The sequence below is a fragment of the Kluyvera sp. 142486 genome (assembly GCF_046569695.1).
Classification (GTDB): domain Bacteria; phylum Pseudomonadota; class Gammaproteobacteria; order Enterobacterales; family Enterobacteriaceae; genus Kluyvera.
On the sequence record NZ_JBKHUI010000026.1, the window covers coordinates 1 to 45,338 of the forward strand.

The 45,338-nt window shown below is 54.9% G+C and carries 40 protein-coding genes, 1 pseudogene and 1 other annotated feature; of the genes and pseudogenes, 14 read left to right on the forward strand and 27 right to left on the reverse strand.

Annotation, left to right across the window (positions count from 1 at the left end):
• Positions 1–268: 268 nt before the first annotated feature.
• Positions 269–1,579: an MFS transporter gene (locus ACLGE8_RS21305; RefSeq protein ID WP_411001062.1), complete on the reverse strand. Its 1,311-nt coding sequence runs from the start codon at positions 1,577–1,579 to the stop codon at positions 269–271.
• A gap of 153 nt (positions 1,580–1,732) precedes the next feature.
• Complete coding sequence (locus ACLGE8_RS21310; protein WP_411001064.1) at positions 1,733–2,929, reverse strand: L-talarate/galactarate dehydratase; 1,197 nt, start codon at positions 2,927–2,929, stop codon at positions 1,733–1,735.
• Between the two features lie 304 nt (positions 2,930–3,233).
• Here ACLGE8_RS21310 and ACLGE8_RS21315 point away from each other — a divergent pair, with 304 nt between their 5' ends.
• Positions 3,234–4,238 (forward strand): LacI family DNA-binding transcriptional regulator, encoded by a 1,005-nt coding sequence (locus ACLGE8_RS21315; protein ID WP_411001066.1) that lies wholly within the window; start codon positions 3,234–3,236, stop codon positions 4,236–4,238.
• A gap of 88 nt (positions 4,239–4,326) precedes the next feature.
• On the opposite strand, the gene nhaR is transcribed toward ACLGE8_RS21315, so the two are convergent.
• The 4 genes from nhaR to dnaK form a co-directional block, all read right to left on the reverse strand.
• Positions 4,327–5,226 carry a transcriptional activator NhaR gene (gene nhaR / locus ACLGE8_RS21320; RefSeq protein ID WP_411001068.1) on the reverse strand — a complete coding sequence of 300 codons (900 nt, stop codon included), beginning with the start codon at positions 5,224–5,226 and terminating at the stop codon, positions 4,327–4,329.
• Between the two features lie 38 nt (positions 5,227–5,264).
• Positions 5,265–6,434, reverse strand: coding sequence for a Na+/H+ antiporter NhaA (gene nhaA, locus ACLGE8_RS21325; protein ID WP_411001070.1), 1,170 nt, complete (start codon positions 6,432–6,434; stop codon positions 5,265–5,267).
• Between the two features lie 174 nt (positions 6,435–6,608).
• Positions 6,609–7,748 carry a molecular chaperone DnaJ gene (dnaJ, locus tag ACLGE8_RS21330; protein WP_185668290.1) on the reverse strand — a complete coding sequence of 380 codons (1,140 nt, stop codon included), beginning with the start codon at positions 7,746–7,748 and terminating at the stop codon, positions 6,609–6,611.
• Between the two features lie 88 nt (positions 7,749–7,836).
• Positions 7,837–9,759 carry a molecular chaperone DnaK gene (dnaK, locus tag ACLGE8_RS21335; RefSeq protein WP_035896220.1) on the reverse strand — a complete coding sequence of 641 codons (1,923 nt, stop codon included), beginning with the start codon at positions 9,757–9,759 and terminating at the stop codon, positions 7,837–7,839.
• Positions 9,760–10,129: 370 nt separating this feature from the next.
• Between dnaK and ACLGE8_RS21340 the strand changes: the two genes are divergently transcribed.
• From ACLGE8_RS21340 to ACLGE8_RS21355, 4 genes are all read left to right on the forward strand, one after another.
• On the forward strand, positions 10,130–10,534 hold the full coding sequence (locus tag ACLGE8_RS21340; protein ID WP_411001072.1) for a DUF2541 family protein: 405 nt from the start codon (positions 10,130–10,132) through the stop codon (positions 10,532–10,534).
• 27 nt (positions 10,535–10,561) lie between these two features.
• Positions 10,562–11,287, forward strand: coding sequence for an acidic protein MsyB (gene msyB, locus ACLGE8_RS21345; RefSeq protein WP_411001074.1), 726 nt, complete (start codon positions 10,562–10,564; stop codon positions 11,285–11,287).
• A gap of 132 nt (positions 11,288–11,419) precedes the next feature.
• The gene (gene satP, locus ACLGE8_RS21350) at positions 11,420–11,986 is read left to right on the forward strand and encodes an acetate uptake transporter (protein ID WP_411001076.1); all 567 of its coding nucleotides are present in this window, start codon (positions 11,420–11,422) and stop codon (positions 11,984–11,986) included.
• A gap of 129 nt (positions 11,987–12,115) precedes the next feature.
• Complete coding sequence (locus tag ACLGE8_RS21355) at positions 12,116–13,552, forward strand: hypothetical protein (protein WP_411001078.1); 1,437 nt, start codon at positions 12,116–12,118, stop codon at positions 13,550–13,552.
• Between the two features lie 44 nt (positions 13,553–13,596).
• Here ACLGE8_RS21355 and ACLGE8_RS21360 read toward each other — a convergent pair whose 3' ends face one another.
• Positions 13,597–14,892, reverse strand: coding sequence for an MFS transporter (locus ACLGE8_RS21360; protein WP_411001080.1), 1,296 nt, complete (start codon positions 14,890–14,892; stop codon positions 13,597–13,599).
• Positions 14,893–15,017: 125 nt separating this feature from the next.
• Complete coding sequence (mog, locus tag ACLGE8_RS21365; RefSeq protein ID WP_035896213.1) at positions 15,018–15,605, reverse strand: molybdopterin adenylyltransferase; 588 nt, start codon at positions 15,603–15,605, stop codon at positions 15,018–15,020.
• Positions 15,606–15,798: 193 nt separating this feature from the next.
• Between mog and ACLGE8_RS21370 the strand changes: the two genes are divergently transcribed.
• Positions 15,799–16,725 (forward strand): Rpn family recombination-promoting nuclease/putative transposase, encoded by a 927-nt coding sequence (locus tag ACLGE8_RS21370; protein WP_411001082.1) that lies wholly within the window; start codon positions 15,799–15,801, stop codon positions 16,723–16,725.
• A 58-nt stretch (positions 16,726–16,783) separates the two neighbouring features.
• Here ACLGE8_RS21370 and tal read toward each other — a convergent pair whose 3' ends face one another.
• The gene (tal, locus tag ACLGE8_RS21375) at positions 16,784–17,737 is read right to left on the reverse strand and encodes a transaldolase (protein WP_220440344.1); all 954 of its coding nucleotides are present in this window, start codon (positions 17,735–17,737) and stop codon (positions 16,784–16,786) included.
• 252 nt (positions 17,738–17,989) lie between these two features.
• Between tal and ACLGE8_RS21380 the strand changes: the two genes are divergently transcribed.
• Entirely contained in the window at positions 17,990–19,420 is a 1,431-nt protein-coding gene (locus ACLGE8_RS21380; protein WP_411001084.1) for an alanine/glycine:cation symporter family protein, read from the forward strand.
• 66 nt (positions 19,421–19,486) lie between these two features.
• Positions 19,487–20,260 carry a peroxide stress protein YaaA gene (yaaA, locus tag ACLGE8_RS21385; protein WP_411001086.1) on the forward strand — a complete coding sequence of 258 codons (774 nt, stop codon included), beginning with the start codon at positions 19,487–19,489 and terminating at the stop codon, positions 20,258–20,260.
• Between the two features lie 87 nt (positions 20,261–20,347).
• On the opposite strand, the gene ACLGE8_RS21390 is transcribed toward yaaA, so the two are convergent.
• From ACLGE8_RS21390 to yjjY, 7 genes and pseudogenes are all read right to left on the reverse strand, one after another.
• Positions 20,348–20,650 (reverse strand): DUF2502 domain-containing protein, encoded by a 303-nt coding sequence (locus ACLGE8_RS21390; RefSeq protein ID WP_411001088.1) that lies wholly within the window; start codon positions 20,648–20,650, stop codon positions 20,348–20,350.
• A gap of 247 nt (positions 20,651–20,897) precedes the next feature.
• Positions 20,898–22,184, reverse strand: coding sequence for a threonine synthase (thrC, locus tag ACLGE8_RS21395; RefSeq protein WP_411001090.1), 1,287 nt, complete (start codon positions 22,182–22,184; stop codon positions 20,898–20,900).
• Between the two features lie 3 nt (positions 22,185–22,187).
• A complete protein-coding gene (thrB, locus tag ACLGE8_RS21400; protein ID WP_411001092.1) occupies positions 22,188–23,117 on the reverse strand; it encodes a homoserine kinase in 930 nt (309 codons plus the stop codon).
• 1 nt (position 23,118) lies between these two features.
• Positions 23,119–25,581, reverse strand: coding sequence for a bifunctional aspartate kinase/homoserine dehydrogenase I (thrA, locus tag ACLGE8_RS21405; protein ID WP_411001094.1), 2,463 nt, complete (start codon positions 25,579–25,581; stop codon positions 23,119–23,121).
• Between the two features lie 25 nt (positions 25,582–25,606).
• Positions 25,607–25,724 (reverse strand) — a sequence feature (Thr leader region).
• The gene (thrL, locus tag ACLGE8_RS21410) at positions 25,663–25,794 is read right to left on the reverse strand and encodes a thr operon leader peptide (protein ID WP_185668277.1); all 132 of its coding nucleotides are present in this window, start codon (positions 25,792–25,794) and stop codon (positions 25,663–25,665) included. (Overlaps the previous feature by 62 nt.)
• Positions 25,795–25,936: 142 nt before the next feature.
• Complete coding sequence (locus tag ACLGE8_RS21415) at positions 25,937–26,623, reverse strand: tRNA/rRNA methyltransferase (RefSeq protein WP_411001096.1); 687 nt, start codon at positions 26,621–26,623, stop codon at positions 25,937–25,939.
• A gap of 399 nt (positions 26,624–27,022) precedes the next feature.
• Positions 27,023–27,164: pseudogene (gene yjjY / locus ACLGE8_RS21420) on the reverse strand (protein YjjY).
• 96 nt (positions 27,165–27,260) lie between these two features.
• Between yjjY and arcA the strand changes: the two are divergent.
• The gene (gene arcA / locus ACLGE8_RS21425) at positions 27,261–27,977 is read left to right on the forward strand and encodes a two-component system response regulator ArcA (protein WP_015966004.1); all 717 of its coding nucleotides are present in this window, start codon (positions 27,261–27,263) and stop codon (positions 27,975–27,977) included.
• Positions 27,978–28,021: 44 nt separating this feature from the next.
• On the opposite strand, the gene creD is transcribed toward arcA, so the two are convergent.
• From creD to creA, 4 genes are read right to left on the reverse strand one after another with little or no spacing between them, the layout of a single operon-like run.
• Entirely contained in the window at positions 28,022–29,374 is a 1,353-nt protein-coding gene (creD, locus tag ACLGE8_RS21430; protein ID WP_411001098.1) for a cell envelope integrity protein CreD, read from the reverse strand.
• A 57-nt stretch (positions 29,375–29,431) separates the two neighbouring features.
• On the reverse strand, positions 29,432–30,859 hold the full coding sequence (gene creC, locus ACLGE8_RS21435; protein ID WP_411001100.1) for a two-component system sensor histidine kinase CreC: 1,428 nt from the start codon (positions 30,857–30,859) through the stop codon (positions 29,432–29,434).
• On the reverse strand, positions 30,859–31,548 hold the full coding sequence (gene creB, locus ACLGE8_RS21440; protein WP_411001102.1) for a two-component system response regulator CreB: 690 nt from the start codon (positions 31,546–31,548) through the stop codon (positions 30,859–30,861). The genes creC and creB overlap by 1 nt, the downstream gene beginning before the upstream one ends.
• Positions 31,549–31,560: 12 nt before the next feature.
• Positions 31,561–32,034 (reverse strand): protein CreA, encoded by a 474-nt coding sequence (gene creA, locus ACLGE8_RS21445; RefSeq protein WP_411001104.1) that lies wholly within the window; start codon positions 32,032–32,034, stop codon positions 31,561–31,563.
• Between the two features lie 211 nt (positions 32,035–32,245).
• On the opposite strand from creA, the gene robA reads away from it, so the two are divergent.
• Positions 32,246–33,115, forward strand: coding sequence for an MDR efflux pump AcrAB transcriptional activator RobA (robA, locus tag ACLGE8_RS21450; RefSeq protein WP_411001106.1), 870 nt, complete (start codon positions 32,246–32,248; stop codon positions 33,113–33,115).
• On the opposite strand, the gene gpmB is transcribed toward robA, so the two are convergent.
• Positions 33,112–33,759, reverse strand: a complete 648-nt coding sequence (gpmB, locus tag ACLGE8_RS21455; protein ID WP_411001108.1) for a 2,3-diphosphoglycerate-dependent phosphoglycerate mutase GpmB — start codon at positions 33,757–33,759, stop codon at positions 33,112–33,114. The genes robA and gpmB overlap by 4 nt on opposite strands.
• Positions 33,760–33,812: 53 nt before the next feature.
• Between gpmB and yjjX the strand changes: the two genes are divergently transcribed.
• A complete protein-coding gene (gene yjjX, locus ACLGE8_RS21460; RefSeq protein WP_411001110.1) occupies positions 33,813–34,331 on the forward strand; it encodes an inosine/xanthosine triphosphatase in 519 nt (172 codons plus the stop codon).
• 112 nt (positions 34,332–34,443) lie between these two features.
• Here yjjX and trpR read toward each other — a convergent pair whose 3' ends face one another.
• A complete protein-coding gene (gene trpR / locus ACLGE8_RS21465; RefSeq protein ID WP_185668268.1) occupies positions 34,444–34,767 on the reverse strand; it encodes a trp operon repressor in 324 nt (107 codons plus the stop codon).
• A gap of 63 nt (positions 34,768–34,830) precedes the next feature.
• Positions 34,831–36,768 (reverse strand): murein transglycosylase, encoded by a 1,938-nt coding sequence (gene sltY / locus ACLGE8_RS21470; protein ID WP_411001112.1) that lies wholly within the window; start codon positions 36,766–36,768, stop codon positions 34,831–34,833.
• Positions 36,769–37,111: 343 nt separating this feature from the next.
• Between sltY and ettA the strand changes: the two genes are divergently transcribed.
• Positions 37,112–38,779 (forward strand): energy-dependent translational throttle protein EttA, encoded by a 1,668-nt coding sequence (gene ettA / locus ACLGE8_RS21475; RefSeq protein ID WP_411001114.1) that lies wholly within the window; start codon positions 37,112–37,114, stop codon positions 38,777–38,779.
• A gap of 47 nt (positions 38,780–38,826) precedes the next feature.
• Here the strand turns inward: ettA and nadR are convergent, their stop codons facing one another.
• The 3 genes from nadR to serB all read right to left on the reverse strand — a co-directional run bounded on the left by nadR (position 38,827) and on the right by serB (position 42,541).
• Positions 38,827–40,059, reverse strand: a complete 1,233-nt coding sequence (nadR, locus tag ACLGE8_RS21480) for a multifunctional transcriptional regulator/nicotinamide-nucleotide adenylyltransferase/ribosylnicotinamide kinase NadR (protein WP_411001116.1) — start codon at positions 40,057–40,059, stop codon at positions 38,827–38,829.
• Between the two features lie 117 nt (positions 40,060–40,176).
• Entirely contained in the window at positions 40,177–41,559 is a 1,383-nt protein-coding gene (gene radA / locus ACLGE8_RS21485; RefSeq protein ID WP_035894570.1) for a DNA repair protein RadA, read from the reverse strand.
• A 10-nt stretch (positions 41,560–41,569) separates the two neighbouring features.
• Positions 41,570–42,541, reverse strand: coding sequence for a phosphoserine phosphatase (serB, locus tag ACLGE8_RS21490; RefSeq protein WP_411001118.1), 972 nt, complete (start codon positions 42,539–42,541; stop codon positions 41,570–41,572).
• A gap of 296 nt (positions 42,542–42,837) precedes the next feature.
• On the opposite strand from serB, the gene ACLGE8_RS21495 reads away from it, so the two are divergent.
• Both ACLGE8_RS21495 and lplA read left to right on the forward strand, forming a co-directional pair.
• Complete coding sequence (locus ACLGE8_RS21495; protein ID WP_333496063.1) at positions 42,838–43,470, forward strand: YtjB family periplasmic protein; 633 nt, start codon at positions 42,838–42,840, stop codon at positions 43,468–43,470.
• An 18-nt stretch (positions 43,471–43,488) separates the two neighbouring features.
• The gene (gene lplA, locus ACLGE8_RS21500; protein ID WP_411001120.1) at positions 43,489–44,505 is read left to right on the forward strand and encodes a lipoate--protein ligase LplA; all 1,017 of its coding nucleotides are present in this window, start codon (positions 43,489–43,491) and stop codon (positions 44,503–44,505) included.
• Positions 44,506–44,590: 85 nt separating this feature from the next.
• Here lplA and ACLGE8_RS21505 read toward each other — a convergent pair whose 3' ends face one another.
• On the reverse strand, positions 44,591–45,082 hold the full coding sequence (locus tag ACLGE8_RS21505) for an REP-associated tyrosine transposase (RefSeq protein ID WP_411001122.1): 492 nt from the start codon (positions 45,080–45,082) through the stop codon (positions 44,591–44,593).
• Between the last annotated feature and the right edge of the window lie 256 nt (positions 45,083–45,338).

Sequence of the window (45,338 nt, forward strand, 5' to 3'; positions counted from 1 at the left end):
TGTTTTAACAAATCAAAAGGGGTTTTAATAACTGGCTTAAAGCTGAAAGCTTTCCGGAACCCCCAGCCTAGCTGGGGGTTTTCTGTGCACAAAAAGACCCGCTTAATGCGGGTTTTTTTATGCCTGTCATTTGGCTCTTTGCGGCAGGTTTAATAAACGCGACCCACGGATGCCGCCCGCGTGACAATGTCTATCGACGATGAAAAAACCGCCGTTTCGCAGGAATGTGATGCGAAACAGCGGAGTAGAATTACGCCAGAGTCTTAAATCAAGCGGTGCGTGGAGTCAGCGTCAGACGGTCCAGTGGGCCAACGATAAACAGATAGGAGAACAGCCCCAGCACGCCCATCGAACCGACGTACAGGATGGCGTAATCAAAAGAGTGGGTATTGGCGAGGATCACGCCGATAACCAGCGGAGTGATAATGCTTGCCAGGTTACCGCACATGTTGAAAACACCCCCCGCAATTCCCAGCATCTCTTTCGGCGAAGTATCGCTCAGTACGCACCAGCCGAGATTGCCAAAGCCTTTGGCAAAGAACGCCAGGCTCATCGCAGCGATCACCACCACTTCCGAAGAGGTGTAGTTGGCGACGACAATCACGCAGGAGAGCAGCATCCCGCAGATCACCGGGATCTTGCGCGCGGTCGTCAGGCTATAGCCGCGCTTTAGTAGCCAGTCTGAGAATACGCCACCCAGCAGGCCACCGATAAATCCGGCAATGGCCGGGATACTAGCGACGAACCCGACTTTCAGGATCGACATCCCTTTTGCCTGGTAGAGGTAGGTTGGAAACCAGGTGAGGAAAAACCAGGTAATAGACGTGACGCAGAATTGACCAATATAAACCCCAATCATCATGCGATTAACGCAAACGCTTTTAATCTGCGCGAGGGTTAATTTTTGCTGCGATTTTTTAGTGCCTAATTCCGGCTCGCCGCCGCCCTCGCGAATATAGTCAAGTTCCTGCTGGTTAATTTTCGAATGGTGAGAAGGATCTCTCACCTTCACCAGCCAGAATATCCCCAACACCACCCCGATGGCACCAATATAATAAAAGACATAATGCCAGCTTAAATTGTGCAAAATAATCGTCATTAGCGGCGTAATAATCCCCAGGGAAATATACTGCGCGGCCTGATATACCGAGGTCACAAATCCGCGTTCTTTATTGGGGAACCATTGCACGCTAAGACGACTGTTGGCCGGAAAGGCCGGGGCTTCAATTGCGCCCATCATCAGGCGCAGAATAACCAGAACCACCAACGGACTGGCATACATATAGATAGTGCCCTGGAACATGGTCACCACCGACCAGCCTATCAGCGCGCAGCCGTATACCAGCCGTGAACCATATTTATCCAGCAGCCAACCTCCGGGTATTTGCATAATCACGTAGGAAATACCAAATACCGAAAAGGCCAGCCCCATCGCCTCCGGATCGAAACCTAACTCTTTGCTCATAATTGGTGCGACAACGGACAACGTTGCCCTATCGGCATAATTAAATACGGTGGCCAGAAATAAAAATAATAATATTCCATAACGCACGTTGCTGCGTTTTATTTGCTGTTGCATTTTGATCAACTCCTTTTACAGGGTTGCGTATTGTGGGTACAGCAGGTAAGTGATTTATCCCCGGTGGCGCGGCGCTTGCCATGGCTACGGTTCGGCGAGGTTTGCCAGCTTTGTAGCCCGGATAAAGGTTTACGCCGCCATCCGGGGAGTCGATTATGGGCGTTTACCAAACTCGCAGCTTTGCTGGGTCCAGCGACGGGCCTGTTCGCTCAGCGTGAAGCCAAGACCGTGACGCTCAGAAATCCACATCCGTCCATCGCGCAGCTCCAGTTGCTCGTTAAACAGCGGGTTCAGCCACTCGAAGTGCTCCAGCCACGGCTCCAACGGATAGGCGGCGGCAAGGTGCAGGTGGACTTCCATCGCAAAGTGCGGGGCCAGCTTGCGACCGTGCTTCGCCGCCAAATCCATAATTTTCAGGAATGGAGAGATCCCGCCAACGCGTGGGGCATCCGGCTGTACGAAGTCGCTGGCGTTGCCGAGAATCAGCTGTTCATGCTCGCGGAAGCTGGTCAGCATCTCACCGGTCGCAATCGGCGTATCCAGCGCAGCGGCCAACTGCGCGTGGCCTTCAACATCGTAAGCATCCAGTGGCTCTTCAATCCAGATAAGGTTGAACTGCTCCATTTTACGCCCCATACGAATGGCGGTTTCGCGATCCCACTGCTGATTAGCGTCCACCATCAGCGGGAAATCATCCCCCAGCACTTCGCGCACGGCCGTCAGGCGACGGATATCCTCGGCGGTATTGGGCTGGCCGACTTTCAGTTTGATGCCGCCGATCCCATTCTCACGAGAGATAGCAACGTTTTTCAGTACTTGATCCAATGGCGTATGCAGGAAACCGCCGGAGGTGTTGTAGCACTGTACGGAATCGCGATGCGAGCCGAGCAGTTTTGCCAGCGGCAGCCCGGCGCGTTTGGCTTTCATATCCCACAAGGCAATATCGAGAGGAGAGATAGCCTGTACCGCCATACCGCTACGACCTACAGAAGCGCCGGCCCACAGCAGTTTGGTGTAGATCTTGTCGATATCGTTCGGGTCTTCGCCTAACAGGTTATCGGCAATCTCTTTGGCATGAGCGTAAATCCCCTGGCCGCCCGCGCGTTTGGAATAGCTAAAACCGACCCCTTCAAAGCCGTCGCGGGAGCGAATTTCAGCGATGATAATCGCCACTTCGGTCAATGGTTTTTGTCGACCGGTGAGGACTTTTGCATCGCTGACGGGGGTCGCCAGCGGTAGAAAGGCCAGCGATAGCTTGACGTGTTCAATGCGATCGCCGGTTTCAGAGGCGGTTTTGACGCCGGAAGTTTTGGCATAGGTTACGGACTCGGAGTTAGCGCTTGAAGTCATGATGAGTTCCTTTTTGAAAATAAAATGTTTGCGCTAACATTTCTAGCTCTGATTTTATTCTCACGCTATGCCAGTGCTTTTATTTTGTACAAACGATCACAATAAGCGGTTATTAATGGCAAAATTATGCAATGCACATCACAATCCAATAAGGACTGGGGAAACTCACAACACATAATGATAGCGATAACATTTAATGCGTCAGGTTATTGATTCTATTAGGGGTGCACCGGCGGGCGCTGGCAATTGCGTGGGCCATCATCAATAATGCCCACAGGAAACGACTCAACACAGGGGCTAAGTCGTGAAAAGCATAAAACCGACGCGCGCGCCGACGCTGGATGATGTGGCCCGCAGCGCCGGGTTGTCGTCGATGACGGTTAGTCGGGCGCTGAATACGCCACAGCTGGTACGGCCGAAAACGGTAGAAAAAGTGATGCAGGCGGTGCAGGCCACGGGCTACATTCCCAACGCACTGGCCGGCGGGCTAGCGTCCAGGCGTAGCAAACTGGTGGCCGTGGTGGTACCGCAAATCAATAACAATATGTTCGTCGATACCATCCAGGCGCTGAGCGATACCCTGGCGGCGCGCGGCTACCATATGCTGCTGTGCGTAGCAGGCTATAGCCGGGAGACGGAAGCCGAGCTGGTATCCACTTTACTTTCGCGGCGTCCAGATGGCGTGGTATTAACCGGCATCCAGCATGCGCCGGCACTAAAGAAAACCATTCTTAATGCCGCCACGCCGGTGGTGGAAATTTGGGATCTGACCCCGACGCCGCTGGATATGTTGGTAGGCTTTTCTCATGAGAAAGTCGGCGAAACCATTGGTGAGTATCTGCTGGAAAAAGGCTATCGCCGCCCGGGGTTGCTATGGGCCGGAGATTCTCGCGCAACGCTGCGTAAGCAAGGGCTGCGCGCCAGGCTGGCTAAGTGCGGAATTGACGATGTGCCTCAGGCTGAAGTGCCACTCCCGGCGTCTCTGGCGCTCGGGCGCAGCGGCCTGGCCGCGTTACTCGCATCCGGCGAGTTTGACGTTATTGTCTGCAGTTCCGATACCCTGGCGCAGGGCGCGATTATGGAAGCCGAAAGCCGTGGTTTACGCGTGCCGGAGGATCTCGCGGTGATTGGTTTCGGCGATCTGGATTTCGCCGCCAGTAATCGTCCGGCGATCACCACGGTCAGCGTTGACCGTCACGCCATTGGCGAGCAGGCGGCCATCCTACTTGCCGATCGTATCGAAGGTAACGAGGAAGGAGACGTGATTGTTGATATCGGCTTTCATCTGGTAGCGCGGGAGTCAGCATAGGTTTGCTTAAGGCCTTATGCGGGCTCCCAGCCTGCGTTCCCGTAGCCCGGGCAAGGCGCATCAAGCGCCGTCCCCGGGAAACCACCGATTACTTCAACGATTCGGCAAACAGCGCCGAATAATCGCGGTGACAAATACGTTGCACCGCCGGGTGCTGAATCATCCGTTCAGCGAATATCGCGTGATACTCTTCCATCACGTTATCCATCCGGCCAATCTCGACGATATTGTCATCGGCATAGAAGTCATGCGCATACAGCGTTGGTGCGACAAAGATGGCATTATGCGCCGCGCCAAACGCCTTCATCAGCGCCGCATCGTCGAACTCGCCCAGAATCTCAACCTTCAGTCCCTGCACGTTAAACCAGTTCAACAACTTACGGCCCAGCATCGAGCGGCGGCCCGGGATCAGCAACCGACGCTCCTCCAGGCAGGCTGGAAACGGTTTTTCCGGCGCGGGATTCATGCACCAGAAGCTGACGCCGCATTCGCCAATTTTCACCGAGAACAGCCCCTCCTGCTGCGTAGAGTCGATCGGGCAATCGGAGATAATCATATCCAGCTTATGCTGGCTCAACTGCTCCAGCAGCATCTCATGCGTCGATTCAAAGCAGCGCAGATGGATCTGTTCATCCTCCACCACCGCGGCATCCAGCACCCCGCTGACCAATCGTTTGGATAGCGCATCCGCCACGCCGACGTCGAACAGCAGGTTCGACTCTTTGCGATAGTTAACGATATCCAGCATCTCCTGGCTTAGGGTGAACATTTTGTCCGCATAGCGGAAGACCAGCTCACCCAATTCGCTCGGCTCAATACCGCGCCCTTTACGTTTAAACAGTTTGCCCTGCAACCGTTCTTCCAGCGCCTTGATTTGCCCGGTAATGGTTTGTGGCGTCAGGTACAGCGCTTCCGCCGCCCCTACCACCGAGCCTTCCTTGTAGACATGCCAGAAGTAGTAAAGGTGATTGTAATTAATGTGCGACATGCCCTGTGCTCCCCTCTCCTTTGATTCTCATCGTGCGCTTACGCCGTCTGAGGCTTTAAATGCGTGCGTAATAAACCGTATCCCACCACTGCCGACATCACCGAGCCAATCAGGATGCCAAGCTTCGCCCAGTTAATCAGCGACGGGTCGATGCTGCCGAATGCCAGGCTGGCGATAAAGATAGACATGGTGAAGCCAATCCCGCACAGCAGGCCAACGGCCATAATCTGCGAAAAGTCAGCCCCTTCCGGCAGCTTCGCCAGCTTGAACTTCAGTGCCAGCCAGCAGAACAGGCTGATACCCAGCGGCTTACCGATAAACAGACCCGCGATGATGCCCAGCGGCAGCAGCGAGGTCAGCCCTGCAAGCGTAACGCCTTGTAAAGAGACGCCCGCGTTGGCAAAGGCAAACAGTGGCAGGATCATAAAGGCCACCCACGGGTGCAGCACATGTTCAAGCTGCTTCGCCGGCGACTTTCCGTTTTGCTCGCGCAGCGGGATAAAGAAACCAACGATCACCCCGGCGAGAGTAGCGTGTACGCCGGACTTCAGCACCGCCGTCCACAAAATCACGCCCACCAGAATATAAATACCGGTACGGCGTACGCCGCTCATATTCAGAATCGCAAGCACCACAATGGCGGCCGCCGCAACAGCCAGCGACAGCAGCGACAAATCATTAGTGTAAAACAGCGCGATAATGACGATGGCACCCAAATCGTCGATGATGGCTAATGCCATCAGGAAGATCTTGAGTGAGGCCGGTACACGGCTGCCCAGCAGTGCCAGCACGCCAAGCGCAAAGGCGATATCCGTTGCCGCAGGAATGGCCCAGCCGCTGCTCGCAATCGGATCCTGAGCGTTAAACGCCAGGTAGACCAGCGCAGGCACAACCATACCGCCCAGCGCGGCAATCACCGGGAAAATGGCCTGGCGACGCGTGGCAAGCGAGCCCTGCATCATCTCGCGTTTGACCTCAAGACCAATCAGCAGGAAAAACACCGCCATCAGGGCGTCGTTAATCCACAGCAGCATGTTCTTGTTAATTTCTAATGCGCCTACGCGCAGCTGCACCGGCGTTTCCAGGAAGGCATGATACAGGCCGCTGGTCGCCCCCATGTTGGCCATCAGCATGGCCAGGACCGCTGCAATAATCAGGATGATGCCACCAGAGGCATCGTTGCTAAAAAAGCGCTGAAGATGCTTCACTTTTACTCTCTCTATAAGCACGTATTCATCGATAAAACCATGTTATCGCGTCTGACAGATCGGTAAAATCAGATTATAACTGGATGATAATTCAGTTTAGCCGAACAATAAAAAACCCGAAGCGGAAGGCTTCGGGTTTTTTGTCTGGTCCGCACTCGCCCGAGGGGCGAAGGGTTAACGGGTCAAATCGTCAAAGAACTTCTTCACACCGTCGAAAAAGCTTTTCGAACGCGGGCTGTTGTTCTCGCCGGTTGGACCGCCGAAGCTTTCCTGCAGGTCTTTCAGCAGCTGTTTCTGCTTCTCGTTGAGACCGACTGGGGTTTCTACCACCACGCGGCAAAGCAGGTCGCCCTGCACGCCGCCGCGGACGGATTTCACACCCTTGCCGCGCATGCGGAACAGTTTACCGGTTTGCGTTTCGCCCGGAATTTTCAGCTTCACACGACCATCAAGCGTCGGCACTTCAATCTCGCCGCCCAGGGCCGCCATGGAGAAGTTAATCGGCACTTCGCAGTACAGGTTGTTGCCTTCACGCTCAAAAATAGCGTGCTGCTTCACCTGAACCTGAACGTACAGGTCGCCTGCCGGTGCCCCATGCTCGCCCGCTTCGCCTTCGCCGGTCAGACGAATACGATCGCCGGTATCCACGCCTGCCGGAATTTTAACGGACAGGGTTTTGGTCTTCTCAACGCGACCATGACCATGACATTTGTTGCACGGATCTTTAATCAGCGTACCGCGGCCCTGACAATGTGGACAGGTCTGCTGTACGGCGAAGAAGCCCTGGCGCATCTGTACCTGGCCGGAGCCGTGACAGGTCGGACAGGTCTGCGGCTGCGAGCCCGCTTTAGCGCCGCTGCCGTGGCAGATGTCGCACTCTTCCAGCGTCGGGATGCGGATCTCTTTGGTCACACCACGAACCGCTTCTTCCAGCGTCAGATCCATGTTGTAGCGCAGATCCGCGCCACGGGACGCACGCTGGCGACCGCGACCACCACCGAAGATATCGCCGAATACGTCACCAAAGATATCGCTGAAGTCCGCGCCGCCGCCGAAACCACCGGCACCGCCGCCGCCCATACCGCCCTGTTCAAAGGCCGCATGGCCGTACTGATCGTAGGCCGCACGCTTCTGCGCGTCGGTCAGGATCTCGTACGCTTCTTTGATCTCTTTAAACTTGGCTTCGGCCTCTTTATCACCCTGGTTGCGGTCCGGGTGGAATTTCATGGCCAGGCGCTTGTACGCCTTTTTGATTTCACGCTCTTCCGCTGTTTTGGAAACGCCCAAAATCTCGTAATAGTCTTGCTTTGCCATTGGTTTTTTTCAGCCCCTTAACATGCGAGCACGGGCGGAGAGGAAACCCTCTTCGCCCGTGCTGATTAATTACCCTGCATCAGGGCGATTATTTTTTGTCTTTCACTTCTTCGAACTCAGCGTCAACAACGTCGTCGTCTTTCGCATTGTTCGCGGAAGCGTCAGCGCCTGCGGCACCCGCCTGCTGCTGTGCGTGCTGCTGCTGAGCGATTTCCATCAGTTTCTGAGAAACCTGTGCCAGCGCCTGCATTTTCGCTTCGATGTCCGCTTTGTCTTCGCCTTTCAGAGACGCTTCCAGCGCGGTCAGCGCAGACTCGATGGCGGTTTTGTCATCAGCTGGCAGCTGTTCGCCTGCTTCTTCAACCTGCTTACGAGTGCTGTGCAGCAGATGGTCGCCCTGGTTACGGGTCTGAACCAGCTCTTCAAACTTACGGTCAGCTTCGGCGTTAGCTTCAGCTTCACGAACCATTTTCTGAATTTCTTCTTCGTTCAGACCGGAAGAAGCCTTAATGGTGATCTTCTGCTCTTTACCGCTGTTTTTGTCTTTCGCGGAAACGTGCAGGATACCATCAGCATCGATATCGAAGGTGACTTCGATCTGCGGCATGCCGCGCGGTGCTGGGCTGATACCGTCCAGGTTGAACTGACCCAGTGATTTGTTATCGGATGCACGTTTACGCTCACCCTGAATCACGTGGATAGTTACCGCAGACTGGTTGTCTTCAGCGGTAGAGAACACCTGGCTGTGCTTAGTTGGAATGGTGGTGTTTTTGTTGATGAGCGCAGTCATCACACCGCCCATGGTTTCGATACCCAGAGACAGCGGGGTAACGTCCAGCAGCAGCACGTCTTTTACTTCACCGGTCAGAACGCCGCCCTGAACCGCTGCGCCAATCGCAACAGCTTCGTCCGGGTTAACGTCTTTACGCGGTTCTTTACCGAAGAACTCAGCAACTTTCTTCTGCACCATTGGCATACGAGTCTGACCACCGACCAGGATGACGTCCTGGATATCGGATACGGACAGGCCAGCATCCTGCAGCGCAACTTTCAGCGGCTCGATAGAACGGTTAACCAGGTCTTCTACCAGGCTTTCCAGTTTCGCACGGGTCACTTTGATGTTCATGTGTTTAGGACCGGTCGCGTCTGCGGTGATGTACGGCAGGTTCACGTCGGTCTGCTGAGCGGAAGAGAGTTCAATCTTCGCTTTCTCAGCGGCTTCTTTCAGGCGCTGCATCGCCAGCGGGTCGTTACGCAGGTCGATGCCCTGATCTTTCTTAAACTCGTCAACGAGGTAGTTGATCAGGCGGGTATCGAAGTCTTCACCACCCAGGTGGGTATCACCGTTGGTCGCCAGAACTTCAAAGGTTTTTTCGCCATCAACTTCGTCGATTTCGATAACGGAAATATCGAAGGTACCACCACCGAGGTCGTATACCGCGATAGTACGGTTGCCGACTTCTTTATCCAGACCATAAGCCAGCGCAGCTGCGGTTGGTTCGTTGATGATACGTTTGACTTCCAGACCTGCGATACGGCCAGCATCTTTAGTTGCCTGACGCTGAGCATCGTTGAAGTATGCAGGTACGGTGATAACAGCTTCAGTTACCGGCTCACCCAGGTAATCTTCAGCGGTTTTCTTCATTTTTTTCAGCACTTCAGCAGAGATCTGCGGTGGTGCCGTTTTGGTGCCTTTCACATCAAGCCACGCGTCGCCATTGTCTGCGGCAACAATTTTGTAAGGCATGATAGAAACGTCACGCTGAACTTCTTCGTCCTGGAAGCGGCGGCCAATCAGGCGTTTAATCGCAAACAGGGTGTTTTGCGGGTTTGTCACTGCCTGACGTTTAGCCGGCTGACCAACCAGAGTTTCACCATCCTGGGTATAAGCAATGATAGAAGGCGTGGTGCGGTCGCCTTCGGCGTTCTCCAGAACGCGAGCGGTAGTGCCATCCATAATCGCTACACAAGAGTTGGTAGTACCCAGGTCGATACCAATAATTTTACCCATCTAAACGTCTCCACTAAAAATTCAGTCAACATGTGGTTGTGAATCTGTAATAAGGGCGAAACCTACGGTTTCAACTGCCCTGAATCGTTTTTTTTCAGACTCACTCACTGCGGTTGACTACAAGATGGGGTCGCAACGTCATCCATCAAGGGGCAGCAGTAAAATTTTTTCATTCAGTGCGGTTTAATTGCGGTAAAAACGAGGTTAATACGGCAAGACTTATTCACATTGAATATATAAAAACATCAATATATTCAGTTAATTATTGTCATAAGTTGAAATGATTAAGCGCTGAAAGCCATATCAGAGAGGGATAAAATCCGCCCCCTGCATTTGATGTTGTTAAAGGGTCTCTCCGGTAAGGAATAAAATGAAAACAGTATTAAACGTCTCTGCAAGCCTGGCTTTCGGCCTGATGCTGGCTTCCTCCGCCTACGCGAACGATCACAAAATCCTGGGCGTTATTGCTTTACCTCGTAATGAAACCAGCGATCTGACGCTGAAGCTGCCGGTTTGTCGCGTCGTCAAACGTATCAAGTTGACCGTCGACCGCGGTGATGCTGAACTCAGCGGCGCCTCCGTCTACTTCAAAGCCGCCCGCAGCAGCAGCCAGAGCCTGAACGTGCCATCGTCGCTAAAAGAGGGCGTGACCACCGATTGGATCAATATCAACAGCGATAACGACAACAAACGCTGCGTCTCAAAAATCACCTTCTCCGGGCATACCGTGAACTCGTCTGATATGGCCTCTTTAAAAATCACCGGCGACGACTAAGCGAATCTTCGAGAAGCGATACCCCTAATGAAAGTTTCCTATCTAAATGATGAAGACCTCGTTTTTCTCCAGCACTGCAGCGAAGAGCAACTGGCCCATTTTGCCCTGCTGTTGACTCACAATGAAAAAGGCAAACGCCGTCTGTCCAGCGCCCTGCTGCATAACGAGCTCTATATGTCGATGGACGGACATCCGGAGCAGCATCGCCGTAACTGGCAGCTGATTGCTGGTGAACTCCAGCATTTTGGCGGCGACAGCATCGCCAACCAGATTCGCGGTCACGGCAAGCTGTATCGCGAAATTCTGCGCGATGTGGCAAAGCGTCTGGGGCTCAAGACCGACAAGGCGATGCCGACGCCAGCCATCGAAAAACTGCTGCTGGAGCAGTTTGTTCGCAGCGCCTGGAAGCGCATGAGTGATGAGCAGAAAGTACGTTTTCATACCGCCGTTGAGCTGAAGGTGATGGAGCTGGAAGCCCTGCTGCCGCACTTAATTGACCACCATCGTCTGGACCACGGTATTGAGCATCTGCTGGGCGATCAGCTGAGCCATATTCTGCACAAGCATGCTGCCGTTAGCGTCATTGGCCACGGTCTGATGCGCGGAGCTGGCCTGGGCGGCCCGGTGGGGGCTGCGGTAAACGGTGTGAAGGCCGTCAGCGGTAGCGCCTATCGTGTCACCATTCCGGCAGTGCTGCGCATTGCCTGTTTGCGTCGAGTTATTGCCAGAGCCGTACTGCAACGCGCCGGTTAATCGCCCTATCGGGGAGAAAATATTTCATTTTCACCCGTTCAGATCATAGACAGCGGGTTTGCCCGTGATTATGATGCCGCGCCCCCGAATTTGGGGAGAGAACTTCACCATTCAATGATGATTTGAGGAATTATGGGCAACACTAAGTTGGCTAACCCGGCACCGCTGGGCCTGATGGGCTTCGGCATGACCACCATTCTGTTGAACCTGCATAATGCGGGTTTCTTTGCTTTCGACGGTATTATTCTCGCAATGGGTATTTTTTACGGCGGTATCGCGCAGATTTTCGCGGGCCTGTTGGAATACAAAAAAGGGAATACTTTCGGTCTGACCGCATTCACCTCTTACGGTTCTTTCTGGCTGACGCTGGTTGCTATTCTGCTGCTGCCGAAGATGGGTCTGTCCGACGCACCTAACGCACAGTTCCTTGGCGCCTACCTGGGTCTGTGGGGCGTGTTCACGCTGTTCATGTTCTTCGGCACGCTAAAAGCAGCACGTATGCTGCAGTTCGTGTTCCTGAGCCTGACCGTGCTGTTCGCCCTGCTGGCGATTGGCAACATCAACGGCAACGAAGCGATTATCCACGTTGCTGGCTGGGTTGGTCTGATCTGTGGCGCGAGCGCCGTTTACCTGGCAATGGGTGAAGTGCTGAACGAGCAGTTCGGCCGCACCGTGCTGCCAATTGGTGAAAAGCACTAATCCTCGCTTCATTCTGAAAAACGCCGGCCTGTCCGGCGTTTTTTGTCTGCAAACTACCGTTCCTGGGGTTATCGCTCCCTCACTATTTGCGCTATTTTCAATAACTTTTAATGATAAAAAGGATTATTGATGATGCGCCTCGCCTCTGTTTCCCCCCTGATTCTGGCCAGTGGAGCCTTGCTGTCTGTAAGCGCCCATGCACTGTCGACACCTGAAATCAGAAGCGTTGATTGGGATAAGGCCAACACCGTGCGCGTCGGTGACAGCATCAATACCGTTTACCGCATTACAATGTCAGAGGGGTCGCAAAATAATCTTTGGCTGAACGTTGATTGCCAGACCCAAACCAAAACGCTGCTGTATATGAACCTGCACACCCTGACCGGAAGTCATATCCGCGCCTACGGCGGTAACTCGTTCGCTCTTTATATTCCCGGCGTACCTTTCGAGCCCGACGCCGATAGCCTGATGAGCACCGATGCTGCACTGGACGTCTGCAAGCAGAACGTCGTACAGCCTCGCTGGGTAGGGCTCGCCGCGGCGGATAAGAACGGCGACCAGTCGTTTATCGATCTCAGTAATAGTCATCGTCAGGGCAATATGCTGAACCTGCGCGTCGGCACGGATTACGCTCAAATCCATCGCGAAAAGAAATACGATGCCCCCTACGACTTTAAAATCAACCAGATGCAGGTTAATTGCGATAACCAACAGGCACGTATTGAGCGCACGTTCTCGCTGAATTCCGCTGTCGTTACTGACAACGCAATCCTGGCAGAGACTGCCTTCACATCGCTCCCCTCCTCGCTTATCGCACCGATGGCAAAACTGTGCGCCCTACAGGATCTCAAGCAGTTTACTGGCAGCGGCACACTGGTGGCCCGGCAGAAAACCGAGGCAGATACGCCGCTGGAAATTCCCGATTTCGAGCACAACGATCCGAGCGCCTTAGCACGCTATCCGCTGCCCGAAGCGGTGAGCAAGACCGCGAAGCAGGTATTGGATAACGGCAGTAATGCGCCGACGTTTTCCCGCCTCACCTTTACACCGGTGTGGCCAGGTGATGCCGACATCACCGGTAAGACTCGCATCGACAGGCTGGCGGACGGCAGTACCTTAATGCTCGATACGCTGGTGCTCAAAGGGGTAACCTTCTATAGCCAGTACCATCGGTTATTCAATATCGTCGACCTGAAGCAGTGGGATTCGATGAAAAACAGCCCGCTTATCGCCCAGAAGCTGGAAACCAACTTTAGCGCGACGCCGAAGGTTGGACAGCAGTACCGCTGGCATGCCGTGCTGCGAGATGAAGCCAATCCTGAGAACAGCAAATCGAAGAGCCAGGATTGTCGCGTAGAGGGCCCGTGGCACGATGCCTCAACGCTGAACGAGGCTTTCCGGGGACGTTATATTGAGCTTATTTGCACCGATGACCGGGGCGATGGCAGAGCCATGAGCAGCGATTACGCCTGGCTGGAAGATTTGCGTATCTTAATTCGTATCGGCTATCAGGAGGCGGGACAGAAAAAACGGTTCACGTTTAAAGACGTGACGATTGTTCGCTAACGCACGCGACGCCGGGGTTGGCGTCGCGTGCTCCCGGCGTCGGCTTACGCCTCGGCCGGGCTACGGCTTGCAGCGGGTATCTTTTTACGCAGCCAGACACCAAGCCCAAGGCCAATCAACGACAGCGCCAGGACATACCAGGCTGGCGCCATCGGCGAAACCCCCATCAGCATGGTGACGGCAATCGGCGTCAGGCCGCCAAAGATGGCGTAGGAGACGTTGTATGAGAAGGAGATCCCGGTAAAGCGCACTTCCGCCGGGAAAGCGCGCACCATGACGTACGGTACCGCGCCCACCACGCCAACGCACAGCCCTACCAGCCCGTAGAGCAGGAACAGTTGTTCAGGGTGCGTTCCCGCAAGATGGTAAAAGAACCAGCTTGAGCAGGCGAGCAGGATACTGCCAACGATAAAGGTTTTGCTGGCCCCTACGCGGTCGACAATCAACCCTGCCAACAGACAACCGATGCAGAGCATCACCGTCGCCACACTATTGGCCTGCAAGGTCAGCGCGGGGGCAAAGCCGTACTGTTTTTGCAGCCAGACTGGCGACATCAGGATAACCACCACTATGCCCGCCGACAGCAGCCAGGTCAGCAGCATCGAGACCACCACCGCCTGCTTGTGATTGAGGACAACGGATTTAATCGGTAACTCCTGCGCCAGCGCTTTACGCTGCTGCATTTCCAGGAAGATGGGTGTTTCCTGCAGCCAGCGGCGCAGATACATCGCCACCAGGCCGAAGATACCGCCCAGCAGGAACGGGATACGCCAGCCGCCATCATGAATCGCCTGCGCGGAGAGCTGGGTATTGATAAGCGTCGCCACCACAGAGCCCAGCAGGATTCCCACCGTCAACCCAGCCGTTAACGTACCGCAGGCAATACCGATACGGCGTGCGGGCACATGTTCAGCGACAAACACCCATGCCCCCGGCACTTCTCCGCCAATTGCCGCGCCCTGCAAAATACGCATCAACAGCAACAGCAGCGGCGCAACCAGACCTGCAGTGGCAAAGGTCGGCAGCAGGCCAATCGCCAGCGTCGGCACGGCCATCAGCAGAATGCTAAGGGTGAACATCTTTTTGCGCCCGACCAGATCGCCGAAATGCGCCATGATGATGCCGCCCAACGGGCGGGCTAGGTAGCCTGCGGCAAAGATGCCAAAGGTCTGCACCTGACGCAGCCACTCGGGGATATCTGCCGGGAAGAAGAGTTCTCCGACGACAGCGGCGAAGAAGACGAAAATAATGAAGTCATAAAACTCCAGCGCGCCGCCTAATGCCGCCAGCGTCAGAGTTTTATAATCTTGTCGATTCAGAGGTCGGGTGTAATGTGACATAACAAACCATTCGCAAAGTCGAGCTGTTGATATAAGTTTACGATTTGTGTAAAGCAAAAGTGACTATACCGTAAACCCTATCGCACTCCAGAGGAATGATAGGTTATGTCAGAAAAGCATCACATTCAGGATAAAGTCTCGCGACGTGCGCTCTTAGGGCGAAATGCTGCTACGACATCGCTGTTAGTTTCAATATATGGCCCCTCCAGCAACTGTACACAATACGGTACACTTGCAAAAATGCCGTTCACCAGCACCTTACCGTCCGCGTCTTTGACCCCTTCCAGCGTCTCCTGAATCGCCTTCGGCTGGCCCGGCAGGTTGAGGATCAGCGCCTGCTTACGGATAACGCCGACCTGACGAGACAGAATCGCCGTTGGGACAAAGTGCAGGCTCACCTGACGCATCTGCTCGCCAAAGCCTGGCATCACACGGTCGGCAATCGCTAGCGTCGCATCCGGAGTCACATCGCGCCGCGCCGGGCCAGTACCGCCGGTGGTCAGCACCAGGTGGCAGCTCATCTCATCCACCAGCTCGCACAGGGTTTGTTCAATAATGGTTTGCTCATCAGGAATCAGGCGAGTTTCCACCTTAAAAGGGGTCGTCAGTGCCGATGCCAGCCACTCTTCCAGTGCCGGGATGCCTTTGTCCTGATAAACGCCGCTGGAGGCGCGGTCAGAGATAGAAACTAAGCCAATGCGTAAAGTGTTCATGATTATTCCGTTAAAACCGTAGCGTTAAGCAGAATAATACACGCGAATGGGCGGCAATACTAAGACCCCAAACGGGTTATCTGCCGGGTTTCCCGAGGCGCGCCGCAAAATGAAAAAACCAATTAACGATTCACTATCGTACCGACGATGATGGTGGCAGACTCCGGCCAAAAGCTTCCACGGAGGGTCGGATATGCGAAAAAACAGGACACCCACACCGCACGATCTGGTGTTTAAAACGTTTCTATCAACCGCGGAGACGGCGCGGGATTTTATTGCTATTCACCTTCCTCCCGCACTGCTGCGGTTATGCTGTCTGCAAACGCTCAAGCTCGAGTCCGGCAGCTTTATCGAAGAGGATTTACACCCCTACTACAGCGATATGCTCTACTCGTTAAAAACCGCCTGTGGTGACGGTTATATCCATGTGCTGATAGAGCATCAAAGTTCGCCGGATAAGCATATGGCCTTTCGTCTGATGCGCTACGCCATTGCCGCCATGCAGCGCCATCTCGAAGCGGGTCATAACACGCTACCGCTGGTTATCCCCATCCTGTTTTACCATGGTCGGGAAAGCCCCTACCCCTACTCCATGAACTGGCTGGATAACTTTACCGACCCCATACTGGCGACCCACCTTTATAGCGAAGACTTTCCGTTGGTCGACATCACGGTCATTCCAGATAATGAAATTATGCGTCACCGCAGTATGGCCGCACTGACGTTGATTCAGAAGCATATCCGCCAACGCGATCTCACGCAGTTGCTTGATAAGCTCGCCGGGTTGTTAACTCAAAACCACATCAGCGGACAACAGGTCATTGCGCTGGTAAACTATATGCTTCAGGCGGGAGAAGCGCAGGATGCCCGCACATTGTTGTACGAAATGGCGCAGCGCGCACCACAGTATGGAGACGAACTCATGACATTAGCAGAGCAGCTAAAGCAGGAAGGACGCATCGAAGGCATACAGCAGGGAATGCAGCAAGGTATCCAAACCGGGGAACGTGAAGCGTCGCGTAAAATTGCGCGGGCGATGCTCGAAAAAGGTATTGCAACAGCCGATATCATCGAAATGACCGGCGTGAGCGCAGAAGAACTTCCCTCCCTTCAGCATTAATAAAAAAACAGCCCGCTCTCTTTAGAGAAGCGGGCTGTTGTCATGCAACCGAGCTGAATTACAGCAGGTCGCCGATCATTTTTTCCAGTTTTTCCTGGTCGATGGCAAACTTACGGATACCTTCCGCCAGCTTATCAACCGCCATTGGATCCTGGTTGTGCTGCCACAGGAACTCGGACTCGGTGATGCGGTCTGGGCGCGCTTTCACTTCACCCGTGTAGGTCAGTTTACGTTCCAGAGCGCCTTCGCTTTCTGCCAGCTCTTTGAGCAGCGCAGGGGCGATGGTCAGGCGGTCACAGCCAGCCAGTTCCAGGATCTCACCGATGTTACGGAAGCTTGCGCCCATAACGACAGTCTCATAACCGTGCTGTTTGTAGTACTGGTAGATTTCGCTAACAGAAACCACGCCTGGATCTTCCGCTGGTGCGTACTCTTTCTTATCGGTATTGGCTTTGTACCAATCCAGAATACGGCCCACAAACGGGGAGATCAGGAACACGCCAGCTTCAGCACAAGCACGCGCCTGAGCGAAGGAGAACAGCAGCGTCAGGTTACAGTTGATGCCTTCTTTTTCCAGCTGCTCCGCTGCGCGGATACCCTGCCAGGTAGAAGCCAGTTTGATCAGAATACGATCGTTGCTGATGCCAGCATCGTTGTACATTTTGATCAGACGTTTCGCTTTAGCGATAGACGCGTTGGTGTCGTAGGACAGACGTGCGTCGACTTCGGTAGAGATACGGCCAGGGACCAGTTTCAGAATTTCCAGGCCGATATTGACGGCCAGTTTGTCAGTAGCATCCACAACCTGCTGAGCACGGTCGCTGCTCTGGCTACGCGCCCACTCAATCGCATCATCAATCAGTTTGCGATATTCAGGGATCTGCGCGGCGCCCAGAATCAGGGAAGGGTTGGTTGTCGCATCCTGAGGCTGATACAGCTTCATTGCTGCGATGTCTCCGGTGTCAGCCACTACGGTTGTGTACTGACGCAGAGATGTCAATTTATCCGTCATGATAGTGTTTCTCTTTAAACAGCTGTTAGGGGGATGTAACCGGTCTGCCTCGATAATATCACGACCCGACCTCAGCGCAACCGCCGACATCACCAGACCGCAGAGTATGATAAACTGAAGCATCAAACTTTACGGGTTGAGATTCTTCGCCCAAAAATTGGTAACGCTTACATTGGCTGAATCGAATCGTGCGAAGGAACGTGTTCTTCCCGTAAACAGCCACCAATTTCGGCATAGACAAGAGGACGTTTAATGCCTGATTTCCTGTCTTTTATCAGCGAGATTCTGTGGGGTTCGGTAATGATTTACCTGCTCCTCGGGTGCGGCATTTGGTTCACCTGGAGAACCGGCTACATCCAGTTTCGCTACATTCGTCAGTTTAGCAAAAGTCTGAAAAGAAGCCTGACACCGCGCGAAGGCGGACTCACCTCTTTCCAGGTACTCTGTATCAGTCTCGCGGCTCGCGTTGGCAGCGGCAACCTGGCCGGCGTCGCGCTGGCGATAACCGTCGGCGGACCCGGCGCGGTGTTCTGGATGTGGGTAGCGGCGATTATCGGCATGGCCAGCAGCTTCGCAGAGTGCTCACTTGCCCAGCTCTACAAAGAGCGCGACGCCAAAGGGCAGTTTCGCGGCGGCCCGGCGTGGTATATGTCTCGCGGGCTGGGAATGCGCTGGATGGGCGTGCTCTTCTCACTGTTCCTGCTCGTGGCCTACGGGTTTATCTTTAATACCGTGCAGGCCAACTCCACGGCGCACGCGTTGCAATATGCCTTTAATGTCCCCGGTGGGGTGACCGGCGTGGTCATGGCCTTCATCGCTCTGCTGGTCATTATGCGCGGGCTGAAAGGGGCCGCGCGGCTTAGCCAGTGGCTGGTTCCGTGCATGGCGCTGCTGTGGGTAGTGGCGTGCTTACTGATCACGCTGTGGCACATTGTCGAACTCCCTTCCATCGTCAATCTGATTATCCGCAGCGCCTTTGGCTGGCAGGAAGCGGCGGCCGGGGCGGCGGGCTACACCGTAAGCCAGGCCATCACCAGCGGTTTTCAGCGCAGCATGTTCTCCAACGAAGCCGGTATGGGCTCGACGCCGAATGCCGCCGCTGCCGCCGCATCCTTCCCTCCGCACCCAGCAGCACAAGGGATTGTGCAGATGATTGGTGTGCTGATTGATACCATCGTTATCTGTAGCGCCAGCGCAATGGTGGTCCTACTGGCTGGCCACGGCACGAAAACCACCAGCTATGACGGTATTCAGCTCATCCAGCATGCCATGAGCGTGTTGGTTGGAGAATGGGGGGCCAGCTTTGTAGCCATCGTGATGATACTGTTCGCCTTCACCTCCATCGTGGCAAACTACATCTACGCCGAGAACAACCTGATCTTTTTACGTTGGGATAAGCCGTGGGCAATCTGGCTGCTGCGCATCGCGACACTATCGATGGTGGTGTTGGGGAGCCTGCTGAGTCTGCCGGTGGTCTGGCAAATGGCGGATGTCATTATGGCGCTGATGGCCATCACCAACCTGACGGCGATTTTGCTGCTCTCGCCGGTGGTGCGCATTATCGCGCTGGACTATCTGCGCCAGCGTAAGCTCGGCGTAACGCCGGTTTTTGACCCTGATTATTATCCGGAAATCGCCCAGCAGCTGGCGCCGGAGAGTTGGGATCAACCGCCGCGCCAATGACAGCAATCGATCGCTTTGCGCCGTTTTTTTGTTAAAATTGCGTGAAATTTTCTGCAAGGACTGGATATGCTGATTCTGATCTCCCCGGCCAAAACGCTCGATTATCAAAGCGAGCTTGCCACCACGCGCTTTACCCAGCCCGCGCTGCTGGAACACTCCCAGCAGCTGATTAGCGAGGCGCGCAAGCTCTCCGCACCGCAGATAAAAGCGCTGATGGGCATTAGCGACAAGCTGGCCGACCTCAACGCCACTCGCTTCCACGACTGGCATCCAGACTTCACGCCCGACAACGCACGTCAGGCGATTCTGGCGTTTAAAGGTGATGTCTATACCGGGTTGCAGGCGGAAACCTTCAGCGAGGCGGACTTCGATTTCGCCCAGCAGCATCTACGGATGCTCTCAGGCCTGTACGGCGTACTGCGTCCGCTGGATCTGATGCAACCTTATCGTCTGGAAATGGGTATTCGCCTTGAGAACCCACGCGGGAAAGATCTCTACCAGTTCTGGGGCGATGAGATAACCAAAACGCTGAACGCGGCGCTACAGGCACAGGGCGACGATGTGGTGATTAACCTGGCTTCGGACGAGTACTTCCGCTCGGTAAAACCGAAGACGCTTGAAGGCCGCATCATCAAGCCAGTGTTCCTCGACGAGAAAAACGGTAAGTTTAAGGTGATAAGCTTCTACGCCAAGAAAGCGCGCGGACTGATGAGCCGATACATCATTGAAAATCGTCTGAGCAAGCCGGAACAGCTGACCGGATTTGATAGCGAAGGGTATTTCTTCGATGCGGAAAGCTCGGGCGCCGAGGAGTTAGTCTTCAAGCGCCACGAGCAGTAATAAACCAGTAGGCCTGATAAGCATAGCGCCATCAGGCAGAGCGGCGACGATTGCCGGATGGCGGCGTTGCCTTATCCGGCCTACCGTTTAGTGATGGTCATTTGGCGGCGGCGGGCGATGATCGTTGCCATGACCATGATTATCACCATGTCCACGATCGTTGTGATCCCAACCGTCATGGCGATCGCCATGATGATCGTCGTGGCCACGGTTATCATAGTGCGGTGGTGGCGTATGAGCATGCCAGCGGTTGTCGCGCCATTCATAGTGATCCTTCCACCAGCTATGGTCACGCCAATGTCCACCATCCCAATAGTTGCCGTTATTGTCCTGGTCGCCAATTTGCAGCTTCACTGCCGGCAGCAGAGTAATCTCTGCAGCCTGTGTCATAACCGGAGCTGCCAATAGCATTGCCAGTGCTAACATCGCAGGTTTTAACATAGGTAACTCCTTTGTTCATCATTCGCCAATATGGCCGATAAACAAAGATTACTGCGGCGAAACTCTGCTTGTTATTGCCCGCAATCCTATATTCTGAGGCCCCGCATTTATTGGGAATTCCTCCTTTTTCCCTGCCAAATTCCTGCATAATTTCTCCCTATTTCCCCCTTCACTGAGAAAGGGGGAAACGGAGAAATTATGCCTTGCTCATCATCAGTTTACGCAGCTCGGCATAGTCAGCCGGCAGGTTGTGCGATAACAGCGGCAGGTCGGCGCGATCCGCCAGCGCTTTTGGCAGCGGCAGCGTTTCGCCCAGAATTTCTTCAACGCTCTCTTTAAACTTCGCCGGGTGCGCAGTGCCAAGGAACAGGCCGTACTCGCCTGGCTGCAGCTGATCACGCAGCGCACGGTAGGCGATCGCCGCGTGCGGCTCAGAGGTGTAGCCCAGCCCCTTCAGTTCGCGCATAGTCGCCTTAGTGGTTTCATCGTCCACCGCCGCATAGCCCAGCTCGTTCAGACGCCAGATTTTGCGACGGAAAAGCTCTTCCACACGCGGCCAGTTGTTAGGCTGGCTGACGTCCATGGCGTTCGACAACGTGGCCTGAGTAGCCTTTGGCGCCCAGTTGCCGTCCTGCAGGAAGCGCGGCACGGTGTCGTTGGCGTTGGTGGCCGCAATAAAGCGTTTCACCGGCAGGCCCAGCGACTTCGCCAGCAGACCCGCGGTCAGGTCGCCAAAGTTGCCGCTTGGTACGGAAACCACCAGCTGATTGCGCGCTTCCTGCGGCAGTTGCGCCACCGCTTCAAAGTAATAGCAAATCTGCGCCAGCAGGCGGCTGATGTTGATGGAGTTAGCGGAGTTCAGACCCAGCGCAACTTTCAGCTCTTCGTCATCGAAGGCCTGCTTAACCAGCGCCTGACAAGCATCGAAATCACCGTCAATAGCGACGGTTTCAATGTTGCCGCCCAGGGTACAGAACAGTTTTTCCTGCAGCGGGCTGATTTTGCCGCGTGGATACAAGATAACGACTTTGACGTTTGGCAGGCCGTAGAAAGCATGTGCCACGGCGGCACCGGTATCGCCCGAGGTAGCGGTAAGAATTGTCACCGGCTTGTCGCCCGCGATAAGGGTCAGCATCTGCGCCATAAAGCGGCCGCCGAAGTCTTTAAACGCCAGCGTTGGGCCGTGGAACAACTCCAGGCAGTCAACATCTTCCTGCACCTTGTTAACTGGCGCGGGGAAGGTGAACGCCTTGCCGATACGCGCGGCTAGCTCGGCCTGCGGGATTTCATCACCGATAAACGCAGAGAGGATCTTCGCGCTACGGGTGACGAAGTCCTGAGTCAACAGGTCATCAATGTCGGTCAGGTTGAATTCCGGCAGGTCGTGCGGGAAGAACAGCCCCTGGTGTTTGCCAAGCCCTTGAGTCACAGCCTGCGCAAAGCTGACCTGCTCATTGTGATCTTTTAAGTTATAGAGTTTCATCGGTTATCCCACTACTCGTGCGCCCGCTGTGTCCAGCCGGCAAATATGAACGAAGCCTTCTTGATTCTGCAGATAATGCTGGCCGAGCCAGTCCGCCACGCGCTGCGCCGTTTCCGTTTTATCACACAGGGCAAACAGCGTTGGCCCGGAACCGGAGATGCCGCAGGAAATAGCGCCGATACCGGCTACCGCCTGACGCGCTTCGTTAAAGCCCGGCAGCAGTTTGGTACGGTAAGGCTCAGCAATCACGTCTTTCATCAGTTTCGCCGCCAGCTGAGGTTGACGGGAGTAACAGGCGTGAATAAAACCTGCCAGGTGGCGACCATGAGCGATACAGTCCTGACGGCGATACTGCGCTGGCAAAATGGCCCGCGCTTCCGCCGTCGACACTTTAATGCCCGGATAGGCCAGAACCCAGAGCCACTCATCAAAGCACGGCACCTGCTGGCTGATGATATCGTTCTCTTCAATCATCAGCTGCATACCGCCCAGATAGCACGGCGCAACGTTATCGTAATGCACGCTGCCGGAAATGCGCCCTTCCAGCTCGCCCATCAGCGCCAGCATGCGGGTTTCATCCAGCGGCTTACCGCAGAATTCGTTCATCGCTACCAGCGCGGCGACCACGGAACAAGCGCTGGAACCCAGCCCTGAACCGATCGGCATATTTTTTTCCAGCGTCATCGCCACCGGCACGTTCTTGCCAATCTCCTGGCAGTAGCGCTCCCAGCATTGATAGACGATGTTTTCATGCGGGTCGCTCGGCAACTTATCCGCAAAGCGCCCCAGATTTTGCAGGCTGAAGCGGTCTGCCGCCTCAACCGATACGTTATCGCCCAGCAGACTGCCGTCAATAGGCGTCACAGCAGCACCCAGTACATCAAACCCGACGCTCATATTGGCACTGGAAGCCGGGGCATAAACCTTAACCATGTTAAACTCCTAACTTCCATGACAGCGTACGCAGAAGATCAGCAAATACCCCTGCTGCCGTCACATCGTTGCCTGCGCCATAGCCGCGCAGAACCAGCGGAAGCGGTTGATAGTAGCGGCTGTAGAACGCCAGCGCGTTCTCGCCATTTTTGATTTTATACAGCGGGTCGTTGCCGTCTACTGCGGCTACTTTCACCCGGCACACGCCGTCTTCTTCGATGTTGCCAACATAGCGCAGCACTTTGCCTTCATCACGCGCTTTCGCCACGCGAGCGGAATATTCATCGTCCAGCTGCGGCAGACGCGCCATAAAGCTCTCGGTATCACCCGTAGCGTCAAAGCTCTCTGGCAGTACAGACTCGACCACAATATCACTCAGCTCGAGGTTACGCCCGGTTTCGCGTGCCAGAATCAGCAGCTTGCGCGCCACGTCCATCCCAGACAGATCATCGCGCGGGTCCGGTTCGGTATAGCCCATTCCGCGCGCCATCGCCGTGGCTTCAGACAGGTTCATGCCTTCATCCAGCTTGCCGAAAATAAACGACAGTGAACCCGAAAGAATCCCGGAGAAGTGCTGCAGTTCGTCACCCGCGTTCAGCAGGTTTTGCAGGTTTTCAATCACCGGCAGGCCGGCGCCGACGTTGGTGTCGTAGAGGAATTTACGACGTGACAGCCCGGCAGCATGGCGCAGTTGATGGTAGTAATCCATCGACGAGGTGTTGGCCTTTTTGTTCGGCGTTACCACGTGGAAACCTTCGCGCAGGAAGTCGGCGTACTGATCGGCTACCGCCTGGCTTGAGGTACAGTCAACAATCACCGGGTTCAGCAGGTGATACTCTTTCACCAGGCGAATCAGACGGCCCAGGTTAAACGGCTCTTTGGCTTCCGCCAGCTCGGCTTCCCAGTTTTCAAGATTCAGGCCATGCACGCTGGTCAGCAGCGCGCGGGAGTTCGCCACGCCGCATACGCGCAGGTCGATATGTTTTTTCTTCAGCCATGCCTGCTGGCGCTTGATCTGCTCCAGCAGCGCGCCACCGACACCACCCACGCCCACCAGGAAGACTTCAATCACCTGGTCGGTGTTAAACAGCATCTGATGGGTCACACGCACGCCAGTCGTCGCGTCGTCGTTATTCACCACCACGGAGATAGAGCGCTCGGAAGAGCCTTGGGCAATCGCCACGATATTGATATTGGCGCGGGCCAGCGCGGCAAAGAACTTCGCCGAGATGCCGCGCAGCGTACGCATACCATCACCAACTACGGAGATGATCGCCAGACGTTCCATGATAGCCAGCGGCTCCAGCAGCTCTTCTTTCAACTCAAGATAGAACTCATCTTCCATCGCCTTCTTCGCCCGTGCGCAGTCGCTCTGCGGCACGCAGAAGCTGATGCTGTATTCGGAGGACGATTGAGTAATCAGCACGACCGAGATACCGGCACGAGACATGGTCGCAAACACGCGCGCCGCCATGCCAACCATACCCTTCATGCCTGGGCCTGAAACGTTAAACATCGCCATATTGTTGAGGTTAGAGATCCCCTTCACTGGCAATGAATCATCATCACTGCTGGCGCCGATAAGCGTGCCGGGAGCTTGAGGATTACCGGTGTTTTTAATCAGGCAAGGGATCTGGAACTGGGCGATTGGGGCAATGGTGCGAGGGTGGAGAACTTTAGCGCCGAAGTAGGAGAGTTCCATCGCTTCCTGATACGACATGCTTTTCAGCAGGCGCGCATCCGGTACCTGGCGCGGGTCACAGGTGTATACCCCATCGACGTCGGTCCATATTTCACAACAGTCGGCGCGTAAACACGCGGCCAGTACGGCAGCGGAGTAGTCAGAGCCATTACGCCCCAGCACTACCAGTTCGCCCTTCTCGTTACCGGCGGTAAAGCCCGCCATCAGCACCATGTGGTCTGATGGGATCTGGCTTGCCACAATGCGGCGGGTGGATTCAGCAATATCGACAGTAGATTCAAGGTAGTGACCAACGGCCAGCAGTTTTTCAACCGGGTTAATCACGGTGACTTTGTGGCCGCGTGCGCTTAACAGGCCAGCCATGATCGCAATCGACAGCTTCTCGCCGCGGCAGATAAGCCCTGCGTTGACGCTGTCCGGGCACTGACCCAGCAGGCTGATGCCGTGCAGGATGTGCTTAATCTGGGAGAATTCCAGCTCAACGGCGGCTTTCAGGTCGGCGAGCGGAAAACCGGGCTGGGCGTTAGCGAGTCCCTGAAGCAGTTCAGCAAAAATTCGTTCGGCATCGGCGATATTGGTCAGCGCATCCTGGCCACCAATGGTTTTTTCAATCATCGCCACGAGGTGGTTAGTGATTTTTGCCGGGGCAGAGAGCACGGTTGCTACCTGCCCCTGCCTGGCGTTACTTTCCAGAATATCGGCAACACGCAGAAACCGTTCCGCATTTGCCACTGATGTACCGCCGAACTTCAAGACTCGCATGGTTTTTACCCCTTGATCACTAGTCGAAAAAAAAGCCCGCACTGTTTAGGTGCGGGCTTTTTTTTGTGTTTCCTGTACGCGTCAGCCCGCACCGTTACCTGTGGTAATAGTGGTGGTGGTAATGGTCATAATGCTGCTGATGCGAATCATGGATGTTGTGTGCTCTGTTATTTCTCTGTCTGTATGCCTATATTGGTTAAAGTATCTGCCCATCTAAGTCAATGAATTTTTAACTTCGTCACGTTCCGCAACCAGTTCACATCAGCCCAAACAACCACCGATAAACCACCACAACAGCCATAAGTTAAGCAAAATGTTGGGGCATAACACCATACGTAAACACGATGACAGAATTTTACTCTGGCATATTTTTTTCAATATCATGCAGCAAACGATGCAACATTGCCGTATCGCGATGCGTGAGTAAGCCAATACGTTGTTGCAGCCAGTCAGCCATTTTTACATCTCCGGCGACATCCAGGCGCGCCAACAAAGCTGTGATACGTGCCCTTAACGCAATCAGCTGATTCTCGTCACCTTCCGTTGCCGTCGGGTTCGCGGTTTGTAACAGTGAGGAGAGCTGATAACAATAAACCATCACCGCCTGCCCCAGGTTTAACGAGGGATAATCCGCCACCATCGGTACGCCGGTCAGCACATCGGCCAGCGCCAGTTCATCGTTGGTTAACCCCGAGTCTTCACGGCCAAAGACCAGCGCGGCGTGCCCCATCCACTGTGACTTCTCCTCCAGTATCGGCAGCAGCTCCTGCGGCGTAGCGTAGTAGTGAAAACGAGCGCGACTGCGAGCGGTGGTGGCGACGGTGAAATCCACGTCGTGCAGCGCCTCCGCGAGCGTTGGATAGCAGGTGATGCCATCAATAATATCGGTCGAACCGTGAGCCACCCAACGAGTCGCTGGCTCAAGGTGCGCAACGCTATCCACGATACGCAAATCGTGGAATCCCATGGTCTTCATTGCTCGAGCGGCAGCACCGATATTTTCGGCTCTTGCTGGAGAAACCAGCACAATAGATAAGCGCATTTAAAGTTCTCTTAATTTCCTGTCAGCGGCAATAATGTGATGTACTTCAACATATTGCGCAGCGCGAATTTACAAAAATGCAACAAAAATCAATGAAATGATGTTTCATAACACATAAAAGAAGCTAAACTATTCAGGGCGAAATTATCAATTAGTTATGTTAACAGAAGTCATATATCTCTATGTTTATACGAACTATTTTCATTACCATAGAACAATAACAATTGGATTCACCACATTTATCAGTTAACCTGTGCAACTACTTGAGTTGTGGAAAAAATGTGATAGGCGTTATCATTCCAGAGTGATGATTTCACCAAACTGTTAACGTGCTACAATTGAACTTGATATATGTCAACGAAGCGTAGGTTTATTGGCGGTCTGGTGCCTCTTTGCCTGTTATGTTGCTGTTAAAATGGTTAGGATGACAACCGTTTTTGACACTGTCGGGTCCAGAGGGAAGAGTACCCACGACCAAGCTAATGATGTTGTTGACGTTGATGGAAAGTGCATCAAGAACGCAATTACGTACTTTAGTCATGTTACGCCGATCATGTTAATTTTCGACATGCATCAGGCAGGTCAGGGACTATTGGTACTTCCTGTTTCGATTTAGTTGGCAATTTAGGTAGCAAACATGCAGACCCCGCACATTCTTATCGTTGAAGACGAGTTGGTAACACGCAACACGTTAAAAAGTATTTTCGAAGCAGAAGGCTACGATGTGTTCGAAGCGACCGATGGCGCGGAAATGCATCAGATCCTGTCTGAAAATGACATCAACCTGGTGATCATGGATATCAACCTGCCGGGTAAAAACGGCCTTCTGCTGGCGCGCGAATTGCGTGAACAGGCGAATGTCGCTCTGATGTTCCTGACCGGCCGCGACAATGAAGTCGACAAGATCCTCGGTCTGGAAATTGGTGCAGATGATTACATCACCAAACCGTTTAACCCACGCGAACTGACTATCCGTGCGCGTAACCTGCTGTCCCGTACCATGAACCTGGGTACCGTCAGCGAAGAACGTCGTAGCGTAGAAAGCTACAAGTTCAACGGTTGGGAACTGGACATCAACAGCCGCTCTCTGGTGAGCCCGAACGGTGAGCAGTACAAGCTGCCGCGTAGCGAATTCCGCGCGATGCTGCACTTCTGCGAAAACCCAGGCAAAATTCAGTCTCGTGCTGAACTGCTGAAGAAAATGACCGGCCGTGAGCTTAAGCCACACGACCGTACGGTTGACGTGACCATTCGTCGCATCCGTAAGCATTTCGAGTCTACGCCGGATACCCCGGAAATCATCGCCACTATCCACGGCGAAGGTTACCGTTTCTGCGGCGAACTGCAGGAATAAGACAAAAAACGGCGCATTCAGCGCCGTTTTTTTATGTCTCCGTTTTACTTCCAGATGCGAAGCTCATCGTCCTTCGGTTGAGCTTTCTCGGGCGCGTCAGGTGGGGCGGGTTTAGCGACAGAAAGCGCATACCAATCCAGATGACGCGTCAGGAACATCACCGCACAGAGCGCCAGCAGTAAAATCCCCGAACCCATCAACAGCGAGCTCTCCTCGGAGCGTAAGAGCCCCCACATCACGCCATCCAGCGCCAGCAGTGCCAGGGTAAACAGCACCGCACGCCTCCAGCCTTTGAGTACCGCCTGCAAATAGACCCCGTTCATCAGCGCCCCAACCAGGCTTGCCGTAATCCAGGCTGGCGTAAAGCCAATATGCTCGGACAGCGCCAACAGCAACAGGTAAAACATCACCAGCGAAAGCCCCACCAGCAGATACTGCATGGCGTGCAGACGCAGCCCCGTCAGCGTCTCGAAGACGAAGAAGGAGACGAACGTAAGCAGAATCAGCAGAACGGCATACTTTGTTGCCCGGTCGGTCAGCTGATACTGGTCGGCCTGGGTGGCGACGGCCACGCTGAATGAAGGCAGCGTACGCCAGTCGCTCCCCTGTTCGAAGCTGTCACCCAGGTTATTAGCAAACCAGCTGCTTTGCCACTGCGCCTGGTAGCCAGTTTCACTGATTTCACGCTTGCCGGGCAGGAAGTCACCCAGGAAGTTCGGATGCGGCCAGTTGCTGGTCAGCCGCATTTCGCTGCTGCGGCCGACGGGTACCACCGAGAAGCTGCCGGTGCCGCTTAAATTGAGCGACATGTTCAGATCCAGATTCTGCCGCCAGTTATCCGGCAGCGGGATATGCAACCCCTCTTTGTTTTGTGCCAGCCCCGTTCCCGGTTCAGCAACCAGCGTCGTCCCATTCATCTGCGGCGCCTTCACTGCACCAATGCCTCGCGCATCACCAACGCCCACTACGATAAACGGCTTACCAAGCGTGACGCCGGGCTTATCCAGTTCACTCAGGCGGGATACATCAAATTTGGCATTGATGGCCGTATCGGTATGCCACACCTGACCTTGATAAATACCAATCTGCCTCGCTTCTACGTTCTGGTTACTCTCGACCATCAGCGACTCCGGCAGCCAGAAGTGGATAACGTTACGCTGGCGCGTCACCTCTTTATCATCTTCCATTCGGGTGTACAGCTCGGTGGCAGGAATCGCAATCAGCGGCCCCACCACTTTTTGCGGCCCGCTGGTACTTTGGCGGATCGAGTCCTCCACTTCACCGCGGTAATCAGCCCGTTCGACGATAACCTGTCGAACCATCATCAACGGAATTAATAACAGCATCATCGCGCCACCCAGGGTGACAATTTTCCAGAACAGGGGGGATTTCAACATAGCGTTCTCCTTTGCAATAACCGCAAAGTACGCCTGCTATGTGGGGAGAATTTGAAGCTATGTGAAGTGACGGTGAAGTCTTAAAGCGGCTTCAGTGCCCCCTTCCGGGCGGTTACGCAGGGTGATTTCACCTTTGAAGAGCCGGGCAACTTCACGGACGAACGCCAGGCCAAGACCGCTGCTTTTCAGGCCATTTTCGCGCGGCAGCGAATAGAATCGTTCAAAAATGCGCGGCAACGCGTAGTCGGGAATACCGCTACCGCTGTCGGTCACCAGAAACACCACCTGTTCCCCCTGCGGCTGTACGCTCAGGGTGATAGCGCCCTTTTCCGGGGTAAAATCGATGGCATTATCCAGTAAGTTCCCCAGCGCCTGCTCCAGCAAGCCGGCATCCGCCGCCACATGCAGCGGCGGTGCATCAATGGTCACCGTAATGCGCTTCTCCGCAAGCTGCACGCTGCGCGCCTCAACGATTTGCGCCAGCAGCACCTCAACGGCCACCGGCACCAGGACAACCTCCTGACGATTCTCCAGTCGCGCCTGGCGCAGAAGCGTTTCCACCAGAAGCTGCATACGGGCATTCTGACGCAGAATATTATCGGTAAAACGGGCCACCACGCTGGGCGGCGGGCCTTCCCGTAGAATTTCTGCCGCGCCGCGAATTGCCGCCAGCGGGCTTTTCAGTTCATGGGTCAACGCATAGACGTATTGCTCAATATAGTTCTTCCCCTCCAGCTTCAGGCGCATGCTTTCCAGCGCCTGCGCCAGCCGACGCAGCTCGCTGCTGCCAAGCGACGGCAGCGCCACCGGCTGGTCTTCGCTGATGGCGTCAGCGTAGCGGGTGAGTTTGGCAATAGATCGGTTAATCCACCAGACCATACCGGCGCCAATGACCAACGCGATCCCTAACAATACCGTGCTCGCCCACAGGATCCGCCGCTCGCTGCGTTTGATCACCGGCGCCATCGCGGCGTTCGGTTTCCCGACGCTCAGTACGCCGATAGTCTTTCCACCGTCGATAATCGGCGCGGCGACATACATCACCGAACTTTCCGGATCGCTCGGATCCTGCAGCGTACTTCGCGCGCCATATTGCCCACGCAGGGTGAGCCAGACGTCGTTCCAGCGAGAATAGTCCTGCCCCACCGCGGCTTGCCCAGCGGAGTCATACAGCACCTTCCCCTGCGCATCCGTCATATAGACACGGTATTCGTTACGAACTTTGCTAATGCCGCCGATATTGGCGCGAAAAGGATAGTTGTGCAGACGCTCAAACGCTCTGGCCAGCAGGCCATGAGCCGGATCGCCAGAGAGCAGATCGTCACGCGCTAACGACGCCAGCAGCGTAGCAGTATCAATAAGCGTCCCTTCCGTGGCGCGACGGACTCCCGGCTTAATTTCCTGGACAAAGATCGACAGCACGAACCAGGCAGCCACGGCAACAATCAGGAAGTAGCCCAGCAGTAGCCGCATGCCTATGCGCATCAGAGGATCCTCAGACTGTATCCCATGCCGCGATGGGTATTGATCGGCGAAAGATCGGGGTTCACGGCGCGTAGTTTGGCGCGCAGCGTTTTGATATGGGTATCCACCGTTCGGTCGAAGCTCTCCTGCGCGTCGGCCCAGACGATGTCCATCAGTTGCTGGCGTGAATAGACACGTCCTGGCGAGGACAGCAGCGTTTTCAGCAGCAGAAATTCGTAGCGCGTCAGCGGCAGCGGCGTATCAAACCAACTCACCAACGCCGCCGGTTCGTTAAGCTCAAAATGGCCGACGCGCACCACCGGCGAGGGGGTAGAAAACTTCGTTACGCGCCTGAGCAGCGTGCGGACTCTGGCGCACACTTCGCGGGGAGAAAACGGTTTAGCAACGTAATCGTCCGCGCCAATCTCCAGCCCCAGCAGGCGATCGACCTCGTCGCTGCGAGCGGTAAGGAACAGAACAGGCAGCGCGGGAAACCGTGCCAACAACTGTCGGCACAGTTCAAAGCCGCTGATATCTGGCAGCCCAACATCGAGGATCACCACATCAGGCTGGCAGTGATGCGCTTTTTCCAGCGCGGGCAAGCCGCGCTCAAATGCTTCAACGCTAAATCCTTCCTGCTGAAGCATGTAGATAAGCGTATCTGCAATTCCCTGTTCATCTTCAACTAACCAGACCACTGCCTGTTGCATAGAGCGTCCCTGTTACTCACGCCACGGCATAATAGGTACTGCGCTAATGGCATTTTTCGGCGAACCGTCCACCACCTTGTCGGAATAGGCAAGGTAGGCCAGCGTGTTACGTTTTGCATCGTAGAAACGAACGACCTGCAGTGACTTAAACACCAGCGACGTGCGTTTCTTAAAGACCACGTCCCCTTCCGCTTTGCCGTTCTTAATTTTATCGCTCAGCTCCACCGGCCCAACCTGCTGGCAGGAGATGGCAGCATCGGAAGTATCTTCCGCCAGCCCCAACCCACCTTTGATGCCACCGGTCTTGGCACGACTGACATAGCAGGTCACATTTTTGACCTCCGGATCGTCAAAAGCTTCCACCACGATTTTATGATCGGGACCAAACATTTTGAAAACCGTATCAACAGAACCAATCTGCTCAGCGTGAGCGCCCAGGCTAGAGAGACTTAATAACAGACCAGCCATTAATTTCTTGTATTTCATATTGTTACCATTTTCGTCGATTGCATTGAAGAATTATTCAACATCAGCCAGGAAAGTATTTAAAGATCACAGCTTTACAAAAATCAGCCTTATTTCTAATGTAAAATCGCACTTATGCACAAAAAAAACACTGAATGCTAAAACAGCAAAAGATGCTATTATCCGCTACTTTGGTAACAGGCACCTACGAAATTAAGGATGAGGGCATTTTATGGATCAGGCTGGAATTATTCGCGATCTCCTCGTTTGGCTGGAAGGGCATTTAGATCAGCCTTTATCGCTGGATAATGTGGCGGCAAAAGCGGGTTATTCCAAGTGGCACCTGCAACGTATGTTCAAGGACGTTACCGGCCATGCTATCGGCGCTTATATTCGCGCTCGCCGTCTGTCTAAATCTGCCGTTGCGCTGCGTTTAACCGCGCGCCCAATCCTGGATATTGCCCTGCAATATCGTTTTGACTCCCAGCAAACCTTTACCCGCGCGTTTAAGAAGCAGTTTGCGTTAACGCCTGCGCTGTATCGGCGTTCTCCGGACTGGAGTTCGTTCGGTATGCGTCCGCCGCTGCGCTTGGGTGAGTTTACGATGCCAAAATACGAGTTCATCACGCTGCCGACCACCCACCTGGTGGGGGTAACCCAGAGCTACACCTGCAAACTGGAAGAGATTTCCGATTTCCGCCAGCAGATGCGCGTTCAGTTCTGGACCGACTTCCTCGGCAACTCGCCGTCAATTCCACCAATGCTCTACGGCCTGCATGAGCCGCGTCCGAGCCTGGAAAAAGACGATGAGCAAGAGGTATTCTATACCACAGCGCTGACGCCAGAACTGGCAAACGGCCATATCAACAACGCGCATCCGGTGACCCTTGAGGGCGGCGAATACGTCATGTTTACCTATGAAGGGCTGGGAACAGGCCTGCAGGAGTTTATTCTGACGCTGTACGGCACCTGCATGCCGATGCTGAATCTGACGCGCCGTAAAGGCCAGGATATCGAGCGCTTCTTCCCGCAGGATGAAGCCCGGAATCAGGAACCGCCTATTCAACTGCGCTGCGAGTACCTGATCCCGATTCGTCGTTAACGCTGTAGCTCATCCAACGCAGGGGTGTCCAGATGCGAGATATCCCCTGCCGTTTCCACCACCCATCCCGGCGCCAGCCACAGGCTTTCCTGATAATCCACCCTTGAGATAGAGCAGTTACGCAGGCGTAAACGACGTTCCGCATGGGCAGGTAGCCCCAGGATGGTGCCAACCAGACAGCCAAGCGCAATGCCGTGACTCACCAGCAGCGGTCGGCTACCCGCAGGCAGATCTAGACAAGCGTTCAACGCGGCGCGCATGCGTACGCTCAGCTCCTGCATCGACTCTCCTTCAGGAATACGTCCGTCCGGCGTACCGTTGACCACCAATCGACGCCATGCCTCTTCTTCCGCGCTTAGCGAATCGAGATGACGCTGCTCCAGCACGCCCATATCAAGCTCGCGCAGACGCGCATCGAACATCACGCCACAGCCACAGGCATCCGCAATGATCTCGGCGGTACGGCGCGTACGGCCCAGATCGCTGGCAATGACGTGCGTAATGCCGTAGGTGCGTACACGGTCGCCGACCTGTACAGCTTGCTGTTCTCCTTTAGCCGTCAGGGGGCTATCGGACTGGCCTTGAATACGCCGTTCGGCGTTCCACTGCGTTTCGCCATGGCGAACAAGATATACCTGTAACATGTTTTTTATCCGTTATACTGCGATGACATTTTATTAGCTGAGTTGTGTAGATTATGCATCAAGTTGTCGCTGCTACCACCAATCCTGCCAAAATTCAGGCGATTCTTGCCGCATTTGACCAGATTTTTGGTGAAGGATCCTGCCAAATCACTCCTGTTTCCGTCGATACCGGTGTACCCGAGCAGCCGTTCGGTAGCAGTGAGACGCGCGCCGGCGCACGTAACCGCGTCGCCAACGCGCGCGAGTCCCATCCAAACGCGGATTTTTGGGTCGCCATTGAGGCTGGGATCGATGAAGGAGCCACCTTCAGCTGGGTAGTCATTGAGAGTGGCGCACAGCGCGGGGAAGCCCGCTCCGCTACCCTACCGCTGCCAGAAGCTATTCTTGAGCAGGTTCGTGCCGGGGAAGCTCTAGGGCCGGTGATGTCGAAGTACACCGGTATTGATAAGATTGGCAATAAAGAAGGCGCTATTGGCGTGTTCACCGCGGGCGTGCTCACGCGCAGCAGCGTCTATCACCAGGCGGTGGTGTTGGCGCTCAGTCCCTTCCATAACGATCTGTATCGCCGGTAACCGCAGCATTATTGCCGGGTGGCGGCTTTGCCTTATCCGGCCTACAACTGTAGGTAGGCCTGATAAGCGCTGCGCCATCAGGCAAGCCACCGCATCACCGCCGGATAGCGGTTTAGGTTTTTGGCAGGGTTTGTTCCAGCCACTGGCGCAATTCTACCGGCGCCGATTTCAGGCTGTTAGATCCGCGGGTGATCGTCGCGATCCCTGCGCCCAGTTCATTTTTCAGCTCACGCTGGCTCATCTCACCACGCAGCAACTCTTCAATAATGCGCACGCGGGTTCCCAGCGCTTCACGCTCGTCCGGGGTCATCATCAGATTGAGTAACGGCAGCGCAAGCTCATCGGTATACGCCAGACGCAGAAGCTCCACAAAGCGAAGCCACTCCTGGTTGCGCTGCTCAGCCACCGTGGCTGAATAAGGGGATTGTTGGGTCATGTCGGGCCACCATGTTATGCTTGTACTCTTAAACGAGTACAAGCATAACACAGGTCTTACGCATCAGTAACGTCGTTGCCACTCATTGCTGCTAAGCACATCCTCTTTCTGCCCCATAAAGTGACGATAGTAAGCGTCATAGGCCAGCACGTTCTTCACGTAGCCGCGAGTCTCAGAGAAAGGGATGCTTTCGATAAACGCCACCGCATCAATGCGCCCGGCGCTGTTGCCAAGCCAGGTTCGTACCCGCCCAGGCCCAGCGTTATAGGCCGCGGAGGCGAAGATACGGTTGTTTTCGAACTGCTGGTAGACGTACTGCAGATAGCTGGTACCAATATTGATGTTGGTTTCCGGGTCCAGCAGCTGCACGGGGTTGCTGTAGCCCGGCAGGTTAAACATCTTCACCGTATGGGTCGCGGTGCCTGGCATAATCTGCATCAGGCCGCTCGCCCCAACCGGTGACTTCACCTTCGGATTCCACGCGCTCTCCTGGCGAGCAATCGCCATTGCATAGCTTTGAGGTACATCTTTCCCCGTGGTATAGCGAACAAACAGGTCGTTATAAGCTAGCGGGAAGCGCTCCTGCAGGTTGTCCCACAGCTTGCCAGCAATGGTGGCCTGCACGCTGAGATCCCACCAGCGCTGGTCGAACGCATAGCGCGCCAACTGGGCCTGCTCGGTCTGGCTACGGCTGCTCACCAGGTTTGCCCATTCGCTACGGGCGGTGTTGTCCTGATTCCAGTACATCAGTTCGCGCACCCGCGCCATTTCCGCACCGCCGGTCAGCGTCGGCGAGATAGTGCCCGGCGCTTTCACAACCCGCAGCGGGTAAGGTTCACCCAGACGCTGTGCGGCAACCATCGGATAAAAACCGCGCTGCTGCATTAAGGCCAGCAGGATGGATCGCGCTTCATCATCGCGCCCGCGCTCCATCAGCAGATCGGCCTGCCAGTAGCGCCACTCATCTTTATCTTTGGCCTCCATCGGCAGCCGCGCCATCCAGGTATTAAGGCCACTGCGATCGCCCGTGCCTAACGCCATGCGCACGCGGCGTTCGACGAGAGACGTCGACTGCGAACGCATAATGGCGTCATCACGCCAGCGCGCCTGCTCATCGGTCACATCATTGCCCATCAAACGCCAGGCGACGATATCTCGCAACTCTTGGGTCTGATCGTCATTCAACTGCTGCGCCTGCACAAGCGTAGGGATCATCAGGCGTGCATTTTCAACATCCTGACGCGCCACGCTGCTAAAGGCGACCGCCGCCAGCTGGCGGGTAAAATCGGTCGCGCCGGTGGTGCGAGCAAAGGTCAGTACGTTGTTCGGGTTATTGGCGAGATCGGTAATCGCCGCAGCAATGGTCTGATACTGCGACGGCATCTGCGACGCCAGCGCTTTCACCAGACTGGTATTGCCCGCCTTCATCGCCAGTCGAATACGTTCCAGGTAAGCCAGCGGGTCCTGAGTGCCGGAAGCGCGCCAGGCGCCAAACAGCTTATCGCAGGCGTTCGGGCGGTTTTGCCCCGTCAGCCACAGCGTTTTCGCACCGTCCCAGGCTCCCTGGGTATCCCCCACGGAATATTTGGCATAGTAGTAGTTACACTGGGCCTCCACCGTTCCCGGCTTCTCCGGGCTGAACGCCAACAGCCCGCGCCAATCTTCCCGGCGGGCCAGTTCATTCACAAAGCGGTTTCTGAGCGTACGAGCAGGCGGAAGCGTAGGGTTCGCCTGCACAAAGTTGGTCACCGCCAGCGCAGGCGTATTCATCAGGTCGCCCGACAGTTGGCGATACTCCAGATAGGGGTACAGCGGGTAATCACGTAGGGTCGGCATCAGTTGCTCAACCACATCCATCTGGCGGTTGTCCCAGGCCTGTTTGATTTGCGCATAGCGACTGCGCTGTTCATCCAGCGAATCGGCGCGGGCAACGCTGCTGAAAGTCAGCAGACAGATACCGGCAGCCAGCAGACGCCACGTCAATTGTTGGGCTTTTTGCACAAGCTCTTCCTCGTTGTCACGTTACGTCAGTACAGCATCATGCCGCGTAATAAATTGATGCTAACCATTGGATGAGAAATGTTCCATGCAATGCACACTTTTTTACGTTTTATCTGCGATGTCGCGCAGCAGAATTTGCCTGCTGGGATTGGACGGGGAAAACGGCTACACTTCGCCTTTGAAAACTCTATTCATAACCTACCCTAAATAATTCGAGTTGCAGGAAGGCGGCAAGGGAGCGAATCCCCCGGAGCGTACATAAGTACGTGACTGGAGTGAGCGAGCGCAGCCAACGCATCTGCAACTTGAAGTATGACGGGTATATAAAAGAGGCGAAGTCCACGTGGCTCAATTCGTTTATACCATGCATCGTGTCGGCAAAGTGGTTCCGCCGAAACGTCATATTCTTAAAAACATCTCGCTGAGCTTCTTCCCTGGCGCAAAAATCGGTGTTCTGGGTCTGAACGGCGCGGGTAAATCTACCCTGCTGAAAATTATGGCCGGTATCGATACCGATATCGAAGGTGAAGCTCGCCCTCAGCCGGGTCTCAAGATTGGTTACCTGCCGCAGGAACCAAAGTTGAACCCTGAACATACTGTTCGTGAATCCGTTGAAGAAGCCGTTGCCGAAGTGGTTAACGCGCTGAAAGGCCTGGACGAAGTGTACGCCAAGTACGCCGAGCCAGACGCCGACTTCGACAAGCTGGCCGCCCAGCAGGGTAAGTTCGAAGAAATTATCCAGGCGCACGACGGTCACAACCTGAACGTGCAGCTGGAGCGCGCCGCTGATGCGCTGCGTTTGCCGGACTGGGACGCGAAAATCGAAAAACTCTCCGGTGGTGAACGCCGCCGCGTTGCGCTGTGCCGTCTGCTGCTCGAAAAGCCAGACATGCTGCTGCTCGACGAACCGACTAACCACCTGGATGCGGAATCCGTCGCCTGGCTGGAACGCTTCCTGCACGACTTCGAGGGCACCGTTGTGGCGATTACCCACGACCGTTACTTCCTCGATAACGTGGCCGGTTGGATCCTCGAACTTGACCGCGGTGAAGGTATTCCGTGGGAAGGTAACTACTCCTCCTGGCTGGAGCAGAAAGATCAGCGTCTGGCTCAGGAAGCGTCTCAGGAAGCGGCTCGCCGTAAATCCATTGAGAAAGAGCTGGAGTGGGTTCGTCAGGGCGCGAAAGGCCGTCAGTCTAAGGGCAAGGCCCGACTGGCTCGCTTTGAAGAGCTGAATAATACCGAATACCAGAAGCGTAACGAAACCAACGAACTGTTTATTCCACCTGGCGCACGCCTGGGCGATAAAGTCGTTGAAGTGAGCAATCTGCGTAAATCCTACGGCGATCGCGTACTGATTGACGACCTGAGCTTCTCGGTACCGAAAGGCGCTATCGTCGGTATCATCGGCCCGAACGGCGCGGGTAAATCCACCCTGTTCCGCATGATGTCCGGTCAGGAACAGCCTGATAGCGGCACCATCACCTTGGGTGAAACCGTGAAGCTGGCGTCCGTTGACCAGTTCCGTGACGCGATGGATAACAGCAAAACCGTGTGGGAAGAAGTTTCTGGCGGGCTGGATATCATGAAGGTTGGCAACATCGAAATGCCAAGCCGTGCGTACGTAGGCCGCTTTAACTTCAAAGGCGTCGACCAGGGCAAACGCGTAGGCGAACTGTCCGGCGGCGAGCGCGGTCGTCTGCACCTGGCGAAGCTGCTGCAGGTTGGCGGCAACATGCTGCTGCTCGATGAACCAACAAACGACCTGGATATCGAAACCCTGCGCGCGCTGGAAAACGCCCTGCTGGAGTTCCCAGGTTGCGCAATGGTTATCTCGCACGACCGTTGGTTCCTTGACCGTATCGCGACCCACATTCTGGACTACCAGGATGAAGGTAAGGTCGAGTTCTTCGAAGGTAACTTCACCGAATACGAAGAGTATAAGAAACGTACGCTGGGCGCTGATGCGCTGGAGCCGAAACGTATTAAGTACAAACGTATTTCGAAGTAACTCACGTTAAGTGCCGGATTAGCGGAGCGCTATCCGGCACTTCAAAACTATCCTTGCTCGCCCATCAATCCCTTCACTAACTCCACGCAACGTAGGAATCGAGTGTCATAGTCCGACTCTTCTACGTGCACGAATTCGATTTTGTTTTTCTTCAGCATGGAAACCAGCAGGTCCTGGAACGCTTTGCGATCGACCGAACTCCCCAGACTACGCAAGCCATCAGCTATCCACGGGGTGTTATTTTCCAGCAGGATGACCAGGTCGAAGCGGTATTCATCGATCAGCGCCTGCACGAACGGATGTTCACGGCCTTCATACTTCTTACAGAATGCCTGGGTGCTGACAAAATCGGTGTCGATAAACGCGACTTTGTTGGCGTACTTCACCGCGAAGTCGATGTACTGAGCGTGCCCGAGGGCGATTTTGTCGTAGTCAGAATACTGTAGCGCCATCTCATCGCCGCCCAGGTGCGAGAAAACGTAGTCCCGCCCATACTCCCAGGCACTGGTGGTATTAAAGATATTCGCCAGCTTGTTCACCAGCGTCGATTTCCCGCTGGATTCACCGCCAAGAATAGCCACCGTACGCACGAAGAACGGCTTCACTTCGGTGGGGATGTAATCCCAGTAGCGGAACGGGTTCTCACGAATCTGCGACCCGCTGATGCTCATAAAGGTCCGTTTCGGGTCAATCAGCACCGTTTCAATACCGAGATGCTCGAGGTACTGCGGCGCATCGGCCTCTTCAGAAGAGTAAATCCAGTTGGGCTCGATGCCTTTCTCTTCCATAAAGGTCTTTACGCCCGTGCTCCACACGTCCCAACCGTGCGGGTACGGTTCCATGCCCTCTTCATTAAAGGCGTGAATACGGATGTTCTTCTGGTACTTGAAGGTTTGTAGCAACCAGCGCAGTCGGTCTGATACGGTCGGCTGCTGCGACATGGCGCTATCTTCAAACAGCGCACGGTCACGCGTGTCGTCATAGCCCATGATGATATGCAGTTCGTCTACCTGGCTACAGGCGCGCTGTATCAGATAGATATGGCCGGTATGCAGCGGGTAAAACTTACCAAACACCACGCCGATATTTTTCTGCTGGCGCGGAAACTCCAGCCCGAGAAAGCGGTGTAACGCTTCGAGCTTTTGCGCGCTGGGGCTCTTAATTTTGGCGTTGAGAAGCTGGCTTAAATAGCCCTTGGTCATGCCGCTGGCGTCTGCGACCTGCTGCAACGTACAGCCTTTCTGACGGATTGCGGTTTTGAGATAGTCGAACGACGACACAAGAGCCTCCTGCTGAATTGGGGTAAACCATCTACCCATTATACAAAAAACCCGGATGTACTCACGGTACTCTCCGGGGAAAGAGACCGGCGACGCAGATGCCGCCGGGATCGGACATTATAGTTCGTCAAAAACATCCAGCGCGTCGGCGAGTTTTTTCACGCCAAAGACCTTCATCCCTTCCGGAATTTTCTTCGGTACGTTTGCCGCCGGCACAATAGCACGGCGGAAACCATGCTTAGCGGCTTCCGAAATACGCTCCTGACCACTTGGTACAGGACGAATTTCCCCTGCCAGCCCCACTTCACCAAAGACCACCAGATCCTGCGGCAGCGGCCTGTCGCGCAGGCTGGAGACCATCGCCATCAGTAGCGCCAGGTCCGCGCTGGTTTCGGTGACCTTCACGCCCCCCACCACGTTCACAAACACATCCTGGTCCGCCATCTGCAGGCCGCCGTGACGGTGCAGTACCGCCAGCAGAATCGCTAAGCGGTTCTGTTCAAGGCCAACCGCAACGCGGCGCGGGTTGCCCATCATCGAGTGATCCACCAGCGCCTGAATCTCGACCAGCAGCGGGCGCGTACCTTCCCATACCACCATGACCGAACTGCCGGAGGTGACTTCATCACCTCGACTCAGGAAAATAGCAGAAGGGTTGCTCACTTCACGCAGGCCTTGTTCGGTCATGGCGAATACGCCCAGTTCATTCACTGCGCCAAAACGGTTCTTATGGCTGCGCAGCGTACGGAAGCGCGAATCCGCGTCGCCGTCGAGCAGTACCGAGCAGTCAATACAGTGTTCGAGCACTTTCGGCCCTGCCAGCGAGCCATCTTTGGTCACGTGGCCAACCATCACAATCGCCACGCCGCGCGTTTTTGCAAAGCGCGTGAGGTAGGCTGCGGTTTCGCGCACCTGCGCCACGCTGCCGGGTGAGGACTGAATATCCGCCATGTGCATCACCTGGATAGAGTCGATAACCATCAGCTTCGGCTGCTCTTCTTCCGCAATCTGGCAAATCTGCTCGATGCTGGTTTCCGAGAGCATATTCAGGTTGGCGGTAGGAAGCCCCAGACGGTGTGCGCGCATCGCCACCTGCTGTAGCGACTCTTCCCCTGTGACGTACAAGGTTTTCATCTGCTCCGCCAGCTTGCACAGCGTTTGCAGCAGCAAGGTGGATTTCCCCGCCCCTGGGTTACCGCCAATCAGAATGGCGCTGCCGGGCACGACGCCGCCGCCCAGCACGCGGTCGAACTCTTTAAAACCGGTGGAAAAACGCGGCAGCTCTTCCAGACTGATGTCCGACAATTTCTGCACCTTCGCGACACCGGCATTACCCGCATAGCCGCTCAGGCGCTCATTACGTGCGACCGTGGGGGAAGCCGCAACACGCACTTCGGTGATGGTATTCCACGCATGGCAGGCGCTGCATTGCCCCTGCCAGCGCGGGTAATCCGCACCGCACTCATTACAAACAAATGCGCGTTTAGGAGCTTTCGCCACGTTAACCTCTTTATTTCTGATTCATGCTGCCGGAGAGAATGCAGAACACCCCCATCAAATCGGCATGACGGATAGTGACTTCCGTCTGTTCGTTCACTTTTGGTTTGGCATGATACGCAATCCCCAGCCCTGCTTTTTTGATCATCGGCAGGTCGTTGGCACCGTCGCCAATCGCCACCGTCTGCGCGTGGGGAATTTCATGTTTCTCAGCCAGTTGCAGCAGGGTTTTCGCCTTATACTGCGCATCGACGATATCGCCAACCACTTCACCGGTCAGCTTACCGTCACGAATGCCCAGCTCGTTGGCGACCGCCGCGGTTAAGCGCAGCTTGTCGCGCAGGTGGTCTGCAAAGAAGGTAAAGCCGCCGGAGGCAATCGCCACCTTCCATCCCAGCGCTTCAAGCTTGAGCACCAGTTGGGTCAGCCCCGGCATCAGCGGCAGCGTTTCGCGCACCTGACGCAGAATGTCGGCATCGGCATCTTTCAGTGTGGCGACGCGCTGGCGCAGGCTGGCGCTAAAATCAAGCTCACCGCGCATCGCGCGTTCGGTCACTTCCGACACCAGTTCACCGGTACCGGCCAGTTTGGCGATTTCGTCGATGCACTCAATCTGAATCGCCGTGGAGTCCATATCCATCACCAGCAGACCCGGCGTACGCAGATGTGGGATTTTACCCAGCGGCGCTACATCCAGGCCGGCATCGTGCGCCAGGCGTGTGGCACGTGGCGTTAATGACCCCGCCAGACGGATAACCTGGTAGTCTTCCACGCACCAGGCCGCCACAATCACCATCGCCGCCCCCAGCTTACGCTGATAGGTGGTGAGGCTCGCTTTATTCAACCCGCGGCCGTACAGCAGCCAACCGCTGCGACCGGCGTGGTAATCCAGCGGCATAACTTCATCGCCGCTCAGGGAAAGCGGCAATCCAGGCCACAAGGAGACATCTTCAGGCAGATCGCACCAGGTCAAACTATTTGGCATTGCAGCTCCACTCTTCTCTACACTTCATCCTTCAAGCTACCTCTGCGTTGGCTGCACTCGCTCACCCTAGTCGCTTACTTCAGTAAGCTCCTGGGGATTCACTCGCTTGCCGCGTTACTCGGCTTACAGCCTCGCCCCTTCGGGGCCAGCGCAAGCGCTGTTCAACATGCTAAAGCATGTTGTGATGCAACTTGAATGATTTTGTGTATCTATTAAGCCCAGGAAAATAACGCATGAGGCTACCTTGTAACCAGCGCTTCTGGCAACATTAAGCTGTAAATTTTCAAAGGTGGAATATGGTTCGCGCAAAACTGAAATTTCGACTGCATCGCACCGCGATTGTCCTGATCTGTCTCGCTCTGTTGGTGGCATTGATGCAGGGCGCCTCCTGGTTCAGTCAACAAAGCCAGAAACAACGAAATCCGCAGCTAGAAGAACTGGCCAGAACCCTGGCGTTTCAGGTCTCGCTGAACCTCGCGCCGATGATGAAAAGCGAAACGCCGGACGAGAAAAAGATCGGCCAGTTGCTGAAACAGCTAACCGACAAAAGCCGCATTCTGGATGCCGGGGTCTATGATGAGCAGGGTGACCTGATCGCCCGCGCCGGGGAACAGGTCGATCTCCGCGACCGTCTGGCGCTGGATGGCAAAAAAGCGGGTAGCTACTTCAATCAGCAAATCGTTGAGCCTATTCAGGGGAAAAATGGCCCCCTCGGTTACCTGCGTCTGACGCTGGATACCCACACCATCGCCACCGAATCCCGTCAGGTGGATAACACCACCAACATTCTTCGTCTGATGCTGCTGCTGTCGCTGGCTATAGGCGTAGTGCTCGCCCGCACGCTGCTGCGCGGTAAACGCACCCGCTGGCAGCAGTCGCCGTTCCTGCTTACCGCCAACAAACCGGTGCAGGACGAAGATAAAGATTAATCAGAAAAGGAAATCGCTATGTCAACGCTGCGCCTGCTGCTTTCAGACTCCCACGACCCGTGGTTTAACCTCGCTGTGGAGGAGTGTATTTTTCGCCAGATGCCCGCCACACAGCGGGTGCTGTTCCTGTGGCGTAACGCAGATACGGTCGTCATTGGCCGTGCGCAGAATCCGTGGAAAGAGTGCAACACCCGGCGCATGGAAGAGGACAACGTCCGTCTGGCTCGCCGCAGCAGCGGCGGCGGCGCGGTGTTCCACGATCTCGGCAACACCTGCTTTACCTTTATGGCCGGCAAGCCCGAGTATGATAAAACCATCTCTACAGCCATCGTGCTCGAAGCGCTAAATTCGCTGGGCATTACGGCAGAAGCCTCCGGGCGTAACGATCTGATCGTGAAAACCGAAGAAGGCGACCGCAAAGTCTCCGGCTCCGCCTATCGGGAAACCATCGACCGTGGCTTCCACCACGGTACGCTGCTGCTCAACGCCGATCTTAGCCGCCTGGCTAACTACCTGAATCCGGATAAAAAAAAGCTTCAGGCTAAAGGGATAACTTCGGTACGTGGGCGCGTAGCAAATCTGATTGAGCTGCTGCCCAACATCACTCATGAACAAATCTGTGAAGCCGTCACCGAGGCGTTCTTCCGCCACTACGGCGAGCGGGTTGAAGCCGAAATTATCTCTCCGGATAAAGCACCGGATCTACCGAATTTTGCCGAGACGTTTGCACGCCAAAGCAGCTGGGAGTGGAATTTCGGCCAGGCCCCGGCGTTCAGCCACCTGCTGGACGAACGCTTCACCTGGGGCGGCGTAGAGCTGCATTTTGACGTGGAAAAAGGCGTTATCACCCGTACACAGGTGTTTACCGATAGCCTGAATCCCGCGCCGTTGGAAGCGCTGGCAGCGCGCTTACAGGGCTGTCAGTATCGTGCAGACGTGCTGCAACAAACCTGCGAAGGGCTGGTTACGGAGTTTCCGGAACAGGAGAGTGAGCTGCGGGAATTAGCGAATTGGGTCGTGGGAGCGGTACGCTAAGAACATTGCCGGATGGCGGCTACGCCTTATCCGGCCTACAAATGAGTGCTTTCTGTAGGCCGGATAAGCGAAGCGCCATCCGGCATTACCGCCGCTCCCCTGCCTCAAGCTCATTCGTATCCCCCGCCCAATCAACCGGATAAATGCCGTTCCTTACATCACGATGAAAGGTCGAAAACGGCCAATCTTTCACGCGCGTCACCCAGTCGTGCTTAACGGGATTGATATAGATGTAATCAACATGTCGGCAGTAATCTTCTTCGTCGCGAATCGCGTGCTCCCAGAAACGTGGCTGCCAGACTTCATGGCACATTATCGATTTGGTAAATAACTTTTTGAGCTCCCGCCAACGGGACGAAAAATCACAATCGTTCTCGGGAAGGGTCCAGATGCAATGCAAATGTTCAGGCAGCACAACAAAAGCATCTATTTGAAACGGCTTGCTCGCTTTCACACAACGGATAGCAGAGCGTAAATCCGCAATCTGCCGGACAAGCAAATCACTTTCTCGGTTTTTTAGATTAACCGTGACAAACCAGGTTCCACCGTTGATGTAGTAACGACGATAGTTCGACATTTTGTTTATTCCTTAAACAAAATTCAAACGTAACGCGTTAATAGCAAATGGCAATGCGGAGAGGGTAATTCGGGAAGGAGGCTCGCAGTATAGGTGGCAGATTGTCGGATGGCGGCTAGCGCCTTATCCGGCCTACAACCGTTGTAGGCCCGGTAAGCAAAAGGGTATGAACCGGAAACATAGGTAACACTTTAGACCGGATACATGGGTAACAGTTATAACTGGCATAGAAGAGGAGACTCGCTATGCCCTGGAC

Excerpts from the sequence above, each read along its gene's own strand:
- ACLGE8_RS21340 (WP_411001072.1), top strand. The coding sequence starts at position 10,130 with ATGAAAACAGTATTAAACGTCTCTGCAAGCCTGGCTTTCGGCCTGATG.
- ACLGE8_RS21505 (WP_411001122.1), bottom strand. The coding sequence starts at position 45,082 with ATGTCGAACTATCGTCGTTACTACATCAACGGTGGAACCTGGTTTGTC.
- ACLGE8_RS21310 (WP_411001064.1), bottom strand. The coding sequence starts at position 2,929 with ATGACTTCAAGCGCTAACTCCGAGTCCGTAACCTATGCCAAAACTTCC.
- ACLGE8_RS21380 (WP_411001084.1), top strand. The coding sequence starts at position 17,990 with ATGCCTGATTTCCTGTCTTTTATCAGCGAGATTCTGTGGGGTTCGGTA.
- serB (WP_411001118.1), bottom strand. The coding sequence starts at position 42,541 with ATGCCAAATAGTTTGACCTGGTGCGATCTGCCTGAAGATGTCTCCTTG.
- creB (WP_411001102.1), bottom strand. The coding sequence starts at position 31,548 with ATGCAACAGGCAGTGGTCTGGTTAGTTGAAGATGAACAGGGAATTGCA.
- ACLGE8_RS21370 (WP_411001082.1), top strand. The coding sequence starts at position 15,799 with ATGCGAAAAAACAGGACACCCACACCGCACGATCTGGTGTTTAAAACG.
- satP (WP_411001076.1), top strand. The coding sequence starts at position 11,420 with ATGGGCAACACTAAGTTGGCTAACCCGGCACCGCTGGGCCTGATGGGC.
- ACLGE8_RS21390 (WP_411001088.1), bottom strand. The coding sequence starts at position 20,650 with ATGACACAGGCTGCAGAGATTACTCTGCTGCCGGCAGTGAAGCTGCAA.
- yaaA (WP_411001086.1), top strand. The coding sequence starts at position 19,487 with ATGCTGATTCTGATCTCCCCGGCCAAAACGCTCGATTATCAAAGCGAG.
- nhaR (WP_411001068.1), bottom strand. The coding sequence starts at position 5,226 with ATGTCGCACATTAATTACAATCACCTTTACTACTTCTGGCATGTCTAC.
- msyB (WP_411001074.1), top strand. The coding sequence starts at position 10,562 with ATGAAAGTTTCCTATCTAAATGATGAAGACCTCGTTTTTCTCCAGCAC.
- creC (WP_411001100.1), bottom strand. The coding sequence starts at position 30,859 with ATGCGCATAGGCATGCGGCTACTGCTGGGCTACTTCCTGATTGTTGCC.
- ACLGE8_RS21305 (WP_411001062.1), bottom strand. The coding sequence starts at position 1,579 with ATGCAACAGCAAATAAAACGCAGCAACGTGCGTTATGGAATATTATTA.
- gpmB (WP_411001108.1), bottom strand. The coding sequence starts at position 33,759 with ATGTTACAGGTATATCTTGTTCGCCATGGCGAAACGCAGTGGAACGCC.
- thrA (WP_411001094.1), bottom strand. The coding sequence starts at position 25,581 with ATGCGAGTCTTGAAGTTCGGCGGTACATCAGTGGCAAATGCGGAACGG.
- ACLGE8_RS21355 (WP_411001078.1), top strand. The coding sequence starts at position 12,116 with ATGATGCGCCTCGCCTCTGTTTCCCCCCTGATTCTGGCCAGTGGAGCC.
- yjjX (WP_411001110.1), top strand. The coding sequence starts at position 33,813 with ATGCATCAAGTTGTCGCTGCTACCACCAATCCTGCCAAAATTCAGGCG.
- mog (WP_035896213.1), bottom strand. The coding sequence starts at position 15,605 with ATGAACACTTTACGCATTGGCTTAGTTTCTATCTCTGACCGCGCCTCC.
- ACLGE8_RS21360 (WP_411001080.1), bottom strand. The coding sequence starts at position 14,892 with ATGTCACATTACACCCGACCTCTGAATCGACAAGATTATAAAACTCTG.
- robA (WP_411001106.1), top strand. The coding sequence starts at position 32,246 with ATGGATCAGGCTGGAATTATTCGCGATCTCCTCGTTTGGCTGGAAGGG.
- dnaJ (WP_185668290.1), bottom strand. The coding sequence starts at position 7,748 with ATGGCAAAGCAAGACTATTACGAGATTTTGGGCGTTTCCAAAACAGCG.
- thrC (WP_411001090.1), bottom strand. The coding sequence starts at position 22,184 with ATGAAACTCTATAACTTAAAAGATCACAATGAGCAGGTCAGCTTTGCG.
- creD (WP_411001098.1), bottom strand. The coding sequence starts at position 29,374 with ATGTTGAAATCCCCCCTGTTCTGGAAAATTGTCACCCTGGGTGGCGCG.
- arcA (WP_015966004.1), top strand. The coding sequence starts at position 27,261 with ATGCAGACCCCGCACATTCTTATCGTTGAAGACGAGTTGGTAACACGC.
- tal (WP_220440344.1), bottom strand. The coding sequence starts at position 17,737 with ATGACGGATAAATTGACATCTCTGCGTCAGTACACAACCGTAGTGGCT.
- ACLGE8_RS21495 (WP_333496063.1), top strand. The coding sequence starts at position 42,838 with ATGGTTCGCGCAAAACTGAAATTTCGACTGCATCGCACCGCGATTGTC.
- lplA (WP_411001120.1), top strand. The coding sequence starts at position 43,489 with ATGTCAACGCTGCGCCTGCTGCTTTCAGACTCCCACGACCCGTGGTTT.
- ACLGE8_RS21415 (WP_411001096.1), bottom strand. The coding sequence starts at position 26,623 with ATGCGCTTATCTATTGTGCTGGTTTCTCCAGCAAGAGCCGAAAATATC.
- thrL (WP_185668277.1), bottom strand. The coding sequence starts at position 25,794 with ATGGGCAGATACTTTAACCAATATAGGCATACAGACAGAGAAATAACA.
- creA (WP_411001104.1), bottom strand. The coding sequence starts at position 32,034 with ATGAAATACAAGAAATTAATGGCTGGTCTGTTATTAAGTCTCTCTAGC.
- trpR (WP_185668268.1), bottom strand. The coding sequence starts at position 34,767 with ATGACCCAACAATCCCCTTATTCAGCCACGGTGGCTGAGCAGCGCAAC.
- thrB (WP_411001092.1), bottom strand. The coding sequence starts at position 23,117 with ATGGTTAAGGTTTATGCCCCGGCTTCCAGTGCCAATATGAGCGTCGGG.
- dnaK (WP_035896220.1), bottom strand. The coding sequence starts at position 9,759 with ATGGGTAAAATTATTGGTATCGACCTGGGTACTACCAACTCTTGTGTA.